General features: G+C 48.0%; 36 protein-coding genes and 5 pseudogenes. 6 read left to right on the top strand and 35 right to left on the bottom strand.

The window, feature by feature from the left end; all coding sequences use genetic code 11:
• Positions 1–360 precede the first annotated feature (360 nt).
• Positions 361–917, top strand: a pseudogene (gene csiR, locus AEQ67_RS19150) (DNA-binding transcriptional regulator CsiR); the annotation flags it as partial.
• Between the two features lie 46 nt (positions 918–963).
• On the opposite strand, the gene AEQ67_RS19145 reads toward csiR (AEQ67_RS19150), so the two are convergent.
• Positions 964–1728, bottom strand: coding sequence for an IclR family transcriptional regulator (locus AEQ67_RS19145; protein WP_059405382.1), 765 nt, complete (start codon positions 1726–1728; stop codon positions 964–966).
• Between the two features lie 118 nt (positions 1729–1846).
• The gene (locus AEQ67_RS36290) at positions 1847–2158 is read right to left on the bottom strand and encodes a hypothetical protein (protein ID WP_236710379.1); all 312 of its coding nucleotides are present in this window, start codon (positions 2156–2158) and stop codon (positions 1847–1849) included.
• A gap of 29 nt (positions 2159–2187) precedes the next feature.
• On the opposite strand from AEQ67_RS36290, the gene AEQ67_RS35285 reads away from it, so the two are divergent.
• Positions 2188–3021 carry a TetR/AcrR family transcriptional regulator gene (locus tag AEQ67_RS35285; protein ID WP_236710378.1) on the top strand — a complete coding sequence of 278 codons (834 nt, stop codon included), beginning with the start codon at positions 2188–2190 and terminating at the stop codon, positions 3019–3021.
• 24 nt (positions 3022–3045) lie between these two features.
• Here the strand turns inward: AEQ67_RS35285 and AEQ67_RS34060 are convergent, their stop codons facing one another.
• Both AEQ67_RS34060 and AEQ67_RS19130 read right to left on the bottom strand, forming a co-directional pair.
• On the bottom strand, positions 3046–5319 hold the full coding sequence (locus tag AEQ67_RS34060) for a N,N-dimethylformamidase beta subunit family domain-containing protein (RefSeq protein WP_082377910.1): 2274 nt from the start codon (positions 5317–5319) through the stop codon (positions 3046–3048).
• Between the two features lie 15 nt (positions 5320–5334).
• Positions 5335–5763: a hypothetical protein gene (locus AEQ67_RS19130; protein WP_201782088.1), complete on the bottom strand. Its 429-nt coding sequence runs from the start codon at positions 5761–5763 to the stop codon at positions 5335–5337.
• A gap of 750 nt (positions 5764–6513) precedes the next feature.
• Here AEQ67_RS19130 and csiR (AEQ67_RS19125) point away from each other — a divergent pair.
• The gene (gene csiR / locus AEQ67_RS19125) at positions 6514–7203 is read left to right on the top strand and encodes a DNA-binding transcriptional regulator CsiR (RefSeq protein WP_059405380.1); all 690 of its coding nucleotides are present in this window, start codon (positions 6514–6516) and stop codon (positions 7201–7203) included.
• Positions 7204–7236: 33 nt separating this feature from the next.
• Here the strand turns inward: csiR (AEQ67_RS19125) and AEQ67_RS19120 are convergent, their stop codons facing one another.
• From AEQ67_RS19120 to AEQ67_RS19040, 19 genes are all read right to left on the bottom strand, one after another.
• Positions 7237–8148, bottom strand: coding sequence for an NAD(P)-dependent oxidoreductase (locus AEQ67_RS19120; protein WP_082377909.1), 912 nt, complete (start codon positions 8146–8148; stop codon positions 7237–7239).
• A 46-nt stretch (positions 8149–8194) separates the two neighbouring features.
• Entirely contained in the window at positions 8195–9331 is a 1137-nt protein-coding gene (locus AEQ67_RS19115) for an aminotransferase (RefSeq protein WP_059405378.1), read from the bottom strand.
• A gap of 475 nt (positions 9332–9806) precedes the next feature.
• A complete protein-coding gene (locus AEQ67_RS34055) occupies positions 9807–11432 on the bottom strand; it encodes an amidase (RefSeq protein WP_082377908.1) in 1626 nt (541 codons plus the stop codon).
• An 82-nt stretch (positions 11433–11514) separates the two neighbouring features.
• A complete protein-coding gene (gabD, locus tag AEQ67_RS19110) occupies positions 11515–12960 on the bottom strand; it encodes an NADP-dependent succinate-semialdehyde dehydrogenase (protein ID WP_059405377.1) in 1446 nt (481 codons plus the stop codon).
• 133 nt (positions 12961–13093) lie between these two features.
• Positions 13094–14590, bottom strand: a complete 1497-nt coding sequence (locus AEQ67_RS19105) for a CoA-acylating methylmalonate-semialdehyde dehydrogenase (RefSeq protein WP_059405376.1) — start codon at positions 14588–14590, stop codon at positions 13094–13096.
• A gap of 62 nt (positions 14591–14652) precedes the next feature.
• A complete protein-coding gene (locus AEQ67_RS19100; protein WP_059405375.1) occupies positions 14653–15012 on the bottom strand; it encodes a RidA family protein in 360 nt (119 codons plus the stop codon).
• Positions 15013–15154: 142 nt separating this feature from the next.
• The gene (locus AEQ67_RS19095; protein ID WP_059405374.1) at positions 15155–15946 is read right to left on the bottom strand and encodes an IclR family transcriptional regulator; all 792 of its coding nucleotides are present in this window, start codon (positions 15944–15946) and stop codon (positions 15155–15157) included.
• A gap of 92 nt (positions 15947–16038) precedes the next feature.
• Positions 16039–17208, bottom strand: a complete 1170-nt coding sequence (locus AEQ67_RS19090; RefSeq protein WP_059405373.1) for an NAD(P)/FAD-dependent oxidoreductase — start codon at positions 17206–17208, stop codon at positions 16039–16041.
• Positions 17205–18689 (bottom strand): 2Fe-2S iron-sulfur cluster-binding protein, encoded by a 1485-nt coding sequence (locus AEQ67_RS34050; protein ID WP_082377907.1) that lies wholly within the window; start codon positions 18687–18689, stop codon positions 17205–17207. The genes AEQ67_RS19090 and AEQ67_RS34050 overlap by 4 nt, the downstream gene beginning before the upstream one ends.
• Positions 18686–19504 (bottom strand): ABC transporter permease, encoded by an 819-nt coding sequence (locus tag AEQ67_RS19080; RefSeq protein WP_059405371.1) that lies wholly within the window; start codon positions 19502–19504, stop codon positions 18686–18688. The genes AEQ67_RS34050 and AEQ67_RS19080 overlap by 4 nt, the downstream gene beginning before the upstream one ends.
• Positions 19505–19508: 4 nt before the next feature.
• Positions 19509–20387: an ABC transporter permease gene (locus tag AEQ67_RS19075; protein ID WP_059405370.1), complete on the bottom strand. Its 879-nt coding sequence runs from the start codon at positions 20385–20387 to the stop codon at positions 19509–19511.
• Complete coding sequence (locus tag AEQ67_RS19070; protein ID WP_059405369.1) at positions 20384–21472, bottom strand: ABC transporter ATP-binding protein; 1089 nt, start codon at positions 21470–21472, stop codon at positions 20384–20386. Before AEQ67_RS19070 ends, AEQ67_RS19075 begins: the two co-directional genes overlap by 4 nt.
• A 99-nt stretch (positions 21473–21571) precedes the next feature.
• Complete coding sequence (locus AEQ67_RS19065; protein ID WP_059405368.1) at positions 21572–22603, bottom strand: ABC transporter substrate-binding protein; 1032 nt, start codon at positions 22601–22603, stop codon at positions 21572–21574.
• Between the two features lie 137 nt (positions 22604–22740).
• On the bottom strand, positions 22741–24081 hold the full coding sequence (locus tag AEQ67_RS34045) for an NAD(P)/FAD-dependent oxidoreductase (protein ID WP_236710377.1): 1341 nt from the start codon (positions 24079–24081) through the stop codon (positions 22741–22743).
• Positions 24082–24355: 274 nt separating this feature from the next.
• Complete coding sequence (locus tag AEQ67_RS19060) at positions 24356–24724, bottom strand: cupin domain-containing protein (RefSeq protein WP_059405367.1); 369 nt, start codon at positions 24722–24724, stop codon at positions 24356–24358.
• Positions 24725–24773: 49 nt separating this feature from the next.
• A complete protein-coding gene (locus AEQ67_RS19055) occupies positions 24774–26204 on the bottom strand; it encodes an amidase (protein ID WP_059405366.1) in 1431 nt (476 codons plus the stop codon).
• Positions 26205–26304: 100 nt separating this feature from the next.
• Positions 26305–27033: a TorF family putative porin gene (locus tag AEQ67_RS19050; RefSeq protein WP_059405365.1), complete on the bottom strand. Its 729-nt coding sequence runs from the start codon at positions 27031–27033 to the stop codon at positions 26305–26307.
• Positions 27034–27260: 227 nt separating this feature from the next.
• Positions 27261–28688, bottom strand: a complete 1428-nt coding sequence (locus AEQ67_RS19045; protein ID WP_059405364.1) for an aldehyde dehydrogenase family protein — start codon at positions 28686–28688, stop codon at positions 27261–27263.
• 44 nt (positions 28689–28732) lie between these two features.
• A complete protein-coding gene (locus AEQ67_RS19040) occupies positions 28733–30157 on the bottom strand; it encodes an APC family permease (RefSeq protein WP_059405363.1) in 1425 nt (474 codons plus the stop codon).
• Positions 30158–30774: 617 nt separating this feature from the next.
• Here AEQ67_RS19040 and AEQ67_RS19035 point away from each other — a divergent pair.
• On the top strand, positions 30775–31455 hold the full coding sequence (locus AEQ67_RS19035; RefSeq protein ID WP_059405362.1) for a TetR/AcrR family transcriptional regulator: 681 nt from the start codon (positions 30775–30777) through the stop codon (positions 31453–31455).
• On the opposite strand, the pseudogene AEQ67_RS19030 reads toward AEQ67_RS19035, so the two are convergent.
• The 3 pseudogenes from AEQ67_RS19030 to AEQ67_RS19020 form a co-directional block, all read right to left on the bottom strand.
• Positions 31440–31964: pseudogene (locus AEQ67_RS19030) on the bottom strand (methyl-accepting chemotaxis protein); the annotation flags it as partial. The gene AEQ67_RS19035 and the pseudogene AEQ67_RS19030 sit on opposite strands and share 16 nt — an antisense overlap.
• 85 nt (positions 31965–32049) lie before the next feature.
• Positions 32050–32688 (bottom strand): annotated as a pseudogene (locus tag AEQ67_RS19025) (aminotransferase class III-fold pyridoxal phosphate-dependent enzyme); the annotation flags it as partial.
• Between the two features lie 189 nt (positions 32689–32877).
• A pseudogene (locus AEQ67_RS19020) lies at positions 32878–33595 on the bottom strand (carbon starvation induced protein CsiD); the annotation flags it as partial.
• Positions 33596–33743: 148 nt separating this feature from the next.
• Here AEQ67_RS19020 and AEQ67_RS36780 point away from each other — a divergent pair.
• On the top strand, positions 33744–33995 hold the full coding sequence (locus tag AEQ67_RS36780; protein WP_063854463.1) for a GntR family transcriptional regulator: 252 nt from the start codon (positions 33744–33746) through the stop codon (positions 33993–33995).
• A 1100-nt stretch (positions 33996–35095) separates the two neighbouring features.
• Here AEQ67_RS36780 and AEQ67_RS36775 read toward each other — a convergent pair.
• The 8 genes and pseudogenes from AEQ67_RS36775 to AEQ67_RS19000 form a co-directional block, all read right to left on the bottom strand.
• On the bottom strand, positions 35096–35401 hold the full coding sequence (locus tag AEQ67_RS36775; RefSeq protein WP_082377903.1) for an extracellular solute-binding protein: 306 nt from the start codon (positions 35399–35401) through the stop codon (positions 35096–35098).
• 111 nt (positions 35402–35512) lie between these two features.
• On the bottom strand, positions 35513–35797 hold the full coding sequence (locus AEQ67_RS34030; RefSeq protein WP_059405358.1) for a hypothetical protein: 285 nt from the start codon (positions 35795–35797) through the stop codon (positions 35513–35515).
• 93 nt (positions 35798–35890) lie between these two features.
• Positions 35891–36106 (bottom strand): annotated as a pseudogene (locus tag AEQ67_RS36770) (cupin domain-containing protein); the annotation flags it as partial.
• 169 nt (positions 36107–36275) lie between these two features.
• Positions 36276–36755, bottom strand: a complete 480-nt coding sequence (locus AEQ67_RS36085) for an amidase family protein (protein ID WP_201782087.1) — start codon at positions 36753–36755, stop codon at positions 36276–36278.
• Positions 36756–36823: 68 nt separating this feature from the next.
• The gene (locus AEQ67_RS36080; protein ID WP_201782086.1) at positions 36824–37099 is read right to left on the bottom strand and encodes an amidase family protein; all 276 of its coding nucleotides are present in this window, start codon (positions 37097–37099) and stop codon (positions 36824–36826) included.
• Entirely contained in the window at positions 37039–37575 is a 537-nt protein-coding gene (locus AEQ67_RS36765) for an amidase family protein (protein WP_442965651.1), read from the bottom strand. Before AEQ67_RS36765 ends, AEQ67_RS36080 begins: the two co-directional genes overlap by 61 nt.
• Before the next feature lie 354 nt (positions 37576–37929).
• Positions 37930–38730 (bottom strand): IclR family transcriptional regulator, encoded by an 801-nt coding sequence (locus AEQ67_RS34015; protein ID WP_082377902.1) that lies wholly within the window; start codon positions 38728–38730, stop codon positions 37930–37932.
• Between the two features lie 665 nt (positions 38731–39395).
• Positions 39396–40546, bottom strand: a protein-coding gene (locus tag AEQ67_RS19000) for an IS3 family transposase (RefSeq protein WP_152974874.1) whose coding sequence is annotated in 2 segments (ribosomal slippage) — positions 39396–40312 and positions 40312–40546 — 1152 coding nt in all. Because the reading frame shifts where the segments join, the coding sequence is not laid out codon by codon here.
• 525 nt (positions 40547–41071) lie between these two features.
• On the opposite strand from AEQ67_RS19000, the gene AEQ67_RS18985 reads away from it, so the two are divergent.
• Positions 41072–42118, top strand: a complete 1047-nt coding sequence (locus tag AEQ67_RS18985; protein ID WP_063854462.1) for a hypothetical protein — start codon at positions 41072–41074, stop codon at positions 42116–42118.
• Positions 42119–42503: 385 nt separating this feature from the next.
• Here the strand turns inward: AEQ67_RS18985 and AEQ67_RS18980 are convergent, their stop codons facing one another.
• On the bottom strand, positions 42504–43922 hold the full coding sequence (locus tag AEQ67_RS18980; protein WP_059405354.1) for a serine/threonine protein kinase: 1419 nt from the start codon (positions 43920–43922) through the stop codon (positions 42504–42506).
• Between the last annotated feature and the right edge of the window lie 106 nt (positions 43923–44028).

Below are 44028 nucleotides of genomic sequence, written 5' to 3'. Positions count from 1 at the left end.
ATGCTGCCGGGTTTCCCCCGCGACCTGCAAGCACACGTCGTGCTTGGTATCTGCCCAATCTATTCCGACATAAGCAGTGAATTTCTGAGACAGGAGCGTTTGCATCGACAACCTCCACAGGCGCTAAGTACATGCAGGGACATGCATGCTTGCGTCCAGCGAAAGCGATATAGAGAGCCGTGTCGGGCTTTCCCTGAGTATTCGTTAAGGGCGCAAGCGCACCTGTGGGCTCGAAAGTGAGGGGGTAATCATCACGTGCTTGAGAGGCCTATTCGTAGCCCACAGGTGCATGTTCCTTCCTTAGATCAACACTGACTTCCAGACACCGAAGTATGGAAGAGGAAGGAACGGACAACCTATATCAGAGAGGCATTGTCTCAACTCGTCGCCGAGCATCTAGTCATAGCGATAAATCAAAAAGGCTATCGGGTAGCCTCAATGTCTTTGGAGGAAATGCGAGATATTTACGATGCACGCGCCAACCTTGAAGCGATGATCTCAGCTTGGCGATTCAGCGAGGAGACGACTCATGGGAAGCACTGATACTTGCACGCACTCACACGCTATCAAAGGTCATGGAGCTCAGAACCCAGGAGCAGATGCTTGAAATATGGGATGCCCGTCATAAGGCGTTTCACAGCGCGATAGCCTCAGGGTGCGGATCGAAGCACCTCTTGCAACTGAGATCACAGCTATTAGACCAGGCCGAGCGGTATAGGCATTTGTGGTTGAAAAGTACCGTTTTTTCTGCAGAGGCTCTGCGTCAAAAAAGGGCAGAGCATGCAATACTCGTTGATGCCATCCTGGCCCGCGATGCGGCCAAAGCGAGCACCTTGATGAGGGAGCATTTGATGACTCCAGTTCCGATCATTTCGGAAATCATCAGGAATTCAATGCCAGCATTACAGATGCAATAAGCAAACTGTGAAAATCAATCTCAAATCGGCTGTTACGCATGATGGCTCATGGATTGAGTTTTTTTAGCGCCTCTCGCAGCTCAACATTGTTTCTGCCCAGAGCACTTGTCGCGATAACGGCGTTACGTAACAGAATTGAGGCGGCATGCTGAATATGCTCGCGCAACAGACGGTCAGATGGCCCTGAAAGGGTTAGAGCCCCCTTGAGCTCTTGGCCAATCGAAAAAACTGGAACCGATACAGCAGTGGTTTCCGGATCTCTCTCACCAAAAGAACTCGCCCAGAAGCGCTCGCGCAACCCCACCAAAGTAGAGTCCACCTGTCGGGAAAAAGCCAGAAGAATTTTGCCCGAAGCTCCGGAATGAAGTGGAAACCGAGAGCCCTCCAAAACGGAAACTCGCACTGCGCGCTTAGGTTCGACCCTAAACAACACGACCCGACTTCCATTTTCGAGCACGTAAAAAGACGACGTCTCCCCGCTTTCCTCCGTAATGGCTTCCAGCAATGGATGAATAACATCTCGGAGTCGGAAAGAGGCTTGATACAACTGAGACAAACGAAGAGGTTCAGGCCCGATCGAGTAACTGCCATCGGCCAAGCGTCGTACAAAGCCGGCTTTTTCTAATGAAGCAATCAATCGCAGGATCGTACTTTTATAAAGCCCGGTACGTCTTGCAAGCTCGGCTAACGTCAAGCTTTCCTGGTCAATCTGAAAGGCAGCGAGAATCGAAAAGGCGCGATCTACAGCAGCGACGCCACCTTCCGCGTTATGGGACTGGTCAGGAAAGCTCGTATCAGATTCGGTGCTCATAGCCACAAAACGTCGAGTCAATTCTTGCGACCGACCAGACGACTGACGCCGCCATGATCATCCGAAGACAAATTTAGTGTGCGTAAGATACCTTCTGGGTTGCAATGCGGCCAGCACGTCACTGTTCGCGCAAAAATAGCCGCAACGACGCCACCATAGAAGCGGCCACAAACATGATGCACCCCATCACCATCAACCCTGCGGTAAAGGAGCCGGTGTAGTCCTTAAGGAACCCCATTAGGTAGGGGCCGACGAAACCACCAAACGCACCGATAGAGTTGATCAAAGCAATTCCGCCAGCTGCCGCCTGGCCACGAAGGAACTTGCCGGGAAGGGTATAAAAAATTGTATTTCCTGCAATCGTTCCTACCAATGCCAAGGTGATAGCAGCCAAAGCTGGAGCCAACGCGTTCATCTGCAAGGCAAACATTAGCGCTAATCCTGCAAGGAGCATCGCCAATGTCAGATTTAAGATTCCCTTGCCGGTTCGATCAACATGTTTTGCCCAAATTAGGAGACCGATGGTTGCGAAGAAATAAGGATCGCCGCAACCCATCCAATCATGCTCACTTCTACGCCATGAGCCTGCAGCATCTGTGGCAACCAAATTCCCCCCCGGTGTCTGTCCATGTTCAACATCCTCTTTCTGTTGTAGGCTTGCCCTATTTTTTCGAAGGGGATTTTTCGATGAATCAGGACCTAAATGACCCTATCCGACGTATTGTGACAGCGGTTTGTGATGTCCTAGCAGACGAAGGTGTGACTAACCTTAGTCTGCGTAAGGTTGCCGCTAAAGCCGGTGCAACAATTGGCCTTATTACTCATCATTTCCCGAATCGGGCGGCGATGGTCAAGGCAGCAGTCGAAAAGACCTGGGAGGATGAATGCAGTTCGGTTGAATGGCCTGAAACAGGCGATAAAGAAAAGATCATCAGGTCTTTTGACGTATTTCTTCCACTTGATGAGGTTAGACGGCGACAATTGTCGGTCTGGATAGCGTTCTGGGCATTAAGTCAGGAGTCTCCAGAATTACAATCCGTGCATCGTAAAGTTTATCCATATGTACGAGACAAACATTTCATTTGGTTGAAGACATTAGGTTTCTCGAATGAACGCGCGTTAGTGTTGGCCGATAGGTTGACCATGTTCACGGACTCCCTCCTATTACACTCTGTTTTGGACACAGAGTATTGGACGCCGGAACTCATGAAAAATACAGTTAGCGACATGATAAATGATGTATTTACGGAAGCTGCTTTAATAATTAAAAAAAACAGTAAAGCTTCTGGCTGAGCTCAGCCAGAAGCTCTAGGCCAATCAAATTAAGTTATCAGTTTCATTGATATTTTTATTGCTATGATCCATGGTAAATTTTTGAGGATCAATGAATCTACGGATTACGTTTTCAGTAATGATCGAAATATTGTTTTCGTAACCATTCCATGCCATTGATGCTGCCCAAGAAATAGACCCTGTAGAGAATACGGCACCACCTGCGGAAGTTTCAAAAAAAGTCATATCGGCACGAATCAGATGCGATTGTGTTCCTGTGCAAATTGGGAGCGGATCATATGACTCTTCTGGAGGAACCAAAAATAGATCTGTATGTTTTACAGAAGAGCCTACGATTAGTGCATGAGGTGGTGTCCCCAACGTGAAATCAGCTCGGTCTATTTCGAGCCCTGCTGCACCATTTCCATGGAGCCCAAAATTGCCTAATACGGTGTCCTCCACCCCTTCGTAGATAAAACGCGCACGTGGCTCTTCGCCATCTGCGGTTTTAATATAGGGGGAGCCCAAATCAAATCCTTGGGCAGTCATACCAACACCGAAAAGCTCTTGGGGAGCACGTCCAAGTCGGCGCCAAAGGCCGCCTAGTTCACCGGTGAACTGATGCCAATAGTTACCGACACCTGGCTCACCTCCCCGAATGCCGGATTCAGCACGGCGACACTCGATAGCACCAGGGAAATTGGGGCTGTAAGCAATTCGCCAGTAAAAACCATTGCCTCCGGAGTAGAAAATGCGACCTCCATCGCCAAGGAACTGCTTATATGCATCAAGCATATTAGTACTAGTATATTCCGGATGAGACCCAGTTATAATAGCCTGATAACCCGATAGAGCGGCGACGCCCTCCCGCTCCAAATCTTCATCAGTGATTACATCATACGATATATCGCAATGCTCAAGAAAACCTAGAATGTGTGTATCAGCGTTGAATTGCCAAACATTTGATCCTGTCCCGCCCATGTATCCTTGAACTTTTGGTTGAAAATCTAAGACCGGGCGAAGACGAGACGAGTAAAAAACAACTGACCCATCTCGATGTAAATCATACAATGACAACCCAAGCTCAACATGTTTCTGAAGATATTGATGGTGTTTGTCAATTTGAACAAGTTGCCCAGCCGCTATTTCCGTTTCCGAATAGTCCAAACCAAATCGATGATTAGCGTAAGCGGTGTAGCTTGCTGTAGGAGCGATAAACACCAGTTTGTTTTTTTGTCCTCCCACTTTTTTTGCTTTCACAAAAATAACCACAAAAAACTCTTGTGACGAGTCGAGTGGCGAGAAAAGCCGTACAGCGAAGACCCCACTTTTTAGGCTATCTGGGATTTTGAATGAGATGTCGGTTTCCCAACCTGCATCGTATAGATCGTCATCATGAAAATGTACAGCAGCATAATGATCTGGACATTCATTCCAGCAATGCGATTTCCCATCCCATCTGAACCCTGAAACCGCCCGCGATGGCAGATTGATGAAACAACCATTCAATAAGTTTGATCTGGTTTCGACAAACCTATTCGTTTCAATTAGCCGAGAAAAATCCCAATTGGCCGCTAGACTCTTTGGATATTCTGCGTTTTCACTGTAAGAGTTCAGCACCTCTACAAACTCTTCTGCAGCATGATAGACTTTAGGGTTTTCTATTTTGCCATTAAAGAAATTTGCAGCCTTACCCTCAGTGAAGCTTGCACCAAACGAAACAGGATCGGAGGATTTAATTACTGCCCCTTTGTCACACTGCGCTTTGTCACGCCCAGAATCGTTAATCCCGGGAAATTGATTAAGTGCATGCTGTATCACCTCAACCGTTTGCGAAATTCGATTGTAAACACCTACAATAAGATACCAAGATCGTGCGCGACACAACACAGGAGATTGTGCGGTAATACTGATCCCCTTATTGGAGATCGTAAAAGTAGCGGCACCTGCTTCATTCAAATATAAAGTGCATCCGTTTTGTACATTACCAATCGAAATAATTGTTTGATCGTTTTCACCAGGTAATGTCGGCCAAATAAGACCTGCCACAGTAAATGAGTCTGTAGTGGCCAAATGGCCCGCATGTGGAACCACACCATATGACCCCGTAAGAATTTGCTGCATCCGTGCTTTGAATGGCCCCCCTAACGGCAGCTGAACAAGTTCGTCTTTATAACCTGGCCCTTTAGGATTGATGTCGCCCTGTATAATTCGTCTAAGTTCAGCACAATAAGTCGCCCCACCCTCTGCGCTGACTTTAATATCGACGTTATCACCCGGGAAAAAACTAAGAGTCTCGGAGTACGCTGTAATTTTCATGCCAAGCCCTTTTTGTTATTTTGTTGTATTGGTCTTAGGAAGGAATTCGGATGCAATATCGCTTGACAGTTCCTTACCTGTCAGCTCATGCCACCTCCGTAAAAATACATCACGCTCTGCGTCAAGCCAGTGAGTATATTCAACCCCTTCGACAAGAGTGACGGCCTGCCCACGCACTCCTGATAACTGTCCTAGCGCCCATTTTTTATGAGGTTCCAAGACGACGAGTACATATTTTCCAATAAGACGACCTCCGCGCATCACGTTCAGCAAGCGCTGTAAACCTGGACTGTGATAACCGACCGGAGTTACGAGGAACTCCTTAGCAAATAGTACGTCTTCAGGCTGAACTAAATAGCGGCTTGGCAAATCACGCGCGGCAACCTCAAAATCGCTAGAGTTTTCATTGTTATCTTGGTTGGTCGAAAGACTACTGCCACCCATATTATTCTCCTTGCTATGTGTAAAATCAAAGGTCACCCAATTCGACGATGCTTGATAACTAAAATGTTGTTACAGTCAACTCTCCTTATAACCAAATACAATAACTGCCACTCAGTTATATAGTATGCGCCCAAAGCGTCATCCCGCTTGCGAGGGTAGATCACTCGATACATACAAATAGGACCAGCCAGATACTCAGTTCTTGAAAATTCTATATCACGCTTATGAACCATCATCGGATGATAACACTCGTTATTTTTTGAAGTCAATAACAAGTGTTATCTTCATTTCGGAACGTCAAATTTCGATATTTCATGACGCAGACATGTCCATTAACCGACATAGAACAACGATTTATGGCGCCCCCTGAGTTCACAGTTGTCAGTCTTTTTGCGACAGGCATGGATGTTTAGCCAGTTGGAATGATCCCTTTTTCTGGAACAACCTTTGCCAGAACGCTCACTCAAGGGAATTGTGACGGAAAAATTCATATCACTTTGGTACAGGTTTGACCTAAGCAGGCTATCGCAACGCACGCGCCAATCTGGATGTTGAACAAGAGAAAACTAACGTCGTTGGGCTCGGTGATGTGTATTGGCTCGCTCAGCAGACGTCCGCCGAGACGGCATTGGCTGTATCGATGTTGATTCAGCAAGCCGGCAATGGCCGGTCATGGCACTGCGCATTCCCTTATCGTTGATGCTCTGATTCGGTATGATGATTGGATTATCAAAATTGACGAGTTTCTCCATGGACTTATCGGACTCTCCGAGCAATACCACGACTAATGGTTATGAGATGCTCAAGCGGGATATCCTTCATGGCGTTTTCAAGCCAGGGGAAAAGCTTCTAATGAATTCCTTAAAGGAACGTTACGCCCTGGGCGTTGGCCCTTTGCGGGAGGCCCTCTCCCCCTTGGTAACGCAGCGCCTTGTGGTAGCTACAAATCAGCGGGGCTTTCGTGTTGCATCCATGTCCTTGGAGGAAATGAGGGATGTTTATGACGCGCGCGCTAATCTAGAAGCGATGATCCTAATGCTAGCGATCGAGCGCGGGGACGATACCTGGGAGGCGATGATCTTGGCACGAGCTCACACGTTATCAAAGGTCATGGAGGTCAATACTCAGGACCAGATGATGGATGTCTGGGATGCACGGCATAAGGCTTTTCATACCGCCATCGCTTCCGGATGCGGTTCCACCCATCTGATGCAGGCGCGCGCTACGCTCGCTGATCAGGCGGAACGTTACCGCCATCTATGGCTTAGAACTACCGTGCTGTCCCCTGAAGCTTTAGCCTCAAAACGACAAGAACACTCGTTATTGATCGATTCGATTTTGGAGCGTGATGCACCCAAAGCAAGCTCCATGATGCGCAAACATCTACTGAGTCCAATCCCAATCATCGAAAAAATCATGATGAAAGCACCCTATTCATAATTCGGCGAACGCACTGTCCTTGGCCCTACGTTGTTAGGTCGTTGCATTTTGTGCTGGGGGAGAATACGTGGCCGCAACTCCAAGACTACCATGACCATTCGCTACGCCCCTCTCCATCGCAAGCAAATTCGCTGAAACAAGCCCTGCGCTATGCCCAGCTTCCTGCATGGTTTTTTGCCAGGCTTTCAACGCAGAGACGTATACCGATAGCGTTGCTTGCTCGGTGTAAAAGTTTTTAGTGATGAGACTTGAAACAATGCTTTCTATTTCGTTTTTCACGGATGCAAGGAAATAGTCGACTGAAGCCCCTAGCTCTTCTACACCTACGCCAGCCTTTCGAGCAAACTCAACTGATTCGAGAAATGCCCCAACACATGTAACGCCAAAACCACCAGCCATTGCGGCATCCAGAATGTTAGCTGCCCCAATCGGCTCCCCCACCCAACGTGACTTTCCACCGGCTTTCATCAGAGTGTCTTGATGTTTATCCCAAAGCGCCTCGGTACCGGAGTAAAAAACCAATGTTTCGCTTTTTCCAATATCCCCTGGATAGCCCTCAATTGAACCATCCAAATAATTACCTTTATTGAGGGCAATATACTCACTCATAGCCCGGGCTTCAGCAGGGGTTCCTGTCATTAAGTTGATGAAATCTTTACCGGCGATTGATATATCGCTTGTAGTAATCGCGCTTTTTAAAGAGGTGTAATCAAGCAACAAAACTAAGACAGTGGAACTTTGTGCAAGGGCCTCTGATAACGAGCGCACCTCATTTGCTCCTTTTTCAGTTAGCAAATCACATTTACCTGCAGTGCGATTCCACACAGTTACTTGATAGCCCTGCTCCAGATAAAGCTTAGCAAAAGCAGCTCCCATAAGCCCTGCGCCTAAAATAGTGATATTTTTTCCCATCAGAACATCTCCTTGATCAGCATGCGTGATCATAAACAATGAATACGGAATGAACACTTTTCTGCAGGTAAAACTTGCATCAAGGAAAAGGTCTAAAGCCCTCCCATTGATGCCAAAGGCTTTTGTTATAATCCAGTCCCGCCCAGCGCTCAGTGTCTTCCAACGCTAGGCGAAAGCGGTCGACAAAAATTTGAATTTCATTATCCGTAGAAATTAACGGTGGACAGAATGCGATCGAATCACCCATAGCACGCGTGATCATCTCATGGTGTGGCGCGCGATCCGCCAAATATCGCCCCAAAGAACCAACACTATCTAAAATGGCAGCAATGGGTTGGTATGAGGAAGACAATTGCTTTGAGACAACGATTACATCGGGAACAATATCAAACGTCTGACACCCAAACATATTTCCCGTACGACCAAATCCGCAGATAACCTCATCAGCAACAATAATTACATCATATCGGCGACAGACTGCTTGTATTTTCTGCCAGTAGGTACGTGGCTGGACAATAACCCCACCAGCTCCCATTAGGGGTTCACCATAAAAAGCGGCTATATTTTCAGCACCTTCTTGTTGAATCAGTGCTTCCAGTTCATTTGCTAGACGGTCAGCAAATTGCTCTTCGCTCTCGCCAGGAAGGGCAGATCTGTAATGATGCGGACAACTGACATGTAGAAAACTAGGGAATGGCACATCGAACCCGCCATGATTGGCCGGCAAGCCTGTCAGGCTTGAACTGACCGCAGTTATGCCATGATATGCATTTTTGCGACTGATAATTTTCTTTTTTGAGGGCAGACCTAACGAGTTATTTCGGTACCAAAGCATCCTAACAACCGTATCGTTGGCTTCGGACCCGGAGTTCGTGAAAAATACCTTGCTCATTGGTACCGGTGACAACTGAGTAAGCTTTTCAGCCAACTCAATACTTGGCAAATTAGATTTGTGACTAAATGTATGATAGAAAGGGAGCTTGCGTAACTGCATTTCAGCAGCTTTAATTAGCCGCTCGTTACTGAAGCCTAGCGCCACAGACCATAAACCTGACATCGCCTCAAAGTATTGTTTTCCTTGATCATCATAGACATATACCCCTTCGCCTCGTTCAATGATCATTGAACCCATTTGCTCATGCAAACGGGCGTCAGTGTATGGATGGAGATGATACTTTATATATTTCCCTGAGGGGGATAATGCAAGTTTCTTCATTCAAATATCCTCAAGAGCATTATTTTAAAACCTCAAGAACACACCGCCTTTACAATAGCCAAGCTTTTGTTAACTTGTTGCTTGCTGGCCTTTAAAGGAATTAAGAAAATCAGCTCGTTATCACGAGTAGAACATGAAAACAATGACAAATTATTCTGTTGCGTTTTGCAAACAACACTTTTTCCAGAGTAAGTTTCGAGCCAGACAACTCATTCCTTGAACCAAGGTCTACGAAAATCATAACTCCCAAGCCGCGTAATTCTGCGACCCCGTTATTTAGTGATATCGGCTAATCTTTATTCAGCTGCATTAATTAACATCTGCTGTATACAATCAGCTCTCAGCAACGATATACGCACGCGTGCCCGTAATAGAGCTCGGCGTTCCTCTTGAAACCTCAACTCAAATTGAGGCATTGTCTGTTCATTGATTTTCATATCTTACTATGAGCCGATAGTTAGTTTTAAAAATTTGCTCAATGAAATCCAGCCGACAAATACTCATTGATTTTTGGGCGGACGGCTAATTTTGGCTGTTTGCACCAAAGGGTTGCCTGCTCGTAACTGTAAGCAAGGCCAAGCAAATTGGCTTCGTCCCATAAACGACCGACAAATATCAAAGCAAATGGTGAACCTGATGGATAAAACCCGGCCGGAACGGTAATTCCTGGAAATCCGCCAATATCAATTTCAGATACCGTAGTTTCCAATATCACTTCAGAACTAAAAAGCAACGGAGTTTCACGTCTCATTTGCGGAAATACGAGAGCATCCAATTGATGCTGGCTCATAACCTCATTAAATATTGAAATGTAAAGCTCACGAGCGTGCAAAAAACTCGTTAAATTAGGTGCTTTCGTAACATCTGCTAGTGACTCAGTAAAACCGTCAAGTTCATGGTGATAGGCCAAATACCCCCCGTCGGCAAACGGATCCTGCCCTGTGACATCGATCAGATCTTTCAATGATCGAATTGGCGCCGTTGAACCCAGACGATTAAAATAGTTCTCTAGATCATGAGCAACTGATTCTTCACCACGAGCGTCATACCCGTTCAGTCCGTCCAACTTGGACGGTTTGGCCACCTCGGAAAAGCCTGACCTTGCAAACGGATCGTGTATGACAATAGCCCCTAACGCCTCTAGTTCTTCAACCGCTCTCGCATACAGGATTTGAGTTTCAGCCGTTAAAGTAACATTTCTCCACCCTGGTCCAAACAGCCCGATACGTCTTCCTCGCAACCGATCCTTACATAGTTTACTGGTATAGCCTTCTCGTGGAACGTTACCGATAGACGCGACAGTTTTTGGATCATCTGCGGTATACCCGGCCAAGGTATTCAGCGCGATGGCGGCATCCTCAATTGTTTTACTGATCGGCCCTACGACGTCACGAGTACTACTCGCTAACGGCAGCACTCCAATATTTGGAATAAGCGCAAAGCTAGGTTTTATGCTGACTAGCCCTTGAGCTGCGGCGGGATTTTGGATTGAGCCCCCCGTTTCTTCACCAAGGCTGAATACAGCGAATCCACATGCAATGGCAGTGGCACTCCCTGCACTGCTAGCACCTGGTGCTCGCTGGAGGCTATGCGCATTATAGGTTGGACCAGCCCAACTATCGTTTGTGTTAGTGCCACTCAAACTCAAAAGAGAGACATTGGTCTTCCCTAGAATAATTGCACCTGCCTCACGCAATCGAGCCACTACCGGAGCGTCGAGGTTCGGAATTAGACTAACTCCGTTCGTTTTGGAACTTAGGAATCTCCATCCACCCGTCGTCGGTAATCCTGCACAATCAATTGTGTCCTTGATTACGATGGGAATTCCAGCCAGCGGCCCAAGTGGTTCTCCCAAAGCACGACGCGCATCTATTCGATGAGCCTCTACTAATGCATCGGGGTTAAGCTCTATCACCGCATTATACGTCGAGTTGTATCTCCCTATTCTAGCAAGGAAAGCACCAACTAATTGTGCCGTGGTAAACGCTTGATTCTCAATCGCGAGTTGTATTTCACGTACTGATAGCGTCCCCACAGACTCGGGCGTCAAATAATTATTATCCACTGCCGGTGCGTCATTGCTATTACTATTATTCTTCATTCACCAAAACCTCGTGATAGAATAGCAAGCGGAAGCGCGCCATTCATTGAGAACTTCAATGCACAAGATTAATTAATTGGATCTAAATCCCCCCGAGACAGAGATATTTAATTTCCAAGTAGTCTTCGATGCCATATTTGGAGCCTTCTCGCCCAATCCCCGAAGCTTTTATGCCACCAAAAGGAGCTACTTCAGTCGAGATAATTCCGGTATTGATACCGACAATTCCATATTCCAAAGATTCTCCTACCCGAAACACTCGTCCTATGTCACGAGTGTAGAAATACGCGGCCAATCCGAATTCAGTGTCGTTTGCTTGAGCAATCACATCCTCCTCAGTTTCGAACCTGAACAGAGGTGCCAGAGGGCCGAAAGTCTCTTCTTTGGCAACTTTTGCAGTGGATGGCACATCAACGAGAATGGTCGGCTCGAAAAAATTACCTCCCAAGCTATTACCGCCGCAAATAATGGTCGCGCCTAACGATAAAGCATCGTGAATATGCTCTTCGATTTTTGCTACGGCCTTTTCATCAATCAGCGGCCCAGTGGTCACGCCGTCATCTAAACCGTTTCCGATTTTTAGTTTTTCCACCGCAATTTTTAGTTTCGCGGCAAACACTTCATAAACGGTGCTTTGAATGTAAAGCCGGTTGGCACATACACAGGTTTGACCCGCGTTACGGTATTTTGATGCCAAAGCACCTTCCACCGCTGTGTCCAAATCTGCATCTTCAAAAACGATAAATGGTGCATTACCACCCAATTCCAACGATACCCGTTTTATATCATTTGCGCATTCAGCCATTAGCTTTCGTCCAACCTCAGTCGAGCCGGTGAAAGACAATTTACGCACCAGTGGGTTGCTGGTCAGTTCGCCACCTACTTCACCTGCACTTCCTGTAACAACACTGAGTACCCCTGGCGGGATACCGGCCTCTTCCGCTAATGCGACCATGGCCAGCGCTGAGAATGGGGTTTGTGAGGCAGGTTTGATAACCATGGTACAACCAGCTGCAAGAGCTGGCCCCGCTTTACGAGTGATCATCGCGGCTGGAAAATTCCACGGTGTAATAGCGGCAGTCACACCGATCGCCTGCTTGATCACCAATAAACGTTTGTCAGACTGGTGCTCTGGTATCGTGTCGCCATAAATGCGTTTACCTTCCTCGGCAAACCATTCAATAAAGGAGGCAGCATAGGCAATTTCGCCTCTAGATTCGGCGAGAGGTTTGCCTTGCTCCATCGTCATTAAACGAGCAAGCGTCTCTTGATTGGCCATCAAAAGCTCAAACCATTTCCGTAGCTTGACCGCTCTGTCTTTCGCAGTAAGGGCGCGCCAAGCTGGCAAAGCGCGATTTGCCGCTTCTATAGCTCGACGTGTTTCGGCAGCGCCCATTTTTGGGACGGTACCAATAATGTCGCCAGTGGCAGGATTGTTAACACTAATAACATTGCCGTTGTCAGCGTCGATCCACAGCCCGTCTACAAAAGCTTGCTGCCTGAAGAGTGATTGATTTTTTAATGGCATGAGACTATCTCGCAGTTCAATCCAGCAAAGGACCGAACCTAGGTATCAGCCGGGCTCGATCCATATTGCGTCATCTAAAAGAGCTGAAGCGTGATTCACGTTTCAGCGTGAGCTTCAAACGCTCCGTTGGGTTTTAGCCGTTGCTTGGAAAAGCGAATTGCGCGGCCTCATGACTCGCGCGTTGCGGCCAACGCTGAGTGATGGCTTTGCGTTTGGTATAGAAACGCACACCATCGGGACCATAGGCGTGCAAATCACCAAACAGTGAGCGTTTCCAGCCACCAAAACTGTGATAACTCACTGGCACCGGAAGTGGCACGTTCACCCCTACCATTCCCACCTCAATCTCGTCACAGAACAGGCGAGCTGACTCACCATCGCGGGTGAAGATGCACGTACCATTTCCGTATTCGTGGTCGTTGATCAGTTGCATCGCCTCTTCCAGGCTGCCAACTCGAACAATGCAAAGTACCGGTCCAAAAATCTCTTCTTTGTAAATTCGCATGTCCGGCGTTACCCGATCGAATAGACAGCCACCCAAAAAGAAGCCGTTTTCATTACCGAAAACTTGGAGTCCGCGCCCATCTACTACCAACTCCGCCCCAGCGACCACGCCATCATTCACATAACCCACAACTTTTTCACGCGCGGCCGAGGTCACCAGTGGGCCCATCTCAAGTCCCGCCGTTGTCCCCGCTCCAATTTTCAACGCTTTAATTTGAGGGGCTAGTTTTCGAACCAGCGCGTCGGCAATTTGGCCGCCCACACAAACCGCGACAGAAATAGCCATGCAACGCTCACCACAAGACCCGAAAGCTGCGCCCATCAATGCGTTCACTGCATTATCCAAATCAGCATCAGGCATCAATACGGCATGGTTCTTCGCACCACCAAGTGCTTGAATACGCTTACCGCGCTTAGCACCTTCGCTGTAGATGTATTCTGCAATCGGTGTGGAACCAACGAAGCTCAAAGCTTTGACTTCAGGTGCTTCAATTAACGCATCGACGACAACCTTGTCACCATGCACAACGTTCATAACACCCTTAGGAAGACCGGCTTGATTCAACAGCTCCGCGATCAACAGTGTCGAACTCGGGTCACGCTCTGATGGCTTGAGTATGAAGCAGTTGCCACAAACGATGGCAAGGGGATACATCCAGAGTGGAACCATCGCAGGAAAATTGAAAGGCGTGATGCCGGCAACGATACCCAAGGGTTGAAAGTCGCTCCAAGCGTCAATGTTTGGTCCGGCGTTGCGACTGAACTCACCTTTCAAAATCTCAGGCGCAGCACAAGCAAACTCAACGTTCTCAATACCACGCTTCAGTTCGCCGGCTGCATCCTCTAGCGTTTTGCCATGTTCCTGACTAATCAGTTCGGCGATCTTCGCTTCATTTTGTTCTAACAGTTGTTTGAACCGGAACATTACCTGAGCGCGCTTCGCTGGCGGTGTGTTACGCCATGTGGGAAACGCGCTTTTTGCCGATTCAATAGCGCGCTGTACTGTGTCGCGGGTGCCTAGCCCCACCTTGCGAATGACTTCACCGGTAGACGGGTTGAACACATCAGCACTACGATCACTGTCTTCGACAGCCATTCCGTGAATCAGGTGAGGGATCGTTTTCATGAGGATCTCCGTTTGTATCCATAGATAAAGTGGGAGCTCACTCCCAGAAAAGGTGCGACGGATTAGCCTTTAACTGCTGCTTGCAATGCGATTTCAACCAAGATGTCTTCAGCTGCAAGATTGGATTCAACAGTTGCCCTTGCAGGCAAAGCGTTATGTGGAATCCATTCGCTCCAGGCAGCATTCATCTCAGAAAAGTCTTTCACTGCGTGTTTTAGCCAAATCTGGGCAAACAAAATGTTGGATTTATCTGAGCCAGCGGCTTCAAGTAACTCATCAATCCTGGCCAGTAGTTGTTTGGTCTGACCGTTTACATCTTGTGTTCTATCTTCAGGGACTTGCCCTGTGACGTAAACGATTCCATTGTGTACCAGTGCATGGCTAAGGCGACCTGGGTTAGGTTGAATACGGGTGATAGTCATAATTCTTACTCCTGAGTTTCTATTAATGTTTGCTGAGCCAGCCGAAATGGCCAGCAAATTTCAAGGCGAGTACATCCAGTGACGCGATAAAACGCAGTCGATTCGTTAACACTAAGTTACGGCTAGATAAGCCGCTGTCCGATTATCCCATCGAACGAAGGCTCCCTGCGGCTCTAGAAATGGCACGTGCGGTGTTCATAACCTTCGGCGCTAATTCACTACGGGCTTGCTCAAACGTCCAGCGACTAAACGGCACAGAAATATTTACCGCACCTAATGGATAACCATTTACATTGACAACGGGTGCGGCAACGCCAATATCACCGGCATAGAACTCTTCGTTGGAATGCGCATAACCATCCTGACGAGCCTCCGCCACAAGCTGTCGAATTTGATCAATGTCTATCACCGTTCCTGCTGTATACGACACACGATTCGAAGCCACCAGAATTGCCTCACCCTCACTCTCTGGCAGAGCACATAAATAAGCTCTCCCAGCAGCCGTGCAAAAAATGGGTAGGTGCTGTCCCAACTGGATGTGTAGCGGGATCTGTTTGTGACTAGGGAATCGAGCCACATAAATCATATCCAAGCCCGAACGCTCTAATAAATTACAGCTTTCTTCGACACTTCGATTCAGCTCGTGGAGGTAAGGATTTGCTCGCTCAATCAGATCGCTTGACTGTAAATAACCAGCCCCGAGATCAAGTGATTTAGGAGTTAACCTAAACCGTTTTGTATCAGGCTCCTTGAACAGATACCCTAAGGCTTCTAACGTGAAAACGGATCGCTGAATAGTACTCTTATTGAAACCCGTTGCCTCAACAATTGCACCTAAGCTCATACTTTGGCTTCCCGCGCGAAACACGGAAACAATGGCCAATCCTTTAGACAAGGCGGTAATGAACAATGGCGAATCTTCAGGCGATGTCATCTGTGCGTTTCCTTTAAGATTGCGTTTCCGAGCGCGATAGCAACGAACTCATGACTAAACTTTAGCTTTCCACTCATCTCAGCTAGTAAAGTCTAATCGAAATGCCGTAAAACAATTCCGGGTTCGACCACGGGCTTATTTCGCTCGAAACGATCAACTGCAAAAGGTTTAATACGGTCGTCCAACTCACCTTTGAAAATGAGCTTGGCCATCAGTTCGCCTGCGGCCGGGCCTCCTGCATAGCCGTAACACCAACCAGCACTGATGAATAAGCCTGGCATTTGGTGATGGGCACCCATCAGTGGTCCAAAATCTTTCGAGATGTGAACCAGCCCTGCCCACTGACGTAAAATTCGCGCTTCTCCCAACTGCGGGAACATTTCCAGATAAGCTTTTGCAGTCGCGGCCATAACAGGTACATCGGCATTGAGGGTATTTTGTGGCCGCTCAGCAACCTCTGCACCACCAACCACTTCACCCCGAGGAGTTTGGTGCATGTAGCAAAGCCGATCCAACAATGCCACGGCAGGCCCGATAAGGGGTCTCGTCGGCTCCAAGGCCATGGCTTCAAGGCGCATGGGGTAACCATCCAACGGCACGCCCGCCAATTGCGCCAAAGAATTAGATTCCGCCCCACCAGCAAGAACCACGATCTGGGTGTTCACACGTGACTCACCGACGCATACCCCCGAAATTTTCCCACCACTGTTGTCGATTGAAGTGACTTCGGAACGGTAGCGAATATCCACTCCCCGCTCTTCGCAAGCTTTATGGTAGGCATACATCGCCGCGTGATGTGGGGCGCAACCGCTGTCCGGTAAATGTAACGCGGCACTGACCCGTTCATGAGCCAGAGCTGGAAGCACACGGCGAAGTTCCGCATCCGTCAAGATGCTGGAGTTGATCCCGCAGTCCTTATGAACCTCCATTGTGCGTTGAAGCATTTGAGCGGTAGAGTTCTGTTCCGCGATCTGGGTGTAGCCACGCTGCGAATACATCACGTTCTGGCCCAATCGCTTAGATAGTCCTATCCAGAGCTTGCTCGAATGCGCAAAAAAACGTGTCCACTCCGGAGAACTGAACGCTCCACGTACCAGGGTTCCATTGCGCCCAGAAGCCCCACCTTGCCAATAGCCAGCGTCTAAGACCAGGATGTTACGCATGCCCATATCAGCGAGATTAAACGCGATTGAAAGCCCCTGAATGCCTCCACCTACGATGACAACCTCTGCATCTTTCGGAAGGGGTTTGGACTGTATCATTGCAAAGGCTCCACTACTTCTTCCAGGCCCACAGCCTGGGAAACACTGATTGCACGCCTCGGTGGGCGCTGACTTGGTTTAGCCAGTTGGGAAAGCGGCAGGCCGGTTCGGGCGCTGACAAAAGCCCGCAGAAGATCCCAGCAAGGTTGACCCTGACATGGCCCCATCCCGCAGGATGTCAATCGCTTGATTACTTCAAGATCAGTAATACCTTGTTTCAGTAGTGCATCGACTTCATGCGTCGAAACATCGAAACAAGGGCACAATAGGGCCGCATGACGTGACAGAGGAGCTATCGGTAAAAGTTGGTCCGCGTCAGCTGCACTACCTATGTATCGAAACCGACTCGTTCCTTGATCACGAAGTTGCAACAGTCCTTCAGCGCCACTCTGGAACGCAAGGCTACCGTCGCTGACCCAAGGTCCCGCATATACGATCGAATCACAATCAATGCGACGATCAAAAAGTGCACCACTTACGCTGTTATGGCCCAATACGCGACGCAGGCTTTCGACAGGTTCTACGGCTACGACATTAACACCCAACTGACGGAGCATCTGGGCAACCGATGTTTGCTCTCCGGATCCGGTAACGACCACCCGTAGTCCTGGGGCAACCGCTTGATCTTTTGCCATCAACAACGCTGCTCGCGCATCCATGGTGCCGGGTAGCCACATTCCTGGTACAACTGGTGGGCAAGACCGCTGACCCGTTGCCAACAATACCTCTTTGGCTTCTAGGACTACGGCACCTTTGGTAGGATCGTTTGGTGCACCTAAAAGAATGCCTCCGGAACGATAGGCGCCGAAAACCTCAATTCCAACCAATGTTTCTACGCGTTTGTCCAAGGACGGCAGAGCTTTTCCACGTGCTCTCGCGTAACGCCCTAAGCGCTCTCCGCGACTGACAATGAGTGCCGTTTTACCAGCGGCCACAGCTTCGTTTGCGGCTGCGCAACCCACAGGCCCGCCACCAACAATCAGCGTGTCTACAACGAATCGTCGCCCTTGTGGTACCAAAGTCTCGGTGCGCGAAACCGCTGGCTTGGCCACTCCCGCCAAAAATGCCAACAATGCTTCCCAGCGCTGATAAAGCCTCGTACCACTAGGCACCATGTTGGTGTGTTCAAATCCGCCTTCGACCCAATTGGAGGGAAGCAGGCGTGTCAGCTTCAACAAATCAAACTGCGGGCTTGGCCAACAATTCTGCATTTCGATTCTTAGATTCTCTCTCACAGGCAAGAGATCCAGACGCACGTTTGGCACATCATTCACCCGAGCCAGCACACCGGTCACATAGCTTCCCGAATAGCCCATCGGACGATGTGATTTTCGCGTCCACGCTAAGGTTTTAACGCCACTTGCCAACAGGGCGACCGCGACACTATCTCCCGCCCGTCCTTCCACCAGACGGCCGTTCCAGTAAAACTTCACCGTCTGCCGATTGGCGTGAGGCAAGCGTCGGCCATTGTTGTTGTTCATACCTTTCCTCGTTTAGAGCTCCGCTGCGCGGTAAAACTGATAACCAACATGATGATCGACAGCACCGTCATCAAAGTGGCAACCACTGCAATCAAAGGGTCAATTTCCGAACGCAGTGAACTAAACATGCGCTTAGTTAAGGTGGCACTATCGCCACCACTGATGAACAATGAAATGACCGCTTCGTCCAGTGAAACAGCGAAGGCAAACATCGCCGCTGCAATCACGGAAAAGCGAATTTGCGGCAATGTGATCTCAAAAAACGCGCGCAGCCGACTGGCCCCAAGTACGCAGGCTGCCTGTTCCTGAGTGACGTCATAAGTTCGCAAACCGGCACTTACGTTGATCAGCACATACGGCAATGCAATCAATGTATGAGCAAAAACCAACCCCGGGATAGTGTTATTCAAGTCGTATCGGGCGTAGACGAAAAACAGTCCGATGGCGGTAAAGATGGTGGGTACGATCATTGGTGCCATCAATAGCCCACGAATGAGACCGCTAAGGCGCTTTGAGCTTGTGTGCAACGAATAGGCGGCCGCAGTTCCCATTGACGTGGCCAACACCATTGTAAGCGTGGCGGTAATAAGCGATACCTTTGTGGCGCTCTGCCACTCCACCGAATGAACGTAACTAAACAGTGGCTCCAAGCTGATTGATTTCGGAGGAAATGTTAGATAGCGCGCATCGGATAACGCCATTGGCATTACCACCAAAGTTGGGGCGATGAGAAACACCATGGTCAACAGCACCAACAAATACAACCAGGATCGGCTTGCCAAGCTGATGAATATTATAGCTAAATTAGTCTTCATGAAATCACTCACTACGCCGGCGCAAATCAGCGACTTTCTTAGCAATGAAAAGAATAAGTAGGGTTGTAACCAGCAACACCACACCTAACGAAGACGCAGCCCCCCAGTTCGAATACATCGCTACATCGCTTTCAATACGCATAGAAATCATTTGCACTTTGCCACCGCCTAAGAGTGCAGGCGTCACGTAAAATCCCAAACTAATGACAAATACGAGAGTGGCACCAGCTGCAAGTCCCGGTAGCGACAATGGTAGAAATACGTCACGGAATGCACGCGCTGGCGATGCGCCAAATGAAGCTGCTGCCTGGGAGAACAGCGGACTGATACTCTTCATGGATGCGTACAAAGGCAGGATCATATAAGGCAGCATGATGTGAACCATCCCGATCACGGTACCTGTCATGTTGTTAGCCAACGCTAACGGCGAATCAATGACCCCCAGAGCTATTAACAAGTCATTCACGATCCCGCGTCGCTGAAGAATCACCAACCACGCATAAGAACGTACAAGCAAGGATGTCCAAAGAGAAACCATCAATAAGGCCATCGCCAAATTTGCGAGTTTCCCTTCCACTTGTGAAATGAAGTAGGCGTACGGATAACCAATCAATACGCAGCATCCAGTGACGATTATGCTAATCTTAAACGTCTGAAAAAAAGTCAAGACATAGATTGGCTCTAGCAACCGAGTGTAGTTCTCAACCGTAAGCTGATCATTAGCATTGAATAACGAAAGCCAAAACAACCAACCTATTGGCAGCACAAAAGTCACAAGTACAAGAAACAACGCCGGAGTGCAGGCACCAAACAGAAACCAACCATGCCGGCGCTCTGCTTTGCGTAGCTCGACGGCATTCGACATAGTGATTATCGCGCTCATCGGGCCTCCCCGAGCACCAGCGTGTCTTGCGGATGAAGGCCGAGAACGACTACCTCGCCCTTAACAGGTAGGTGAGCAGATTCAGATCGACGAGATGGCAGTCGAATTGAAACTTGGGCACCTTCGCCTAAGTCGACCTGTACCAGTTGCGTTTCGCCTTGGAAAATCACGTCTACGACGCGACCGTGCAAAAGGTTGAATCCTTCTGAGTGACCGGACACGAACTGCAGTTTCTCCGGACGTACCACAAGACAGGCAGTGTTGCTGCCGTTCCCGTTCACCGCCACAGCACTTCGCAGTGGAGCATCCTGAAACCAGGCATGACCATCACGCAAAGTCACTGGCAGACATGAAGATTCACCGACAAATTCAGCGATAAATCGACTGGCCGGGCGCTCGTACAGATTCACAGGGCTATCGATTTGCTGAATTTTCCCCTTACTCATTACGGCAATTCGATCAGACATAGTCAGCGCTTCGCGCTGATCATGGGTCACGTACACGACGGTCATGCCCAATCGCTCATGCAAACGGCGCAGTTCGAGTTGCATGGTTTCACGTAGACGCTTATCCAAAGCGGAAAGCGGTTCGTCCATCAGTAGAATTTTCGGTTCAAATACGATGGCACGTGCCAGCGCGATACGCTGACGCTGCCCTCCCGACATTTCGTCAATCCGGCGCTCAATTAAGTGATCGAGCTCTACCAATGCCAACACTTCTTCGACACGCTTACGTATTTGCTCGCGGCTAAAACCGCGCAACTTCAGCGGGTAGGCGACATTCTGGTACACATTAAAATGCGGAAATAGCGCGTAGTTCTGGAACATCATTCCGACATCACGCTTGTGCGGCGGTTGAAACACTACTTCGCGTCCACCAAAACGAATACTCCCTGAGTCAGGTCGTACGAATCCAGCCAGCGCCATAAGTAGGGTAGTTTTTCCGGATCCGGAGGCACCTAATAACGAAAGGAACTCACCGCTTTTTATTTCTAAACTAACATTATCCAACGCAGCAAAACTACCGTAGGATTTGTTGAGATTTTCGATATCTATAGACATCGACGAACATCTGGAATTAGACATAAAAGTACCTGCAGCACAGAGCCGTCGAGCTCTGTTCCTGCCATCATCATTAACCAGGAGACGGCTAGGCCGTCTCATTCAAATCAAATTGATGCCGCTTTAATTCTGGATGAACAAATCAAAACGACGTTGCAATTCAGCTTGATTGGCTTGCCACCAGATGGGGTCAAAAAAAGCGACTTTTCCGACATTGGCAGGCGACGTAGGCAAGGTCGCGGCCATTTCGGGAGAGATGATTCCGGTATCGTACGCTTTGCTATTGATCGGTGGGTTCGGTATGAACGTCACCAGCTTCGCTTGACTCTCAGGGGACATGATTTGCGCAATCAATTTCATGGCCAGTGCTTTGTTTGGAGCTCCTTTCGGGACCACAACACAGTCAAAATCAAGCAATGCCTGGTCATAGGTGTAATCGACTGGGGCTCCAGATTTTTTTAGCTCATCAATTCGTGATGCCCAGATCGACAAAGCATCGACCTCACGACTGCGTAGTAGCTGCGCAGAATCACTACCACTACGCCACCAATTGGCAACCTGGGGCTTAATCCGCTCCATCACTTTGAAGGCACGCTCGACATCAAGTGGGTAGAGATCCTTGGGACCTACTCCATCTGCCATCAAGGCAAGCTCCAGTGTGGTAAAGGGCTGGCGATACAAGGCACGTTGCGCTTTGATTGTGGGATCAAAAAACTCCTTCCAGTTTTTCGGTGTCTTGGTGGTTGAGTCTGTATACCATGCGAGAACCGTAGAGTACGCATTGCTAGCAATCCAGTTTTTGCCACGCAAATTATCGGCGACTCCGTCGCGGCTGATGATTTGATAGTCCAATGGTTCAGTAAGGCCTTCCCGCTCGGCCATTACACATTCGTTTGACCCAAGCTCAACCACGTCCCATTTGGGTTTTCCGGACATGACCTGAGCCCTTACGGCGGCAAGACCATCCATATTGTCTTCTTTTATGGTGATGCCGAGAGCCTTGGCGGCAGGTTTCAAATAAGCCTCTCGCTCAGCATCTTGTAAAGCACCGCCCCAGCCAGCAAAAGTGATGCTTTCAGCGGCCTGGACGTGCATGCCGCCCAACATCGAAAAACTCGCAGTGAGCATCGCTACATTTTTGATAATCGGTTTCATTTTCAACTCCTGTGTTTTTGTAGTTAGACAGTTGACTCGAAACTAAGAAACATTTAACGCGCGACGAACTACTATATGTCTATAGCAATTCCAAACATTTATTATTAGATCCTTGCACCAGAACACTATCAATAGAACTATTGTCTCGCATCTTTGTATCGGTACCACGAGTAAGCCACTCGCTGTCCAACCCTGAGAAAGTGCTGAAATGGAAAGCGTTGAGGAACCTGGTGCAAAAAATCTACCGCAGTTGGGTTTCCCCCACCACAAACCATTTGAGCAAGACGTTTTCCGGCCTGGATCGAGAAAGAAACTCCGCTACCTGCATAGCCTCCTGCAGAGAAAACATTCTTCACATCTGGAACTTTATAAATAAAAGGCAATGAGCTCTTTCCGACTGCGACCCAACCGCCCCAGTTGTAATCAACCTGAATACCATTCAGCGCCGGAAATTTACGACACAATGCGGCGTGCAACGATTCTCGGTGCTTCGGATTTTCCGCATCACGACCATGGATGGCACTACGTCCACCAAACAAAATACGATCATCCGGCAATCGGCGATAATAAAAAAGAAGATTACGGGTATCGAACATACAGTCAGTTCCCGGCAAGCTATCCTGTTTCTCCTGCGCGCTCATAGGCCGAGTAACAATAATTTGCGAATGAATGGGTAATACTCGACCAGCTGTTTTCGGATGCAACTCACGAGAAGTATAGCCATTGGTTGCAACAATCACTTTACGGGCGGTCACGACACCCCGAGGCGTGACCAGCTTATGCCCAGCTGAACTACTGGTCCAATCAATGACCGGGGAACTTGTGTGAATAACCGCGCCCGACGAACGTGCCATTCGGTGCAGAGCCCAAGCCAGTTTCAATGGATGCATGGCAAATCCATCGGGCATGTGCATTGCACCAAACGCTTCTGCACCAGAATGCACGCGCCTGACATCATTTTCTGCTACGTATTTAGCAGGATAGCCAATCACATCATTATAAAGTGCAATCTCTCGCTTAAGCGCGTGTACGTGCTCAGGCTTACTAGCAACCTTATACACACCATCAGGCTGAACATCGCAAGCAATCGCACCATCACGAATTAATCCGCGAACGGTGTCCAGTCCATTTTTCATCTCTTGAAAATATTGTCTGGCAACATCTTCACCATGCAGCTCTATTAACTTTGAAAGAGGAACTCGTCCACCGCTGATACGAGAAAAGCTTCCATTACGACCGCTGCAACCCCATGCGCTCTGATTCGCTTCAAGAACCACCGCCTTAACCCCGTGTTCTAGAGCCAAATGCAAGGCACTGCTCAAGCCCGTATAGCCTCCACCGATAATGACCACGTCGGCAGAAAGGTTTCCGGACACAGCACTATCATCTTCGGGCGGCAGCCCTGCGGTATCAACCCAGTATGACGGGGTATGGGGTTCACCCATGCCTGGGCTAGCGTGAACAAACGGATCGTACACTTTATTGTTCTCCGTATCGCTATGCGATATTTTTTTAGCGGCTATGAATAAAGTCTATGCGATTCCATGGAGATAACAAGTGTTATCTTGCGCTTTTTATTTATTTTTGCTGCTTCCGCTGAGCGGTCGCGTGCGTGGAGCCGACCGCCAAAGGAGGGAGACACGAGACGTATGCGGATGAGCCAGGCACGCAGTAATAAACGAAGATGTGCCAAGGCAAATCACGACAGACCGCGAGATGCAGGCTGTCGTGTGACACTGGATGATGTCAGCGTTAGAAAGGACCTAAAGCTACGTATGCGAGCTCTGTTGCTTCGATGACTTCCCAGCGTCCGGTGAAACCGCGCGGCAGAAAGAATGCATCGTCGGTAGCAAAATCTCGCGATTCCCCACATGAGTCCGTGAAACGAACTACCCCTTTACGGACATAGCAAAACTCATCAAAAGGGAAATCGTCGAGCGCCACCCAACCTGGCTTCCCAAACCAAACACCTCCGTAAAAACGACCTTCAGCCTCATCACCAAAGTTTCGGTACTCGATCTCTGTCCAACCTTTACTTGCACCACCTTCCGGGTATTCGGGAGCGTGCCTACTACCGGCACCAATTCCAATAACGGTAATGTCACTGACGGATTTACTCATGATTACTCCTGCAGATGTTGAGGCTGACTCATACAATTGAATGCTTCAATCAGATCTTTGGGCGTCGAGCAGCAACGTCAAACCATGGGTTAATTCGCTCAAGCGCTGCACCGATACGAAACGTAGTAACGTCATCATAGGTTCGACCAACAATTTGCATTCCAGTCGGTACACCATTGCGTGCTAATCCAGTAGGCACGTTCAAGACCGGACAACGTGACATAATGTTAAATGGAATGGTCAACGATGAATCCCAGTAGAAATCCACCACCTCACCATTAACCTCAACACCATGATCGATATAGTCGTCCCCAGCGATAAAACCTCGGGAGCCGAGTGTTGGACAAAGCAACGCGTCGTATCGCTCAAGCACCTGATTGATAGTCCCCGAAATCTTCGCTTCCAGCTCTGTACCCTCCAGTGCGGTGGCTCCTTTTGCCCGCCCAATCAGCACTTGCGCTGCATGCAGAAGATACTCACTTGCGTCGGACTCACGACCAGCTGAATGCTCCTGAACCCAAGACATGAATGGGGCAAAATGAATCGCTGACGCACGCTTGACATCCTCTCGTTCAATCACCAGATCCACTTCTTCGACGATGGCACCCGCCGATCGAAGAGCGGCAGCGGCGGCGAGCGTGTTTTTACGGATCTCTTCATCAACTGGCCAAGAACCACCAAAATCGATTGAAACGGCCAAGCGCAGCCCCCGAACATCCTCAAGGTGTTCCGGCAGCACATACTTTGGACGCAGACTTACGGCGTCTGCGACATGCGGGCCCGCTGCGATGTTCTGCATCAAAACGGCGTCCGCAACAGTCCGAGTCATAGGTCCGACATGGCAGTAAACATCAAGGTTAAATGGAGCCCACATTGGGACTCGACCATAAGGCGGTTTAAAACCTACCAATCCACAGAAAGAGGCGGGAACTCGGATTGAACCTGCCACATCGCTGCCTGTAGCCAAGGTAGTCGTGCCCGCAGCCAACGACGCACCAGCACCTCCGGATGAACCTCCAGGTGTGTAATCCGTATTCCATGGGTTACGAGTAACACCGTCAATTTTAGAATGACAGAAGTAGGACATGGCGAACTCAGGCAGCGTTGTGCGTGCGTGCACGATGGCCCCTGCGCCCTGGAGCCGCTCGATCCAGGGAGCAGTAAACTGCGCGACTTCATCCTTCATGTATAGGGAACCAAGCGTCCAGCCTTGGTTTGATACCGGCTCCTCGCCTTTTACCGCCGTAGGCAACCCATCAAGCGGTAGCGGCAACTCATTGCTGTTTTTGGCGTATCGCACCTCAGCAGCCTTAGCGGACTCGCGAGCCTCCTCGTAATGAGTCTCGTAGAATGCATTAATAGTGGGCTCAACCTCTGCTGCCCGAGCAATAACTGCATCCATTAATTCCACTGGAGATAGCGTACGCGCCTTAAACGCGGCCAATGCATCTGTTGCAGAAATATAATGAAGATCACTCATCTTACTATCCTCACCCAGCAAGCCAGAGACTTGCAGTATTAGTATGGCCCCTTCACGCCAGGTATATTGACAATACGGGAGCTACTGCACACGAAGTAATTTAAAACTTCTTATCCACACCAACAACAAATGATGCTGAGCAATTATCGTCGAAGCCAGTATAGTTATAGCATTCAGAAGATGACAAATTGGAATCAACATAGGCAACCGACCAATTCAAGCCAAAAACCTCTTTATTCAATGTAATTTGCCACTCATTGTAATGATCACGCGTATTTCCATCGCCAGCAATAAATACTGGATCTTTGTAATCGACAAGTCCGTACCGAAGCGCCAATCCTACTCGACCAGGTAAAGTGGTGTCATAGCCAACAAAGCTGTAAAGCATACTTTGATTGCCCCCCAAATCACCTGAATAGTAACCACCAACATTAAACCCATGCGCCGATAGTTTTGCGTAGTACTCACTATAGTTAAAAGAATTCTCATTCGGATATTCATACTTCAAATACGCCATATCCAGATTAATGGCGTCCGTGATTGTCCAAACATAACCGGCGTACCAATCGATTTCTTGTCGAGTTCTGTTGTCGTACCCGAAGTCGACACTTGAACTCCAAACGCCTGCATACAAACCACTAGAGTGCACCAAAGTCGCAGACCCCTGAACCGCAGGATTACCTTGGCTTTGAGACATACCGCGCGACCAATATTGACTGTAGACCCCTGCATCGAGTGCGACGCTAAAGTCCTTATTTATCTCTACCGCGTTCGTCACCGTCCAAGGCGCCAACAAACCAAGAAGACTTATTTTTATAGAATTTTTCATCTTGCTCTCATTTTTCTTTAGTGCAAATTAGGTATGACAAAGCTTCACCATTAAAAATGGCGACAGCAAATACATTTTTTTGTAATTAGACTAATAAAGCAGCGACCTCATTATCCTCCAGAACAGGACCATCACACCCTTGAGCTGTTTGATAATGTACAAAGGTCGCTTAGTTCTAGGTAAATCACCGACCGAGCGCTTCACCGAACTGAAAAGATTTTTTACGCTTAACTTCCCCAGCCGACAACACCTTTGATTTCCAGAAAATCACGCAGCCCGAAATCAGCGTATTCGCGACCATTTCCGGATTGTTTATAACCACCGAATGGTGCCCGGGTATCCCAATCTGGATAATTGATGTAGACAGAGCCTGCACGCAACTTCAATGCAACGGCTCGTGCATGCGCCTGGTCGCTAGATTGCACATAGGCTGCTAACCCATAAACGCTGGCGTTAGCAATTTCTACCGCTTGCGTTTCCGACTCATAACCAATGATTGAAAGTACCGGACCGAAGATCTCTTCACGCGCAATCGTCATAGTCGGGGTAACATTGCCGAAGATAGTCGGCTGCACATAATAACCTCGCGGCAAATCATCAGGACGGTCGAGACCACCGGCCACAAGCGTTGCGCCTTCTTCGATTCCTGAGCCAATCAGCGACTGAATTTTATCAAACTGAGTTTTGCTAATGACTGGTCCATGAGTCGTCGTAGCGTTTAACGGATCGCCCATGATGACTTCACGGGCTGCTTCCCGAGCAATTGCCAAAGCTTCTTCCATGCGCGCCGCTGGAACTAGCATTCGCGTAGGTGCGTCACAGGACTGACCTGAGTTTGCAAAGCAAGCAGCGACCCCCTTACTCACTGCCGTAGGAAAGTCCGCGTCTTCCAGAATGATATTTGCTGATTTGCCGCCCAACTCTTGCGCAACTCGCTTGACGGTATCGGCAGCCACTTTTGCCACAATAATACCAGCGCGTGTGGAACCGGTGAATGAAACCATGTCCACATCAGAGTGAGCCGCCATGACTTGCCCTACGTCCGGCCCGCTGCCATTAACCATATTGAAAACGCCAGCTGGAACGCCTGCTGCATGTATTACTTCAGCAAAAATTACACTGCTGATCGGGGCGATCTCACTTGGTTTGAGCACTACCGTACAACCAGCTGCCAAAGCTGGTGCCACCTTGGTGACAACTTGATTCATCGGCCAGTTCCAAGGCGTGATCAATGCACACACACCGATTGGCTCATGAGTAACCATCGTCGAGCCGCGATATTCATCCGCGATGAAATTTTCCAATGCTTCGATAGCAGATTCGAGGTGTGCACGGCCGGTATACGCTTGCGCCCCTTGAGAGAAGCTCAATGGAGCCCCCATTTCCTGAGTGATTGCTTGCGCAATGTCGTCATAACGGGCGTTGTACTCCTCCAACACTCGCTTGAGCAATTGAAGCCGGTCGGCTTTTGAGGTTCTGGAATAAGTGACGAAAGCTCGCTTAGCCGCACTAATTGCTTTTTCAACATCCGCAGCCTGGCCAAGTGAAATCTGCGTATAGGCTTCTTCTGTTGCAGGATTGATCACATCAAGTGGTTGCGCTTGAATCGGATCGACCCACGCACCATCAATGTAAAATTTCAAATTGTTAGACATTACTTCCTCCAAACTTTTTGCTGTAATACATGAATTTACAAGCGTTACGACCCTATGACTTGAGCAGCTTCCCGCCACTTAAAATTTCCATCTTGTATAATACGTCGATAGAAATAAGACAGCAAAACTGCCCCAAGAACACATAGTGCTACTACTTGTTCTTTGGTACCACCATAACCGGCAATTTCAGGGCTTAGGCCGCCAACAACTAGAAGAGTAAGGTTGAACACCCCTAAAACGACAGCAATAAAAATCCAATGCGAACCCAACTTAAAAGGTCGCGGCCAATTTGGACGATCCTTACGCAGCAAGACAAAACCGAAAAGAACCAATGTTACAGTCAGGATATAACTAATATTAGAGGCAAAAATAATCCCCAAAATGTTACCCACAAAAAACAGCACGATCATATTGATGACCAGCCCTGCCATAATGCAACGAGCAGGCAAGCCAAATTTATTTAAGTGATCAAACTGCTTAATGGTCAAACGCTCTTTCGCCAGTCCATATAGCGCCTGACCTGAATCAGCCATGCAAGAGTTCATTAAAATCAGCATGGACGCCGCTAGGATAACAGCCACTACAGCAGCTGCCGGCCCAATTAGTTTCTGCAAGGCTATAGCAAATACACCGGTTGGGTTCGCAGCAATGACCGTGTCCCCAACGGATGCACCCAACCCTATAGGCATTACAATAACGGCGACTAGCATAAAAAGGCCTGAAGCACGTAACGCCTTGACTGTATCTCTAAAGGGGCTTTTGTACTCATTCGCAAATGTGGCGCAAATCTCTGTTCCGTAAGCACTCCAAGCAAACACGAACATCATGGCTAGGCTCAAGCGCATCCCACCCCAAACCGAATCTCCAAAATTAATCTTGTTGGTCGCCAGTGTAAAATCGTAGGATCCGGTAACAAATGGAACGATGGTGATAGCCGCAATCAAAGCCAATGCGACCGCACCAATCACCTTATTCAAATTTGCTGCATACTTTGTGCTAATACAGTTTACAAGCGAGATAAAAGCCAAAGCAACCGCACCTAGCACATGACTAAGACCAATATCTGCTACCCCCAATGAAATGGTCCACTGAATCTCAGGGTAGAACTGCGCCTGTATCAGCTGACCAAATGTAAGCGCGAACACCGAAACAGCTGCTGTCCAAGCCAACCAGTACCCCAATGCTGCAATAGCACCTATTGGACTACAATATTTTCCCCAAGCTTCGTTTGCGAAAGTAGCAATACCACCACTTCGCCCTGGAAACATAAATGCCATTTCTGTATAAAGTTTATTCTGGGCGTAAGCTACCAAACTAACAATGAAAAACAGAACCGCCACACTGAGCGACCCTAGGGTGCCAATGGCGTAATTCATGGTCACGAAAATACCGATAGGATTGCCAAGCGAGAAGGCAAACCCGTCGAACCAACTTAATTTTTTATGAGCAACACTAATTGCGTCGGACATCATTCAACTCCATTAGCTTAACCGTGAACATGTGCAGTAAAACATGCACAGACTTTTCGCGGCAGGCTGAAAAAACAAACCAATGAAAGGCGGTTTGTCGAAACTAATTAGGCGAGCATCGCGAATGCACAAACCTCGACGGAAGCTGAGGTAAGAACATGACCCAACATCCACAGACCAACTGACAATTACGTGCAGATGGAGTATTGGTTCGCCTGGAGAAGGTGCGGGATCGACGCCATTAATTTTCGCTCACCGTCAACTGGACCGGACACTCTTAAAGTTGTCGAGACACCACTTAGAGATGTAACACCGATAATCACGCAATGTGAGGTATTGCTGACGCTTGGCATTTTTTTAGCCTCATGTAATTTTTATTTTCCTAGCTGCACGGCTGGCAGGTTGGCTAGGTGAGACGAACATAACAGTCGTTATCTTCCGTGTCAATAACAGTTGTTATGCCATAACGAAGCGTGCTTAAATGTCTTCAAATGTGCTGGCGCACCAATATAGTGCGCCGATATCAACTTATTGATTTAACCTAAATTTTTCTATTTACGAAGTCACAATATGCTTTTTAAATTCAAGCGACAGGGTCTTGAGAAGGAAATGATCTAATGAACCAGGACAACACTGACCCAATCCGTCGCATCATTACCGCCGTATGTGATGTGCTAGCTGATCAAGGGGTGACCCATCTGAGCATGCGTAATGTGGCCGCGAAAGCCGGCGCAACCATCGGATTGATTACTCATCACTTCCCTAACAGAGCAGCTATGGTCCAAGCCGCCGTTGAAGCAACGTGGGAAGAAGAACGGAGTGCTATCGACTGGCCGGAAACAGGAGACCGTGAGCGTGTATTGCGGTCCTTTGAAGTATTCCTACCGCTAGACGAACCACGACGTCGTCAGTTATCGGTATGGATCGCATTTTGGGCTCTAAGCCACGAATCTCCTGGACTAAAAACCGTCCATCAAAAGGTCTATCCCTACGTGCGAGACAAACACATCGTTTGGCTTAGCGCGCTGGGCTTTTCCAGTGAGCGGTCCCGCGTGCTCGCAGATCGACTGACGATGTTCACCGACTCCCTACTTCTGCACTCAGTTCTAGACACAGCGTATTGGACCCCCGTACTAATGAAACAAATGGTGGCCGATGTGATTGATGATGTCTTCCGGGAGGCCAGTAATCTGACCTTATCACCAGAATGCTCCCAAAAAAGGCCAGCTAGCTCTCCTAGGTTGAGCGCCGGCCGTCTATCCAAATTACAAACTAGTATTGTTCAAACCCTGAAATGATCTATTAACTGCAACTGACGGCTGGACAGTATGTTTAGTTCCACGCTTATATTATCAGATTGGCTAGCTTGCTGGCTCAACATTTCTGTAACATCTTTGATTGCCGCGATATTTTTGTTAACTTCCTCCGCTACAGCACTCTGTTCCTCAGCCGCGCTGGCAATGTGAATATTCATGCCCATGATGATAGAAACAGCATTACTGATCCGAACCAGAGACTCCGAAGCCTGCTGTATTTGAGTCGAGCTTTCTTGAGCCTTTAAATGGCTGCATTGCATCGTTGCCACCACACCCTGGGTACCTTGCTGAATTTGCTCAATCACCACGCGAATCTGTTTTACCGATTCTTGCGTTCGTCGTGCCAAATTACGCACTTCATCCGCCACTACCGCAAATCCCCGTCCACTTTCGCCCGCCCGTGCGGCTTCAATTGCCGCATTGAGCGCTAGCAAATTTGTTTGCTCTGCAATACTTTTTATGACTTCCAGTACTCCGCCAATCTGCTGACTGTTCAACGCCAGCATTTCTACTTCACTAACCGCGCGGCTTACATCGCTTGCCAAGTTTAATATACTCAGCGAACTTTGCTCTATGACCTTCGCCTTGAACAGGCTCGATAATAATTGCCGCGATATCCTGGGGAGCGGCGTTATTTTTGAAGATGCGCTCGATACTGTTAATCGCATCGTCCACAGTAACTTCATAGATCTCACTAGGATACAGTGCCCGGTACACATGCCCGGGCATCAATCCCATTCCTAAAGAGTAGGGTGCGACCTTCCCCGTCAAAGAAAGAGTCATCATCGTACGGCCATGATACCCACCAGTAAAGGCAATCACACCTGCGCGCCCAGTGTGCGCTCTGGCAATTTTCACGGCGTTTTCCACCGCTTCAGCCCCTGTGGTTACAAGCATGGTTTTTTTAGCAAAGTCACCAGGCACTAATTTATTCAATCGCTCACACAACTTAACATAGGGCTCGTATGCAAATACGTGAAAACAGATATGTGTTAGCTTAGCCAACTGATTTTGTACCGCAGACATAACCTTAGGGTGAAGATGGCCTGTATTTAAAACAGCGATACCACCCGCGAAATCAAGAAACTCGCGTCCATCTACATCCCAAATCGTCGAATTTTCGGTACGCTCCGCGAAAACTGGATGAATCTGGCCCACGCCTCTCGGTATTGCCTCAACACGGCGTTGCATTAAAGATGCATTTGTATTGCCTATATATCCCCCAGTCTAAAATTTCAACTAAAACTACGCGACTTAATGCAAACTTTTATTATCTTAGCCTAATACACCACACTGTAAGTATTGGCTGAGTGGTTTACGTTATTTTTTTGCAACAGGCAAAAAAGCCTCCTGCAATTGCTGACTGACCTTTTCAACAACAAACTTACCGATCGGGGTGGCGGAAGTTGGGCGCCCATGACTATCCGTATCAAAATCGAATGAAATACACGTTCTTTAACTTTTTTGCTCGGCGGTGCAGTCCAACGCAAGGCTCGTCGAGCCGATGGATGCTTGTAGAAGTCATCTAAATCAGCCCAATCATCCAAATGAAGGATCATTGAGTTTCCTCCCTCATGTTCTGCTCATCTATTTTCATCATGAGCACGTAGTCGGTGATTTGATTTACAAATGTACCGTCGTTATGCAACTCCATTACTCGATGGGGCTGACAGAGATAACTATCTGACACGTCGTTATTTTCCACAACAAACCGAGCGTAAAACACGCCGCTCATGGCATGAAAATTGGAGCGTCCTAACAAATGCGCTATCGCAGTTGAAAACTTCACCACGTCCTCTGCGTGGGTAACATCCGAGAGCCCCTCTGGCTTGATCAGAAACGCGCCCGTTGCTCGGTTCATCAGCGTGTTAACTAGTACCGGGCGCAGAGTATCAGCACAGATCTCGCCAAGAATTTTGCCAAACTGAAACCGGAGGAATGATTTGTACTCTAGCGATTGGACAGGCCATTGCGAGACGGCCTGTAGAAATTCCTCAACAATCGATTTTGGGAAAGTCAGCTCTACCATCCGATCCGACTGCTGAGCAGGCTTGATCGAGCAACCAACAATTAATGCCGGTGGTTGCATCACTGGAGCGGGAATAGGCGTAAAGGCATACATGGTGTGCGTCCTGGCTTCGTGAAGGTAGAGGCATTCCCAGATTTTTGGAGAGCGACGAAGCAAAAATATCTTCATAACTGATTAATGTCTACATTTTTAATAAATATCGGTGTTGTTGCTTTTTGGTCCCCTGATCGAAACGATAGAAATGACTCTTGAGCCCCTTGTGCGAACCGGAGAAAACGATGAATTTCCCGACGCTGCGCTAACCCGACTAGGCGGGTACGCACGCCTGAAACGAGACATCGTCCAAGCCTTCTTCGCACCCGGCGATAAGCTCGTCATCGGGGGACTGAAGACCCCAATACAAACTGAGGTAGGCCCGCTACGAGAAGCAATATCTCGTCTGGTTGCGGAGCATCCGGTAAACGGTGGTACCGAGTCGCCCCTACGCCACTAGAGGAGATGCGCTATGTTTATGAATCCAGGGCACATCTGGAGGCTTTCAAACTTAACTTGGCTATTACTCGGGGATGACGCTTGGGAATCGTCAATTGTGACTACTTCCAAACTTCTAAGGTTATCCAAGGGGCCACTGCGCATCAGTTAGTTGATCTGTAGTCTCAAAGGCAAAAGGCTTTCCACACTGCAATAGCTTCGGGACCTCATTCGAAGTACTTAATGCAAGCACGGAGTAATCTCTTTGATCAAACTGCGAGATATCGCCAACTTTGGCTAAGCCGTACGGTTTTTTTCTAATTAGCATTGGCACATAAAAGGAGATAACACGCAGAATTGTTGGAAGTCATTCTCTCTAGAAAGTGCATTGTGCAAGCACATTAATCAGCGATCATCCTATGATCCCTAATAAGTACTCTTTCAAAAATCATAAAGGATCAATCCTCTGCAATTGATAGTGCACTGCCTACCCAATACGAATCTGCACACTGTCAATAAAACGATTGAGTTGAAAGCGGGTGGAGCTTTTCATTACAGCAAGAAATTATAACCAAAGGAAGAGATCTCTCTTACGTTAAATTCCCCTTCAAACGTTTTCTGTGGAAACTCTCACTCTTTACCGATTGGAAAACGCGGCGTTCACCGCCGCGCCGCTTACACCCTTGTTATAATTAACGACCCTATCTTATACCTCAACACCCCCGAATAGTTGGTCGCCTAGAAACCAAATCCATTAAAACAATACGGTATACCCTACTAACGTGAAGCCCAAGCATAAAAGCGCGCTTCCAGTTCTTCTCCATAATTAAGCCAAAACTCATTATCAGTTGCGAGTCCCTCATCCATATGGGCTGGATCGGTGGGCATGTACGAACGCTCATCAGGAGTCAGAGCCCGAACAGCTTTAATATTTGTTGGACCATAAGAAATTAATCGCGAAAAATCCGCTTAGTGTTTGTCGTAACTGACAAACTCTAGGAACTTATAGCAATCTTCGAGATTTTGAGCACCACGAACAATAACCCAATGGTCAAGATCATAGAGATTTTGGTTCCAAACATATCCCATATTGACGCCTTCGCGACGAGCCTCTCGAATCCGTCAGCCAAAAGCACTAGTAAGCACTACGTCGCCGGCTGCCAACCACTGCTGAGGTTGAGCACCAGACTCCCGCCATTGGATACTCGACTTTACTTTATCGAGTTTTGCAAACGCCCGATCGACACCCTGGGGGGTTTTCAATAGCGCATAAACTTTATCCTTTGGTACACCGTCCGCCATAAGAGCGATTTGGAGTGTGTGAACAGGGCTTTTGCGCAATGCCCTTTTTCCAGGAAATTTCTCCAAATCCCAGAAATCCGCCCACGATGATGGGGGAGTTTTCAATTTGTCAGCGTTGTAAGCGATACCCGCAGCCTACGCCAAAGTCCCTACACCACATTCATTTGCAGCGGCGGGTAATAGATCCTGCTTGGATGGGATTTTCGACCAATCAATCTTTGTTATCAATCCGTCCTCTCAGCTACGGACCATTGTATTTCCATCCATCTCAACAACATCCCAGTTCGAGTGACCGGAATCAACCATTGCTTTTATTTTGCCAAGATCGACATTATAAACATCTTCAACAACCCTTATCCCCGTACTCGCCTCGAAAGGTTTAAAGTACGCGACCCGCTGCGCCTTCTGCAACTCTCCACCGGTAGATACAACTGTAAAATCTTGTGCTTGAGCCGCTGCAACGATTAACGAAATTGCGCATGCGAATAGCTTGCTAAGCTGGAGTGTTTTTACAAACCTCATAAACAAGTCCTCTTTTACTGACATTATTATTTTTGACGACCAGCGAAGATTAACGAACAGTGGTGATTATTGGCATTCAAACTATGAATATTGCTATTCGAACGGGCCTAATGCTACATAGACCAATTCTGTAGGCTCCAATATTTCCCACGCACCGGCGAAACCTCTGGGGAGTAAAAACCCTTGCCCAGCTCCGTAGTTACGCGTACCTCCCTCATTGTCCGTAAACCGAACTCCACCAGGACAGATGCAGCAAAACTCATAAAAAGGAAGGGTACTTATTTTTGCGTCACCGGGTTTCCCCGTCCAAACGCCTCCGTAGAATCAACCCTCCTGTTCATCTCCAAAACTTCTCCATTCACGACCATCCCGCCCTTAGCTCACTGCTCCATCAGGATATGCGGGAACATGCATACTACACACACCAAGTTTTGCTTCAACAATATCTTTTACAAATTTCAACATTCACCTCCAGAAATTAAATTAAGGGGCGTCGATTGGCAATATCAAACCAAGGCTTTAATTTTTCGTAGGCTGCACCAATCTTAAATGGCGTAGCATCATCGGAAGTTCGGCCAACTATCTGCATCCCTGTGGGAATACCATTCCTTGCAAACCCGCTAGGCACGTTCAAAACCGGGCATCTAGACATGATATTGAAAGGAATAGTCATTGCTGAGTCCCAATAAAACTCAAGCGACTCGCCGCCGACCTCTATCCCGTGATCAATATAATCATCGCCCGCAGCAAAGCCTCTGCTGACTACTGTTGGACAGATTATTGCGTCATAGGACTCTAGAACATCATTAATACATTTGGATATTTCAGCTTCCAGTTCATGCTCTTCCAAAGCAGTCGCGCCTCGCGCTCTACTTAAAATCAGATCAGCAGCATGCAAGATATAGGGGCTAGCTTCTCTCTCATTGCAAGCAGTGAATTCTTTAACCCATTCCATCATTGGTGTGAAATGTATTGATGACGCACGGATTACTTTATTCCGTGATATACGGAAGTCAACCTCATCAACTATAGCCCAGCAGAGCGTAACGCATCCGCTACTACCAATGTATTAGCTCTGATTTCATCGTCTACGGACCACTCTTCACCGAAGTCGATCGAGAGTGCTTTTTTTAAGCCCGCAATGCTCTCAAACTGTTCCGGTAAAACATATTTTGGTCGAATAGTCACTGCATCGTCTGAGTGAGGACCCGAGGCAACATTCTGCATTAACAGGGCATCGCTCACTGTTTTCGCCATTGGTCCAACATGACAATAAGTATCAAGATTGAACGGACTCCACATGGGTACACGGCCATAAAGCCCACGACGCCACAAAAAGATGCTGGAACCCGTATGGAACCGGCCACGTCACTGCCTGTTGCCAAAATTGTGGTCCCCGCAGCAAGTGCTGCTCCCGATCCTCCAGATGATCCCCCTGGGGTGAACTCTAGGTTCCACGGATTTCGAGTTATTCCATCTAGTTTTGAGTGACAAAAATAAGACATTGCAAACTCAGGCGATGATGTGCGCGCGTGAATTATGGCACCTGCCTCTTCAAGTCTTCTCATCCATGGAGATGTAAAATGTGCACGCCTGTCCTTAAGTAGGCGGGATCCAAGCGTCCATAAGTGTCCAGTTACCGGCTCTCCCCCCTTTGCTGCCGTAGGCAATCCCTCCAAAGCTCTTTGGGCTACAGAAGAATTCTTTGCATAACGCCGTTCTGCCAATAAGGCCTGCTCACGAGATTTTTCATAGAACGTCTCATAAAAAGCGTTAATTATCGGCTGACTTTCCAGCTCTTTCGATTACATCTTTTAGTAATTCTACAGGTGATAATTCCCTTTTTTAAAAGCTGCCAGTGCATCGTTCGCAGAAATGTAATGCAAATCACTCATTTCGCCCAGCCTCCGTACAAGAATAAAGTCCAAACACTTTAAAAATACACTTCAATAGTCTTTCCTCATACATTCACCGTCGATGAGAAAAAAGCAGCCTATGAACCCATCCAGATATTATGAATAGACCCAATCTTAGAGAAATATCAATTAAACATGCACTTGAGCCCTGGACTTTGACTATCAGGCCGAAATCATGCCCTGCCACTTAACTCGTTAAAATCTTGGCTAGCGTATTTAACTAAAGGTAATCATTTGTCTAAGATTTCTACTAGCACTACTAATTGCACGCGCTGCATTTAGCACTTTTGGTGCCAACTCTTCTTTTGCGCTGTCAATATTCCAACGTGTATATGGAATAGATATATTTACAGCTCCCAGCGGGTAACCATCCGAATTAACTACCGAGGCAGCCAGACCAATATCCCCCGCATAGTACTCAGCATCTGAGGAGGAATAGCCCAACGACTTAGCCTCTGCAACGATATCTTTTAATCTAGCAATATCTATAACTGTATTCACCGTATATTTATTCAATACAGACTCATCCAGAATTGCATCCGATTCAGCTTTTGGCAATGCAGATAAATACGCGCGCCCAGCCGCTGTGCAATACATTGGTAAATGATGGCCAATCTGTATATGCATAGGAATTTGCTTATGACTTGGAAATCGGGCGACATATATCATATCCAACCCACAAGGCTCCAATAAGTTACAACTTTCCTCTACGCTGCGGTTCAACTCGTGGAGATATGGGTTTGCGCGTTCAATCAAATCACTTGACTGCAGATACCCCGCTCCAAGGTCCAAAGATTTTGGCGCCAATCTATATCGCCTGGTTCCGGACTCTCTACCTATATATCCGAGCGCTTCTAAAGTAAAAATTGATCTCTGTACTGTGCTCTTATTAAGGCCCGACGCTTCAGCAATTTCTCGAAGCGTCAAACTTGAACGGCCGGCACGGAACACCATCAGAATTGACAATCCCTTTGATAAGGCAGTAATAAACAGCGGAGAGTCTTCAGGCAAAATCATCCAAAATGTCCTTCAATTGGCTATGTGACAGGTCTATACCGCCACTCGAACCTGAATGAAATCATGATTTGCTTCCGCAGATACAGTATTTCTGTCCTTCTGCGAAGGATACGCCAGGTTTGGTTAATCACATTTTCATGCTGCCACCATTGCGCCAATGATTGGTGCATCCAGCCTCTGTAGAGGGTGAAATACGACCATCACCATGCAATGAACCATGCTGAGCCATTGGCAAACCAAACGGTGAGTTACTTTAAGGATCATACGACACCTCAAGCGTATCGCTGTACGATACAATCGAATCACTTGTAATTAAATTTAAGGCAAAGGATAACATATTTCAATATGAAATAAGTACTAATATATTCATATTTGGAATAATAAAGCAGCTTTTTATTTAATTAAATATTATTGGTAACTTCTAACCAAGTTAGAAACAGCTTGTACTGCTAACTTAAGCCTTAGAAATTCGTTCATAACTACATCCAAAGCAACGTCTGCCACCCACCATTTAACCTATAATCTCATTGCTATAATAATGAGCGGTTTCTTGTTTTTTCCTCAATCTACGCGCCGATTCAGTGTTCCCCACTTTTCCTCTCCATGCATTTCTGGACGTAAGTTATTTTTATGACCCTAATGCTCATTGAATCGCCCCGGGTTCTCTAGACACTCTCCAGGCTCGCTGCGTAACGCTTTTCAAACTCTACTGGTGATAGCTGATTGTTGAAACTGTGACGTGGTTTTGGGTTGTAAAACATCTCGATGCAATCGAACACATCATCCCGAGCATCCTGGCGTGTAGTGTAGATTTTACGCTTGATCCGCTCCCGCTTTAGTAACTGGAAAAAGCTCTCCGCCACAGCGTTGTCGTGGCAGTTACTTCGACGACTCCTGCTGGCCACCAGGTTGTTAGCTTTCAAGAAGCTTCGCCAGTCTGAGCTGCTGTACTGACTGCCTTGATCCGAGTGGATCATCACCTCTTGCTTCGGCTTACGTCTCCAAACCGCCATCAGCAGTGCATCAATGGCTACGTCGCTGGTCATATGCGACTTCATTGACCAACCAATGATCTGGCGTGAAAACAGATCGAGCACCACGGCCAAATACAGCCAGCCTTCATATGTTCGGATGTAGGTAATGTCTGTGACCCAAACTTTGTTGGGTTCTCTGACATCGAATTGGCGCTTCAGTAAGTTCGGTGAGGCAACGGCTGGTTTACCGCCATATTTTCCCGTCCTCCGTCGATACCCAGTCTGAGAACGTAAACCTTCAAGGCGCATCAACCTAGCCACCCGGTGGCGGCCACAGCTCTTACCAACCTCTCGCAGATCATCATGGATCTTGCGATAGCCATAAACGCCACCGCTTTCCAGCCAGGAGTGTTTGATCAATCCAAGCAGTCGCTGATCGTCCTTGGCTCGCGCAGATTTTGGTTCTGATAGCCACGCGTAGTAGCCGCTGGGATGAACCTTGAGCGTCAGGCAAAGCCGTCGAATCGCGTAGTGACCCGCTTGCTGCTTAATAAAGGCGTACTTCAGCCGCACTCCTTGGCAAAGTACGCGGCGGCCTTTTTTAAGATGTCTCGCTCCTCCGTCACCCGTTTCAGCTCGGCACGTAGACGACGAACCTCTGCGCTCTGATCATCCTCCTCAACGCGCTGTTCCTGGGGCTTGGTGTAGCGCTTAACCCAGGCATTGAGGCTGTGCACGGACACGCCCAATCGTGCAGCCACCTCCGAGACAGGCAGCTGCTTTTCGGTCACTTGCTTGACCGCCTGGATTTTGAATTCTTCGGGATAACGCTGGTTGCTCATGGCACCTCCTAATGGGCCTCATTTTAAGGCTTGGAGGTGTCTACGAAACTAGGGGCGATTCAGATTTATCCAAAATACCCGGGGATCGATCAGCGATTAGAAAAAGTTCGGCGGACTTAACCATTCCGACTCGATGCTGGTTTTCCCAACGAGTTCCTATCATGAACGAAGGAAAACTGCAGCATAGCGGATGGTTCATCCAGTCGGCACAACTGAATTGATTCAGTCTTACTGTTTTTGACGTGTCTCGTTTACCAAGAGACACCCTCCCCCCAAAAAGATCAACACTGCTTTATGCGTAATTAAAATAGCCTATAGTGAACCAATTACCATTTTACAGCTGGAACTCAATGTTTGATTTGAATACGCTCCAGCATTGGGCACATTAATCATTCATTTAGGGTGATGAGATGAACAATATCCTCGCCATGGGGAAGCTAGCAATGGTAAAAAAGAACGATGGATTTATGCAGAACCTTAAGATTAAGATGTTTGAATCTCAATTTATCATCAGAAAGCATGACAATGAAGACATTAAAAAAATCTTGGGTACCACTCCCGTCGTTGGCTTGCTGGCCCCAACGGTCGATTGAACGTGACGATGTATGGAATATTTTCGAGTTACAACTGAAGCGCGACGGATTACTTGATTGGTTTTTGCGTGAATCGATCGAGTTTGGCCCGATTGTCTATAGAAATCTGGACGACGCATTGAATGAGTGCCGTTCTACCAACGCCCAACTCATTGGAATCGTGGACACCTTGGCCCTATCTGCTGCAGAGCGGCTTTCCCTACGGTTAAAGGTCGAAAAAGCAATCACGAGCGAAGAACGCTTGATGAAAGAGGAACGTTGGATGCAGGCAGAAGCGATGCGACGCCATGCCAGTGCACCTCGTCCAAAAGCGGAGGATCTGATATTGGCAGCAGATTTAGAGGCCTTGCGCGAACCGCTGTTTGATATTCTAAAACGTTACCCCTATGTCCGGCGCGCAAGAATTTCGCGGTACGGTATCACCCTAAAGAGAGCGGGTGACAACGATTGGACTGTCAGGGACGCGCACACTCAGAAGACCGCGATCCACTGCTCCAGGGAGAAAACCTCCAGGGGCTTTGAGCTGGACGGCTCTGAACACTGGGGGCGAACAAAAGCTGCGATCAGAGCGGCTTTGCTGCCAAGAGCGAACCAGCTACTTCAGGAAACAGGATTCAAGATGATGCTCGACGACGCCCTGCGGCGCGGGCAACGTATTGTCGTCTGTGGTGGTTTTGTATTTTGGTATGAAGAAGGAAACACTGTCGGCTGGACAGTAAAACAACTGGCGCAGTCTGGCAGTGGGAAAGAAGGTTATACCCTCTGGGAAAAAGGGACAATTGTTTCGACAAACCATGGACGGATCGTCGTATTACCCTACATCAAAGAGAGCGGAGAGTTGGTGAAAGGGCACACCAAAAATGCGCCTCATGACGGCAAAGCCAAACTGCGGCATCCCAACCATTACGTTGACCTGCCATTTGAAACGTTGGAAGGTGATCTAATGTACGATCTTTTTGGGCGCATTCAATACGAGTGACTGACCTTTAAATCTCAACACCAGCGCTGTGTAAGCAACGCTGGCGACAGTGCTTGGCGTTTCACTAACCTCTTCTGTTTTTCTGCTGTGAAAAAACAACACCTCCAAGAAGCACGTACCGAGCAGTCGCGAATTTTTGTTTAAGACTTCATGACCACGCGCTATGAAAATGAACAGTCCCCCCCTTTGCTCCTGGAGACACCGAGTAGACGTGTTCAGGAAACAAATGCCTTGCCTATACGGGGACTGGGCTGAGTCACAGACAAGGACTGGGCCAACGTTGGCGATTGGGTGGAAGCCCAGATCATCCCGCCTATTTCGGCGTTAGCCCCCAATAATGTCCTGTCAGGAACATCACATTTTATAGAAGGATCTGAAGGCTTTTTCAGAACGACTCAGCATTATCATGAATATACGTTCTGAATTCTTCCGTCGACATCGTATTATGTCGCCCATCGTCTGTTGAGGGGTCTCGATTATAGGGGGATGAAGTACTGAAAATCACAAAACTACCACCTGAATGCCTAGTAACGCGCCTTGCAGCATCCGTTAATGGCTCGTCGTTGAATTCATTTTCAAACCAAGCATCAAGCGAAGCGTATACGCCGGGTTCGACTTCCGTGATTTCTTCATGCGACTCGAGAACGAGAGCTTCCTTCATCACCGAGTTTACTTTTTTAAGCTCAAGCCTAAAGTAATTCCACTCAGGTTTCCCAGGATAAGACTCGAACAATAGGCGCTCAGGGCAGCATATTTCGTATGCTTTTTCGCTCACTTTCAGCTGGATCATACCCAGTTCAGGTGCCAAATCTGCGTCAAGTAACGTCATACCGCCTAATGTGGGGTAAAACATGTAATTAAGGCCTTTGCTGGCAGCTGTAATTTTCAAGATATTGCATATTTGTCGCTTGTCTAACCATTGGGCCATCGAAGGCTGGCCGAGTGGAAATATTTTTTCGGACACCTCGCGCCACTCGTTGAAGTTTCGACCATCAGAATCGTTATTAATCCGAACCCACTCCTGTAGCGCTCCCAAGAAGTGATCGGCTGACGGTCTGTTACCAGGGTGATGGTCGGTGCACCGGATCAATAGATCATCGAGCGGCGTCAAATAATAAGACGACAGATAGTTGGAAAGCCCCACGACCTTGGATTTAGGATCATATTGACCTTCAAACCCAAAAATCTCGCCTGTTAAGGTCATCCACAATGACTTAGCTAAGGAATAGATGTCCGCAGGCTTCCCATCGGAATCTTTTGCGAATCTCCTCATTTCTGGAGCCATTGTGTATTTCGCACCGACATCCCTACGCGGTGGTGTAATTCCTTCTGCCTCGGGAAATTTCACGAGACCAAAATCGGATAAACAAACGCGCCCTTCATAAATCAGAAAATTGGCTGGCTTGATGTCTCGATGGGAAATGTCTATGACATGCAGACCCTGGAGTGTAGATGCAAGCGATTCAAAGTCGGATGCAATCTCGTAAGGACGTTTACGGGCAATATCATCCAGGTAAGGCTTTGCGAGCGGCATGACATACCAAGGTCGCTCTAGTTGCGGGTCTGGTGGAATGAAGCTATCGAGAAGCGGGACAATCCCGGCTGTATGCTCAAGCTTTTGCAAGATTTCAATTTCTCGGCAAAACCGCTTGTACGACTCGTCTTTGGTTTGAATCAAAATTTTCAACGCATGAGGCTCCCCCTCCCCCGCACTGGCCTTCCATACCTGTCCATTGCCGCCTTCACCAATTTTCTCCAACAGCTTCCATTTACCAAATACTTTACCAGGCGCAATTTTGCTCATTTCATTCCTTTCTTACTGATCGGGTTTGGACACTGTTGGGGGGCAATAAGGTATCAGAGGATGCATCACCAATCATTCGCTGCGAGCTCCATGGCGCATTTACTTG

Origin of the sequence: Pseudomonas sp. RIT-PI-q (genome assembly GCF_001297125.1) — a bacterium.
Lineage (GTDB): Bacteria > Pseudomonadota > Gammaproteobacteria > Pseudomonadales > Pseudomonadaceae > Aquipseudomonas.
The sequence above is the reverse complement of the archived record's forward strand: the minus strand, read 5'-3'. Positions and strand labels throughout refer to the sequence as shown.

Coding starts and splice junctions, on each gene's coding strand:
- AEQ67_RS19145 (WP_059405382.1), bottom strand. CDS start 1,728: ATGAGCACCGAATCTGATACGAGCTTTCCTGACCAGTCCCATAACGCG.
- AEQ67_RS36290 (WP_236710379.1), bottom strand. CDS start 2,158: ATGTTTGCCTTGCAGATGAACGCGTTGGCTCCAGCTTTGGCTGCTATC.
- AEQ67_RS35285 (WP_236710378.1), top strand. CDS start 2,188: ATGTCAGATTTAAGATTCCCTTGCCGGTTCGATCAACATGTTTTGCCC.
- AEQ67_RS34060 (WP_082377910.1), bottom strand. CDS start 5,319: ATGAAAATTACAGCGTACTCCGAGACTCTTAGTTTTTTCCCGGGTGAT.
- AEQ67_RS19130 (WP_201782088.1), bottom strand. CDS start 5,763: ATGGGTGGCAGTAGTCTTTCGACCAACCAAGATAACAATGAAAACTCT.
- csiR (WP_059405380.1), top strand. CDS start 6,514: ATGGACTTATCGGACTCTCCGAGCAATACCACGACTAATGGTTATGAG.
- AEQ67_RS19120 (WP_082377909.1), bottom strand. CDS start 8,148: ATGATCACGCATGCTGATCAAGGAGATGTTCTGATGGGAAAAAATATC.
- AEQ67_RS19115 (WP_059405378.1), bottom strand. CDS start 9,331: ATGAAGAAACTTGCATTATCCCCCTCAGGGAAATATATAAAGTATCAT.
- AEQ67_RS34055 (WP_082377908.1), bottom strand. CDS start 11,432: ATGAAGAATAATAGTAATAGCAATGACGCACCGGCAGTGGATAATAAT.
- gabD (WP_059405377.1), bottom strand. CDS start 12,960: ATGCCATTAAAAAATCAATCACTCTTCAGGCAGCAAGCTTTTGTAGAC.
- AEQ67_RS19105 (WP_059405376.1), bottom strand. CDS start 14,590: ATGAAAACGATCCCTCACCTGATTCACGGAATGGCTGTCGAAGACAGT.
- AEQ67_RS19100 (WP_059405375.1), bottom strand. CDS start 15,012: ATGACTATCACCCGTATTCAACCTAACCCAGGTCGCCTTAGCCATGCA.
- AEQ67_RS19095 (WP_059405374.1), bottom strand. CDS start 15,946: ATGACATCGCCTGAAGATTCGCCATTGTTCATTACCGCCTTGTCTAAA.
- AEQ67_RS19090 (WP_059405373.1), bottom strand. CDS start 17,208: ATGATACAGTCCAAACCCCTTCCGAAAGATGCAGAGGTTGTCATCGTA.
- AEQ67_RS34050 (WP_082377907.1), bottom strand. CDS start 18,689: ATGAACAACAACAATGGCCGACGCTTGCCTCACGCCAATCGGCAGACG.
- AEQ67_RS19080 (WP_059405371.1), bottom strand. CDS start 19,504: ATGAAGACTAATTTAGCTATAATATTCATCAGCTTGGCAAGCCGATCC.
- AEQ67_RS19075 (WP_059405370.1), bottom strand. CDS start 20,387: ATGAGCGCGATAATCACTATGTCGAATGCCGTCGAGCTACGCAAAGCA.
- AEQ67_RS19070 (WP_059405369.1), bottom strand. CDS start 21,472: ATGTCTAATTCCAGATGTTCGTCGATGTCTATAGATATCGAAAATCTC.
- AEQ67_RS19065 (WP_059405368.1), bottom strand. CDS start 22,603: ATGAAACCGATTATCAAAAATGTAGCGATGCTCACTGCGAGTTTTTCG.
- AEQ67_RS19060 (WP_059405367.1), bottom strand. CDS start 24,724: ATGAGTAAATCCGTCAGTGACATTACCGTTATTGGAATTGGTGCCGGT.
- AEQ67_RS19055 (WP_059405366.1), bottom strand. CDS start 26,204: ATGAGTGATCTTCATTATATTTCTGCAACAGATGCATTGGCCGCGTTT.
- AEQ67_RS19050 (WP_059405365.1), bottom strand. CDS start 27,033: ATGAAAAATTCTATAAAAATAAGTCTTCTTGGTTTGTTGGCGCCTTGG.
- AEQ67_RS19045 (WP_059405364.1), bottom strand. CDS start 28,688: ATGTCTAACAATTTGAAATTTTACATTGATGGTGCGTGGGTCGATCCG.
- AEQ67_RS19040 (WP_059405363.1), bottom strand. CDS start 30,157: ATGTCCGACGCAATTAGTGTTGCTCATAAAAAATTAAGTTGGTTCGAC.
- AEQ67_RS19035 (WP_059405362.1), top strand. CDS start 30,775: ATGAACCAGGACAACACTGACCCAATCCGTCGCATCATTACCGCCGTA.
- AEQ67_RS36780 (WP_063854463.1), top strand. CDS start 33,744: ATGACTCTTGAGCCCCTTGTGCGAACCGGAGAAAACGATGAATTTCCC.
- AEQ67_RS34030 (WP_059405358.1), bottom strand. CDS start 35,797: ATGAGGTTTGTAAAAACACTCCAGCTTAGCAAGCTATTCGCATGCGCA.
- AEQ67_RS36085 (WP_201782087.1), bottom strand. CDS start 36,755: ATGATGGAATGGGTTAAAGAATTCACTGCTTGCAATGAGAGAGAAGCT.
- AEQ67_RS36080 (WP_201782086.1), bottom strand. CDS start 37,099: ATGTGGAGTCCGTTCAATCTTGATACTTATTGTCATGTTGGACCAATG.
- AEQ67_RS34015 (WP_082377902.1), bottom strand. CDS start 38,730: ATGATTTTGCCTGAAGACTCTCCGCTGTTTATTACTGCCTTATCAAAG.
- AEQ67_RS18985 (WP_063854462.1), top strand. CDS start 41,072: ATGAAGACATTAAAAAAATCTTGGGTACCACTCCCGTCGTTGGCTTGC.
- AEQ67_RS18980 (WP_059405354.1), bottom strand. CDS start 43,922: ATGAGCAAAATTGCGCCTGGTAAAGTATTTGGTAAATGGAAGCTGTTG.